The 56,891-nt window shown below is 70.5% G+C and carries 48 protein-coding genes and 1 pseudogene (1 of these 49 running past the window's edge); 16 read left to right on the forward strand and 33 right to left on the reverse strand.

What is annotated here, in order from left to right; genetic code table 11:
* Positions 1 to 144: 144 nt before the first annotated feature.
* From AB0O76_RS35185 to AB0O76_RS35205, 5 genes are all read right to left on the reverse strand, one after another.
* On the reverse strand, positions 145 to 1,071 hold the full coding sequence (locus AB0O76_RS35185) for a carbohydrate ABC transporter permease (protein WP_365500009.1): 927 nt from the start codon (positions 1,069 to 1,071) through the stop codon (positions 145 to 147).
* On the reverse strand, positions 1,068 to 2,411 hold the full coding sequence (locus tag AB0O76_RS35190) for an ABC transporter permease subunit (RefSeq protein ID WP_365500012.1): 1,344 nt from the start codon (positions 2,409 to 2,411) through the stop codon (positions 1,068 to 1,070). The genes AB0O76_RS35185 and AB0O76_RS35190 overlap by 4 nt, the downstream gene beginning before the upstream one ends.
* Before the next feature lie 5 nt (positions 2,412 to 2,416).
* Entirely contained in the window at positions 2,417 to 3,739 is a 1,323-nt protein-coding gene (locus AB0O76_RS35195) for an ABC transporter substrate-binding protein (RefSeq protein WP_365500015.1), read from the reverse strand.
* 55 nt (positions 3,740 to 3,794) lie between these two features.
* A complete protein-coding gene (locus tag AB0O76_RS35200) occupies positions 3,795 to 5,462 on the reverse strand; it encodes an alpha-amylase family glycosyl hydrolase (RefSeq protein WP_365500018.1) in 1,668 nt (555 codons plus the stop codon).
* A 191-nt stretch (positions 5,463 to 5,653) separates the two neighbouring features.
* Positions 5,654 to 6,919: an ABC transporter substrate-binding protein gene (locus tag AB0O76_RS35205; protein ID WP_365500021.1), complete on the reverse strand. Its 1,266-nt coding sequence runs from the start codon at positions 6,917 to 6,919 to the stop codon at positions 5,654 to 5,656.
* Between the two features lie 124 nt (positions 6,920 to 7,043).
* On the opposite strand from AB0O76_RS35205, the gene AB0O76_RS35210 reads away from it, so the two are divergent.
* From AB0O76_RS35210 to AB0O76_RS35220, 3 genes are all read left to right on the forward strand, one after another.
* A complete protein-coding gene (locus AB0O76_RS35210; protein WP_365500024.1) occupies positions 7,044 to 7,559 on the forward strand; it encodes a PadR family transcriptional regulator in 516 nt (171 codons plus the stop codon).
* The gene (locus AB0O76_RS35215; RefSeq protein ID WP_365500027.1) at positions 7,556 to 8,323 is read left to right on the forward strand and encodes an ABC transporter ATP-binding protein; all 768 of its coding nucleotides are present in this window, start codon (positions 7,556 to 7,558) and stop codon (positions 8,321 to 8,323) included. The genes AB0O76_RS35210 and AB0O76_RS35215 overlap by 4 nt, the downstream gene beginning before the upstream one ends.
* Before the next feature lie 73 nt (positions 8,324 to 8,396).
* Complete coding sequence (locus AB0O76_RS35220) at positions 8,397 to 10,688, forward strand: ABC transporter permease (RefSeq protein ID WP_365500030.1); 2,292 nt, start codon at positions 8,397 to 8,399, stop codon at positions 10,686 to 10,688.
* A gap of 69 nt (positions 10,689 to 10,757) precedes the next feature.
* Here AB0O76_RS35220 and AB0O76_RS35225 read toward each other — a convergent pair whose 3' ends face one another.
* Both AB0O76_RS35225 and AB0O76_RS35230 read right to left on the reverse strand, forming a co-directional pair.
* Positions 10,758 to 12,287, reverse strand: a complete 1,530-nt coding sequence (locus tag AB0O76_RS35225; protein ID WP_365500033.1) for a HAMP domain-containing sensor histidine kinase — start codon at positions 12,285 to 12,287, stop codon at positions 10,758 to 10,760.
* Positions 12,288 to 12,300: 13 nt separating this feature from the next.
* Entirely contained in the window at positions 12,301 to 13,014 is a 714-nt protein-coding gene (locus AB0O76_RS35230) for a response regulator transcription factor (protein WP_365500036.1), read from the reverse strand.
* 179 nt (positions 13,015 to 13,193) lie between these two features.
* Between AB0O76_RS35230 and AB0O76_RS35235 the strand changes: the two genes are divergently transcribed.
* Both AB0O76_RS35235 and AB0O76_RS35240 read left to right on the forward strand, forming a co-directional pair.
* Positions 13,194 to 13,817 (forward strand): carbonic anhydrase, encoded by a 624-nt coding sequence (locus AB0O76_RS35235; protein WP_365500039.1) that lies wholly within the window; start codon positions 13,194 to 13,196, stop codon positions 13,815 to 13,817.
* Positions 13,818 to 13,927: 110 nt separating this feature from the next.
* On the forward strand, positions 13,928 to 15,466 hold the full coding sequence (locus AB0O76_RS35240; RefSeq protein ID WP_365500042.1) for a SulP family inorganic anion transporter: 1,539 nt from the start codon (positions 13,928 to 13,930) through the stop codon (positions 15,464 to 15,466).
* 28 nt (positions 15,467 to 15,494) lie between these two features.
* On the opposite strand, the gene pgi is transcribed toward AB0O76_RS35240, so the two are convergent.
* The 13 genes from pgi to AB0O76_RS35305 form a co-directional block, all read right to left on the reverse strand.
* Entirely contained in the window at positions 15,495 to 17,147 is a 1,653-nt protein-coding gene (gene pgi, locus AB0O76_RS35245) for a glucose-6-phosphate isomerase (RefSeq protein WP_365500045.1), read from the reverse strand.
* A 198-nt stretch (positions 17,148 to 17,345) separates the two neighbouring features.
* On the reverse strand, positions 17,346 to 17,681 hold the full coding sequence (locus AB0O76_RS35250; protein ID WP_078077905.1) for an RNA polymerase-binding protein RbpA: 336 nt from the start codon (positions 17,679 to 17,681) through the stop codon (positions 17,346 to 17,348).
* A 192-nt stretch (positions 17,682 to 17,873) separates the two neighbouring features.
* The gene (gene secG / locus AB0O76_RS35255; RefSeq protein WP_135329442.1) at positions 17,874 to 18,104 is read right to left on the reverse strand and encodes a preprotein translocase subunit SecG; all 231 of its coding nucleotides are present in this window, start codon (positions 18,102 to 18,104) and stop codon (positions 17,874 to 17,876) included.
* Positions 18,105 to 18,236: 132 nt separating this feature from the next.
* Positions 18,237 to 19,013: a triose-phosphate isomerase gene (tpiA, locus tag AB0O76_RS35260; protein ID WP_365500050.1), complete on the reverse strand. Its 777-nt coding sequence runs from the start codon at positions 19,011 to 19,013 to the stop codon at positions 18,237 to 18,239.
* Between the two features lie 6 nt (positions 19,014 to 19,019).
* Positions 19,020 to 20,231, reverse strand: a complete 1,212-nt coding sequence (locus tag AB0O76_RS35265) for a phosphoglycerate kinase (RefSeq protein WP_365500053.1) — start codon at positions 20,229 to 20,231, stop codon at positions 19,020 to 19,022.
* 106 nt (positions 20,232 to 20,337) lie between these two features.
* Positions 20,338 to 21,348: a type I glyceraldehyde-3-phosphate dehydrogenase gene (gap, locus tag AB0O76_RS35270; protein WP_365500056.1), complete on the reverse strand. Its 1,011-nt coding sequence runs from the start codon at positions 21,346 to 21,348 to the stop codon at positions 20,338 to 20,340.
* Positions 21,349 to 21,524: 176 nt separating this feature from the next.
* Positions 21,525 to 24,479, reverse strand: a complete 2,955-nt coding sequence (locus AB0O76_RS35275; protein ID WP_365500059.1) for a M14 family zinc carboxypeptidase — start codon at positions 24,477 to 24,479, stop codon at positions 21,525 to 21,527.
* A gap of 196 nt (positions 24,480 to 24,675) precedes the next feature.
* Complete coding sequence (whiA, locus tag AB0O76_RS35280) at positions 24,676 to 25,677, reverse strand: DNA-binding protein WhiA (RefSeq protein WP_360763586.1); 1,002 nt, start codon at positions 25,675 to 25,677, stop codon at positions 24,676 to 24,678.
* Positions 25,668 to 26,675, reverse strand: a complete 1,008-nt coding sequence (yvcK, locus tag AB0O76_RS35285) for a uridine diphosphate-N-acetylglucosamine-binding protein YvcK (protein ID WP_360763584.1) — start codon at positions 26,673 to 26,675, stop codon at positions 25,668 to 25,670. Before yvcK ends, whiA begins: the two co-directional genes overlap by 10 nt.
* A complete protein-coding gene (rapZ, locus tag AB0O76_RS35290) occupies positions 26,672 to 27,607 on the reverse strand; it encodes an RNase adapter RapZ (protein WP_365500064.1) in 936 nt (311 codons plus the stop codon). Before rapZ ends, yvcK begins: the two co-directional genes overlap by 4 nt.
* A complete protein-coding gene (uvrC, locus tag AB0O76_RS35295; protein ID WP_365500067.1) occupies positions 27,604 to 29,676 on the reverse strand; it encodes an excinuclease ABC subunit UvrC in 2,073 nt (690 codons plus the stop codon). Before uvrC ends, rapZ begins: the two co-directional genes overlap by 4 nt.
* 128 nt (positions 29,677 to 29,804) lie before the next feature.
* Positions 29,805 to 30,605, reverse strand: coding sequence for a hypothetical protein (locus AB0O76_RS35300; RefSeq protein ID WP_365500289.1), 801 nt, complete (start codon positions 30,603 to 30,605; stop codon positions 29,805 to 29,807).
* Positions 30,606 to 30,610: 5 nt separating this feature from the next.
* Complete coding sequence (locus AB0O76_RS35305; RefSeq protein ID WP_365500070.1) at positions 30,611 to 31,219, reverse strand: papain-like cysteine protease family protein; 609 nt, start codon at positions 31,217 to 31,219, stop codon at positions 30,611 to 30,613.
* 228 nt (positions 31,220 to 31,447) lie between these two features.
* Between AB0O76_RS35305 and AB0O76_RS35310 the strand changes: the two genes are divergently transcribed.
* Positions 31,448 to 32,404, forward strand: coding sequence for a hypothetical protein (locus tag AB0O76_RS35310; RefSeq protein WP_365500073.1), 957 nt, complete (start codon positions 31,448 to 31,450; stop codon positions 32,402 to 32,404).
* A 7-nt stretch (positions 32,405 to 32,411) separates the two neighbouring features.
* Here AB0O76_RS35310 and AB0O76_RS35315 read toward each other — a convergent pair whose 3' ends face one another.
* A complete protein-coding gene (locus tag AB0O76_RS35315; RefSeq protein WP_365500076.1) occupies positions 32,412 to 32,843 on the reverse strand; it encodes a Rieske (2Fe-2S) protein in 432 nt (143 codons plus the stop codon).
* 177 nt (positions 32,844 to 33,020) lie between these two features.
* Between AB0O76_RS35315 and AB0O76_RS35320 the strand changes: the two genes are divergently transcribed.
* The gene (locus AB0O76_RS35320) at positions 33,021 to 33,947 is read left to right on the forward strand and encodes a carbohydrate kinase (RefSeq protein ID WP_365500079.1); all 927 of its coding nucleotides are present in this window, start codon (positions 33,021 to 33,023) and stop codon (positions 33,945 to 33,947) included.
* A gap of 6 nt (positions 33,948 to 33,953) precedes the next feature.
* Here AB0O76_RS35320 and AB0O76_RS35325 read toward each other — a convergent pair whose 3' ends face one another.
* Entirely contained in the window at positions 33,954 to 34,808 is an 855-nt protein-coding gene (locus AB0O76_RS35325; protein WP_365500082.1) for a helix-turn-helix transcriptional regulator, read from the reverse strand.
* Between the two features lie 102 nt (positions 34,809 to 34,910).
* Between AB0O76_RS35325 and AB0O76_RS35330 the strand changes: the two genes are divergently transcribed.
* A complete protein-coding gene (locus tag AB0O76_RS35330) occupies positions 34,911 to 35,474 on the forward strand; it encodes a YceI family protein (protein ID WP_365500085.1) in 564 nt (187 codons plus the stop codon).
* Between the two features lie 8 nt (positions 35,475 to 35,482).
* Here AB0O76_RS35330 and AB0O76_RS35335 read toward each other — a convergent pair whose 3' ends face one another.
* Together AB0O76_RS35335 and uvrA are read right to left on the reverse strand one after the other, a co-directional pair.
* A complete protein-coding gene (locus tag AB0O76_RS35335; protein ID WP_365500088.1) occupies positions 35,483 to 36,247 on the reverse strand; it encodes a crotonase/enoyl-CoA hydratase family protein in 765 nt (254 codons plus the stop codon).
* A gap of 149 nt (positions 36,248 to 36,396) precedes the next feature.
* On the reverse strand, positions 36,397 to 39,369 hold the full coding sequence (uvrA, locus tag AB0O76_RS35340) for an excinuclease ABC subunit UvrA (protein WP_365500091.1): 2,973 nt from the start codon (positions 39,367 to 39,369) through the stop codon (positions 36,397 to 36,399).
* A gap of 223 nt (positions 39,370 to 39,592) precedes the next feature.
* Between uvrA and AB0O76_RS35345 the strand changes: the two genes are divergently transcribed.
* Both AB0O76_RS35345 and AB0O76_RS35350 read left to right on the forward strand, forming a co-directional pair.
* A complete protein-coding gene (locus AB0O76_RS35345) occupies positions 39,593 to 40,318 on the forward strand; it encodes a maleylpyruvate isomerase family mycothiol-dependent enzyme (RefSeq protein WP_365500094.1) in 726 nt (241 codons plus the stop codon).
* A gap of 10 nt (positions 40,319 to 40,328) precedes the next feature.
* Positions 40,329 to 40,985, forward strand: coding sequence for an MBL fold metallo-hydrolase (locus AB0O76_RS35350; protein ID WP_365500097.1), 657 nt, complete (start codon positions 40,329 to 40,331; stop codon positions 40,983 to 40,985).
* A 9-nt stretch (positions 40,986 to 40,994) separates the two neighbouring features.
* Here the strand turns inward: AB0O76_RS35350 and aroQ are convergent, their stop codons facing one another.
* On the reverse strand, positions 40,995 to 41,456 hold the full coding sequence (aroQ, locus tag AB0O76_RS35355; protein WP_365500100.1) for a type II 3-dehydroquinate dehydratase: 462 nt from the start codon (positions 41,454 to 41,456) through the stop codon (positions 40,995 to 40,997).
* A gap of 79 nt (positions 41,457 to 41,535) precedes the next feature.
* Here aroQ and AB0O76_RS35360 point away from each other — a divergent pair, with 79 nt between their 5' ends.
* On the forward strand, positions 41,536 to 42,834 hold the full coding sequence (locus AB0O76_RS35360) for an MFS transporter (RefSeq protein ID WP_365500103.1): 1,299 nt from the start codon (positions 41,536 to 41,538) through the stop codon (positions 42,832 to 42,834).
* On the opposite strand, the gene AB0O76_RS35365 is transcribed toward AB0O76_RS35360, so the two are convergent.
* The 6 genes from AB0O76_RS35365 to AB0O76_RS35390 form a co-directional block, all read right to left on the reverse strand.
* Positions 42,824 to 43,921, reverse strand: coding sequence for an ionic transporter y4hA (locus tag AB0O76_RS35365; RefSeq protein ID WP_365500106.1), 1,098 nt, complete (start codon positions 43,919 to 43,921; stop codon positions 42,824 to 42,826). The genes AB0O76_RS35360 and AB0O76_RS35365 overlap by 11 nt on opposite strands.
* A 121-nt stretch (positions 43,922 to 44,042) precedes the next feature.
* A complete protein-coding gene (locus AB0O76_RS35370; RefSeq protein WP_365500109.1) occupies positions 44,043 to 45,044 on the reverse strand; it encodes a TerC family protein in 1,002 nt (333 codons plus the stop codon).
* Between the two features lie 265 nt (positions 45,045 to 45,309).
* Complete coding sequence (locus tag AB0O76_RS35375; RefSeq protein ID WP_365500112.1) at positions 45,310 to 47,253, reverse strand: TerD family protein; 1,944 nt, start codon at positions 47,251 to 47,253, stop codon at positions 45,310 to 45,312.
* Between the two features lie 43 nt (positions 47,254 to 47,296).
* A complete protein-coding gene (locus AB0O76_RS35380) occupies positions 47,297 to 47,875 on the reverse strand; it encodes a TerD family protein (protein WP_135335405.1) in 579 nt (192 codons plus the stop codon).
* A gap of 168 nt (positions 47,876 to 48,043) precedes the next feature.
* Positions 48,044 to 50,191, reverse strand: a complete 2,148-nt coding sequence (uvrB, locus tag AB0O76_RS35385) for an excinuclease ABC subunit UvrB (protein ID WP_365500115.1) — start codon at positions 50,189 to 50,191, stop codon at positions 48,044 to 48,046.
* A gap of 40 nt (positions 50,192 to 50,231) precedes the next feature.
* Positions 50,232 to 51,098 carry an MHYT domain-containing protein gene (locus AB0O76_RS35390; RefSeq protein ID WP_365500118.1) on the reverse strand — a complete coding sequence of 289 codons (867 nt, stop codon included), beginning with the start codon at positions 51,096 to 51,098 and terminating at the stop codon, positions 50,232 to 50,234.
* 248 nt (positions 51,099 to 51,346) lie between these two features.
* On the opposite strand from AB0O76_RS35390, the gene AB0O76_RS35395 reads away from it, so the two are divergent.
* The 3 genes from AB0O76_RS35395 (at position 51,347) to AB0O76_RS35405 (ending at position 54,515) form a co-directional block, all read left to right on the forward strand.
* Positions 51,347 to 52,255: a glycerophosphodiester phosphodiesterase family protein gene (locus AB0O76_RS35395; protein ID WP_365500121.1), complete on the forward strand. Its 909-nt coding sequence runs from the start codon at positions 51,347 to 51,349 to the stop codon at positions 52,253 to 52,255.
* A 54-nt stretch (positions 52,256 to 52,309) separates the two neighbouring features.
* Positions 52,310 to 52,879, forward strand: a complete 570-nt coding sequence (locus tag AB0O76_RS35400) for a methylated-DNA--[protein]-cysteine S-methyltransferase (RefSeq protein WP_365500124.1) — start codon at positions 52,310 to 52,312, stop codon at positions 52,877 to 52,879.
* A gap of 373 nt (positions 52,880 to 53,252) precedes the next feature.
* Complete coding sequence (locus tag AB0O76_RS35405; protein ID WP_365500127.1) at positions 53,253 to 54,515, forward strand: MFS transporter; 1,263 nt, start codon at positions 53,253 to 53,255, stop codon at positions 54,513 to 54,515.
* Between the two features lie 14 nt (positions 54,516 to 54,529).
* Here AB0O76_RS35405 and AB0O76_RS35410 read toward each other — a convergent pair whose 3' ends face one another.
* Positions 54,530 to 54,895 (reverse strand): cupin domain-containing protein, encoded by a 366-nt coding sequence (locus tag AB0O76_RS35410; RefSeq protein ID WP_365500130.1) that lies wholly within the window; start codon positions 54,893 to 54,895, stop codon positions 54,530 to 54,532.
* Positions 54,896 to 54,940: 45 nt separating this feature from the next.
* A pseudogene (locus tag AB0O76_RS35415) lies at positions 54,941 to 55,231 on the reverse strand (VOC family protein); the annotation flags it as partial.
* A gap of 97 nt (positions 55,232 to 55,328) precedes the next feature.
* Here AB0O76_RS35415 and AB0O76_RS35420 point away from each other — a divergent pair.
* Both AB0O76_RS35420 and AB0O76_RS35425 read left to right on the forward strand, forming a co-directional pair.
* Complete coding sequence (locus AB0O76_RS35420; protein WP_365500133.1) at positions 55,329 to 56,234, forward strand: pseudouridine-5'-phosphate glycosidase; 906 nt, start codon at positions 55,329 to 55,331, stop codon at positions 56,232 to 56,234.
* Positions 56,231 to 56,891, forward strand: the 5' portion of a protein-coding gene (locus AB0O76_RS35425) for a sugar kinase (RefSeq protein ID WP_365500136.1). It continues 263 nt past the right edge of the window; the window shows 661 of its 924 coding nt (coding positions 1–661); the start codon lies at positions 56,231 to 56,233; its stop codon lies beyond the right edge, outside the window. Before AB0O76_RS35420 ends, AB0O76_RS35425 begins: the two co-directional genes overlap by 4 nt.

Here is a 56,891-nt window from a genome sequence, read left to right on the forward strand (position 1 = left end):
GGCCTTTGACGGGAAATGGCGCATCCTTGACCGGGTGAGATGCGCGGAGTGTCGCGTTATGAGCGCTTCCGCTTGATCCATCAAGATGTGCGCCATCCGGTCCTCCTCGTGGGGACCGGGCCGCGGCGCGTTGTACGTACGGGCTCACTTGACGGAGCCCGCCATCACCCCCTGCACGAAGTGCCGCTGGAACGCGAAGAACACGACCACCGGGACGACCAGCGAGAGGAACGCGCCGGGCGCGAGCACATCGATGTTGCTGCCGAACTGCCGGATCTGCGACTGCAGTTCCACGGTCAGCGGCTGCGACGCGCTGTCGGCGAAGAGCAGCGCCACCAGCATGTCGTTCCACACCCAGAGGAACTGGAAGATGGCCAGGCTCGCGATGGCCGGACGCCCCACCGGCAGCACGAGCCGCGTGAAGATCCGCCACTCCGTCCCGCCGTCCATCCGCGCCGCCTCCAGCATCTCCTTCGGCATCTCGGCGAAGTAGTTGCGCAGCAGGAAGATGGCGAACGGCAGTCCGTAGGCGACGTGGAAGAGCACCACGCCCGGGATGGTGCCGAAAAGGCCGAGCTCACCGAAGAGTTTGGCCACCGGAAGCAGGCCGATCTGCATCGGCACCACGAGAAGCGCCACCACGAGCAGGAACAGCGGGTCCCGCCCTGGGAACTCCAGCCAGGCGAAGGCGTACGCGGCGAGGGCCGCGATGACGACGACGAGTACGGTGGCGGGCACCGAGATCAGGACGGTGTTCCAGAACGCCTGCGTCATCCCGGCGTTGCCGAGCAGCGCCGAGTAGTTGTCGAAGGACAACTGCGCCGGGCTGCTCAGGGATGTCCACCAGCCGCCGCTCGCGTTGTCCTGTGCGGAACGCAGCGAGGAGAGGAAAAGACCGGCGAGCGGGGTGATCCAGACCAGCGCGACGACCACGAGAAACGCCTGGACCAGGCTGCTGCCGAGCCACCGGCCGATCCGGCCCTTGGGGCGGGGGCGCGGTGCGGGTGCGGCGGCCGCCGGTTCCTTGCCCGGCGCCACGGCCGCCTGCCGGTCGGGAGTGGTGACGGTCATGACTGACTCCTGCGGAAGCGGCGGACGTTGAACACCATGGCGGGGATCACCAGGAGCAGCAGGAGCATGCCGAGCGCGCTGCCGAGGCCCTGGTTGTTGCCGCCGCCGAAGGAGACCAGCCACATCTGGGTGGCGAGGACCGTGGCGTCCTCCTGCACGGGCCCCGGCGCGATGATGTAGACGAGGTCGAAGACCTTCATCACGTTGATCACCAGGGTCACGAAGACCACGGTGAGGACGGGCGCGAGCAGCGGCACGGTGATCCGGCGGAAGACCTGCCACTCACTGGCGCCGTCCATGCGGGCCGCCTCCAGGGCGTCGCGCGGCAGCGAGGCGAGCCCGGCGCCGATGAGCACCATGGCGAAGCCCGTCCAGATCCACAGATACGCGCCGATGATGGCCGGGGTGACGAGAGCGGGGCCCAGCCAGGAGACGCCCTCGTAGGGCGGGGCGAAGTTCTTCGCGGGCAGCCGCACGGTGTACGTCGCATCGGGGTCGAGGTCCGTGAAGCGGAAGGAGCCGTCGGCGCCGGTGGTGGCGCTCGCGACCGTCTTGCCGCCCCGCACCGCCTCGACCTCCATCTGCGGCAGCCCGCTCTCGGCCCGGTCCGTCCTGCCCTGCTTCCCTCCACCGCCGCGCGTGAAGTCCAGGTAGACGACACCGCGCAGTTCCTGCGCGCCGGCCTTCCGCCCGGCCGCCGCGTACGCGGGCTCGGCGTCCTCGGGCAGGTCCTTGGGTGCCACGCCGACGAGCCCGAGGCCGACCGTGTGGCCGGGGTTCGCGGCGGCGGTCGTACGGTACGAGCCGTCGGCGCCCTTGGTCAGGCCCTGGCCGTCGCGGGCACGCGCGGTCGGATAGGAGGAGGTGCCTTCAAAGGCGTCGTGCACGCCCACCACGGCGGCGTTCAGGACACCCTTCTCGGGGTCCTCGTCGTACGCGAGCCGGAAGATGATGCCCGCGGCGAGGAACGAGACCGCCATGGGCATGAAGAGCAGCAGCTTGAACGCGGTGGCCCAGCGGATCTTCTCGACCAGGACGGCGAGGACGAGGCCGAGCCCGGTGAGCAGGGTCGGGGCGATGACCACCCAGATGACGCTGTTGCGGATGGCCTTGAGCGTGGCCGGGTCGCGGAACATCTCGGTGTAGTTGTCGCCGCCGACGAACTTCGTGCCGGAGGCGTCGAAGAGGCTGCGTCCCGCCGAGAACAGCACGGGGTAGACGACGAGGGCGCCGAGCAGGAGCAGGGCGGGCAGGACGAAGACGACGGCGATGACCCGCCCGCGGCGCCTGCGACGGGCGGCCTCGGTGGCGGCCGGGGGCCCGGCGGTAGTGGCGGTCACGGCGATCAGCCCTTGTCGGCCTTGGCCGCCGCGGCTTCGAGCCGCCGCGCCGTGGCCTTCGGGTCGGACGGGTCGCGCAGGAAGTCCTGGAGGAGCTTCCACTCGCCCATGCCCTTGGTGCCGCCGAAGGCCGCCGGGGCCTGGTCGGACATGTCGAAGCGGACCGAATCACCGGCGCCGACAAGGGACTTGGCGGTCTCGCGGGTGACGTCGTCGCCGTACGAGGCGAGGTCGACCTTCTTGTTCGGGGAGAGGAAGCCGCCCGCCTCGGCCCAGACGGCCGCTGCCTCGGGGGTCGCCAGGTACTCCAGGAACTCCATGGCGGCCTGCTGGTTCTTGCCGTCCTTCAGGACGACCGCGGCGTCGCCGCCGCTGACCACGGGCGCCTTGCCGCCGTCGACCGCGGGGAAGGGGAAGAAGTCGGCGTCCTGACCGATCTTCTTGTCGAACTGGTCCTTGGCGACACCGGCCACGAAGTCGCCCTCGTAGACCATGCCCGCCTCGGGCTCGGGCCCGAAGACCTTCTCGACGGAGCCCGGGAAGTCGGTGCTCAGGGCCTCCTTGCGGCCGCCCGCGATCAGCTGGTCGTCCTTGAAGAGCTTGCCGAGGGTGGTGAGCGCGTCGACCACGGACGGGTCGGTCCACTTGATCTTGTGCGCGGCCAGCTGGTCGTACTTCTCGGGCCCGGCCTGGGAGAGGTAGATGTTCTCGAACCAGTCGGTGAGCGTCCAGCCGTCCTGTCCCGCGACGGAGAAGGCGGCGAGGCCCGAGTCGGAGACCGTCCCACCCGCCTTGAGCATCTCCTCGTACGTCTTGGGGGTCTTGACGCCCGCCTGGTCGAGGGCCTCGGGGCTGTACCAGACGGTCGACTTGTGCGCGGCCTTGAAGTACAGGCCGTAGAAGGCGCCTTCGACGCTGCCGTACTTCTTCCACACGCTCGCGTAGTTGCTGTCGACGGCCTGCTCGGTCGTCTTGGACAGGGGCTTGAGCCAGCCCTTCTTCGCGAACTGCTTCAGGACGCCGACCTGCGGGACCATCACGACGTCGGGGGCGTTGCCGCCCTCGATCTTGCTTCCGACGACGGTGGAGACGTTGTCACCGGTGGAGACGAACTGGGCCTTGGCCCCGGTCTTCTCGCCGAAGGCGTCGAGCACCTTCTGGAAGTTCTTCTGCTCGCTGCCGGACCAGACGCCGGCCACGGTGATCGTCTGGCCGTCGAGCGCCTTGTCACCGCCGCCGGCGCTGACCTCGCCGCCGCCGCAGGCGGTGGCGCCCATGGCCAGGGCGAGGGCGGTGCAGCTCGCAAGGGTGATACGTCGTCGCATCATCGTTGATGTCCCTTCGGGGGCAAAGGAGTTGACGGTTCGTGGGATGGAGTGGGGGTCAGGGGTTGGTGCAGTCGCTGATCCACCAGGCGGCGGTGGAGCCGGGAAGAACGCCGGTCGGGCAGGGCCCACTGGAAAGGAGCGGGGCGCCGGAGACGGGCGCGGGCACCGGGGCCGTACCGAAGTTGACCGCGCACACCAGGCCGTCGCCGCGGACGAAGGCGAGGACTCCGGGCGGCGTCTGAAGCCAGCGCAGCACACCCTCGCCCAACTGGGGCAGCCCGGCGCGCAGTTGGAGTCCGTCCCGGTAGAGGTGCCAGAAGGAGCGGGTGTCGGCGAGTGCGCGGTCGGTGGCGTGCTCGGCGAACCACGCGGGCTGCGGCAGCCACGGCTTGGCGCCCTCGGCCCCGGAGGTGAAGCCGAACGGCGACGCGTGCCCCGACCACGGCAGCGGCACGCGGCAGCCGTCGCGGATCCGGGCCCGGCTTCCGGTGCGGTGGAAGATCGGGTCGGTGAGGACCTCGTCGGGCAGATCGTCGACCTCGGGCAGGCCGAGCTCCTCGCCCTGGTAGATGTACGCGGCTCCGGGCAGCGCCAGCATGAGCAGCGCAGCGGCCCGGGCCCGGGTGGCGCCGAGGCCGCTGCCCTCGGTGCCGGACTCGCCGTACCGCGTGACCGTGCGGACCTGGTCGTGGTTGTTGAGCACCCAGGTGACCGTGGAGCCCGTGCCCGCGATGTCCCGCATCGCCTCGTCGATGACCTTGCGGAAGGCGTCCGCGTCCCAGGGCGCGCCCAACAGGTCGAAGAAGAACGCCTGGTGGAGTTCGTCGGGGCGTACGTACTCGGCGTGTTCGCGGGCGGTCGGCACGGAGACCTCGCCGACGAGCAGGCGCTCGTGGCCGTCGCGTGCGGTGTACTCCTCGCACACCGCACGCCAGTGCCGCCATACGTCGTGCACCTCGGGCTGGTTCCAGGCGAGGGGGTTGACCGAGTCGCGGGTGCGGGCGTCGGCCTCGGGGTCCGGCGAGTCCGGCAGGTCGGGGTGCTTGAAGAGCCCGGCGGCCACATCGATGCGGAAGCCGTCCACGCCCCGGTCGAGCCAGAACCGCAGGACATGGTCGAAGTGGGCGCCGACCTCGGGCTCGCGCCAGTTCAGGTCCGGCTGCTCGGGCGTGAACATGTGCAGGTACCACTGGCCGGGGGTGCCGTCGGGATCGGTGACACGGGTCCAGGCGGGGCCGCCGAACATGGCGTGCCAGTTGTTGGGCGGCTCGTCGCCGTGCGGGCCGCGGCCCTCGGCGAAGTGGAAGCGGGCGCGCGCCGTGCTGCCGGGCTCCGCGGCGAGCGCCTCGCGGAACCAGTCGTGGTCACTGGAGCAGTGGTTGGGGACGATGTCCAGGAGCACCTTGACGCCCAGGCGCCGGGCGTCGGCCATCAGCAGGTCGAACTCGGCGAGGTTGCCGAAGAGCGGGTCGACGTCGCAGTAGTCGGCGACGTCGTAGCCGTGGTCGTGCTGGGGCGAGGGGTAGAAGGGGCTCAGCCAGATGCCGTCGACGCCGAGCTTCTTCAGATACGGCAGTCCCGCGCGGACCCCGGCGAGATCGCCGATGCCGTCACCGGTGGAGTCCAGGAAGCTGCGGACGTACACCTGATAGATCACTGCGTCCCGCCACCAGTGGTGGGTGTGGAGGCGCGCGAGGCCGTCGCCGGCCGGGGCTGTGAGCATGACCCGTTGACCTGTCTACGTGAAGTGCGTGGAGTGACCGCGGACCCGAGCGGTTATGCATGCATGTTAAGTAGGCATGTCGCAGAGGTGTCAACGAGTAGACAGAAAGCTGCGATGAATTGAGGCGTTATGTCCAGAGTTTTCGGCGCCCATGAGGCCCCTGAGCGTCACCTCAGATACCTAACATGTAACTAGCGAGAGATCGCCGCAAGCTCCCGGGCAAGGCGCCGCACCGCCGCCTCGGGCGGCTGATTCCCGGCCATGGCGTCATGCACGGCCGCCTGCACGGCCAGGCTCACCTGGTCGTAGCGAGGGCTCTTGGGACGCGGCGCCGCCGCGAGCACGCTCGCCCGCAGCGTCGGCAGATACGGGAACTTCCGGACAAGACCGGCGTCCTGGTAGAGCGCGGCCCGCACGGGCGGCAGCGCGCCACGCGTGAGCACCTGCCGCTGCGCACCCTCACTCGTGAGATACGCGAGCAGGCGGGCCGCGGAATCGGGGTGCCGCGCATGCGAGCTGACGGCGAGGTTCGAGCCCCCGAGCACACTCGTCCCCGGACCGTCGGGCCCCGGCAGCGGTACGGCGCCGACCTTCCCCGCGACCTCGGATTTCTCGCCGGACGCACTGACGTACGCGTACGGCCAGTTGCGCAGGAAGAGCAGCCGGCCGTCCTGGAAGGCCTGCCGGGACTCCTCTTCCTTGTACGTCAGGGCCTGCTTCGGGATCCAGCCCTCGCGCACCCCGCGGGCGAGGAATCCGATGCCCTCGCGGGCCGCCGCGGAGTTGACGGTGACGCGCTCGCCCTCGTCGCCGAGGATCGTGCCGCCCGCCGAGTAGACCGCCTCGGCGGCGTTCACGGTGAGCCCCTCGTAGGGGAGGAACTGGCCCGCGTATCCGTCGAGTCCGTGCTTGGGGGCGATGGTCCTCGCCGCCCGTTCGAGCTCGGCCCAGGTGCGCGGCGGCGCGACGCCCTCCTTGGCCAGGATGTCCTTGCGGTACAGGAGCAGCCCGGCGTTGGTGACGTAGGGAACCGCGTACAGCTTCTCGTCGTACGTGGCCGTGTCCACGACGGGCGGCAGGAAGCTCTTCAGCGGGAAGCTGTCGCGCCGCAGCGGGGCGATCCAGCCCGCGGCGGCGAACTCCGATGTCCAGGCGACGTCGATGTTGAGCACGTCGAAGCGGCTGCTGCCCGAGCGCAGGTCGGTGGTCATCTGCGCATGGGTCTCGTCGGCGGAGTCCGGGAGTTCGACGAGGGTGACCTTCTCGCCGGGGTGGGTGCGGTTCCAGCCCTCGAGAAGCGGTCCCAGATAGCCGGTGAGGTCGCCAGCGGTCGCCAGTGTGAGGGGGCCGCGTCCGTCGCCGCTTGCCGTGTCCGGCCGGGTTCCCGAGGCGACGTACCCGGACAGGATCACGGCGACGACCAGGAGTCCCCTACCCGCGGCATGTATCCACCGCATAGGTTCCTCCCTGTACACCGGCGCCCGGCACCTTCGCCATGCGTCAGGGGCCATGTATACCCGTTAGGTATGGGCGATACTAGGGCCTGGAGCACAATACGAGGATGCGAGGAGGAGAGCACGAGTGCGGCTGCCCCTCCTGGCTCTGCTGGCGCGAGGCCCGGCCCACGGCTACGAGCTCAAGCAGGACCTTGAGCAACTCCTCGGCTCCGCGTACCCTCAGCCGAACGTCGGCCAGATCTATGTGACGCTGGGCCGCCTCGAGAAGTCGGGACTGATCGACGGCGAGGAAGTCGAGCAGTCGAGCCGGCCCAACAAGAAGATCTACCACCTCACCGATGCCGGGCGGGAAGCGCTGCACGCCTGGTACGAGGAGACGGCGGACGAGCCACGGGTCCGGGACGAGTTCTTCATGAAGCTCGCGCTCGCCCCGCAGACCGGTCTCGCCGACCAGATCGCCCTGATCAACAAACAGCGGCGCCAGTACCTGAACACCATGCGCGATCTGTCGAAACTGTCCGCGGCCGAGAACCGGGACAACCGCATCTCCCACCTGCTGATCGAGGGCGCCATGCTGCATCTGCAGGCCGACCTCGACTGGCTCGAGCGGTGCCAGGAAGAGCTGGAGGAGCCGCAGTGAACGACCGTCCCTCCACGCCGTCTCCCGTGCCTCCCCTCCTTGAGGCCGAGGGCCTGGTCAAGACCCACTACGGCGAGGGCGCACCCGCCCCTGCCGTGCGCGGTGTCGATCTTCGCGTGGGGCAGGGCGAGTTCGTCGCCGTCACCGGGCCTTCCGGCGCGGGGAAGTCGACTCTGCTGCATCTGCTCGGCGGGCTCCAGCGTCCGGACAGCGGCAGCATCCGCCTGGACGGCGAGTCCACCGACTCCTACAGCGAGGCGCGCTGGGCGGTGGAGCGCCGGCGCCGGATCGGCATCGTCTTCCAGTTCTTCAACCTCGTATCCAATCTGTCGGTCGCCGACAACGTGGAGCTGCCCGCGCTGCTCGCCGGAACCTCGCCGAAACAGGCGCGCGCCGAACGCGAGGAGCTCCTGGCCGAGCTCGGCCTTCAGGGCAAGGAGCGCAGCATGCCGGGCGAGCTGTCCGGCGGCGAGCAGCAGCGCGTCGCCCTGGCCCGCGCCCTGGTCAACCACCCTTCCCTGCTCCTTGCCGACGAGCCCGCGGGCAGCCTGGACAGCAAGGGGAGGCGCGAGGTGATGCGCCTGCTGTCCCGCTTCCACCAGCGCGGTCAGACGATTGTGCTTGTCACCCATGACGCACGGCTCGCGAGCTCCGCGGACCGCGTCATCAGTTTCTTCGACGGCCGGATCGCCGACGACGCCGATCTCGGCGGCTCGCTGCCGCGCGGCACCGGCATCTCCGGCGTGCTCGAACTGAGGGACTGACCGCGCGTGCACGCCCTTCTGCCGACGAGCCACCACGCCGCCGTACGCGATCTCGGGCCGAGGGGCTGAGGGCATGCGGGCCACCCTGCGCTGGGCGCACGCCGATCTGCGGACGCATCGTGGCGAGGCGCTGTTCATCGTGCTCGCCACCGCCGGCATCGTCGCCTCGCTGCTCCTTGCCGCGGCGCTCTTCGGGTACGCCACCAACCCTTGGCAGCGCGTCTTCACCCAGTCACGGGGCGCCCATGTGTGGATCCACACCGGGGCCTCCATCGACGCGGGCCGCCTTGCTCGTCTCGGCGGCGTCGAGTCCGTCTCGGGTCCTTACCGGACCGCCGCGACCTCCGTGGAGTCGCACGGCGCACGTGCCTCCGTCGAACTGCGCGGAGCCACCGGCGGACCGCCCGCCACCGGGCGCCCCCTGCTCACCTCGGGCCGCTGGCTCGACCCGGCCGCACCGGACGGCGTCGTCCTCGAACACGGCCTCGCCCGTGCGCTGTGGGCCGAGCCCGGCGACACCCTGAAGCTGCCCGGCACCGCGCGCACCCTGACCGTCCTCGGGGTCGCCGACAGCGCCGAGCCCGGCTACAGCCCCGGGGAGCGGTCCGGGCTCGTCTGGGCGCCCCCGTCCGTCGTGCAGCAGGCCGAGGGACGCCCGGGCCAGGTCATCGGGCTTCGCCTCGCCGACCCCGACGACACGGACTACGCGGTGCAGCGCGCCGTCACGACGCTGGGCGCCGGAGCGGTCACCCAGGTCTCCCCGTGGCAGCAGGCGCGCGCCGAGGCGCAGGGCGGCAACCGGCTGCTCGGCCAGGTGCTCGGCCTCTTCGGCCTGGGCGCCCTGGTCGCCGCCGCCCTCGCCGTGTACGGCGCCATCGACACCCGTATCCGCGGCCATCTGCGCGACATCTCGGTCCTGAAGGCCATCGGATTCACACCCGGCCAGGTGGTACGCAGCTTCCTCGTCCAGCATCTGGCGTACGCCCTGCTCGGCGCCGCGGTGGCGACGGCTCTCATCCAGACCCTGGGCAGCCGCGTCCCGGGGCGGCTCGGCGACGCGGTCGGCGTGTGGCAGGGGCTTGTGGGGCATACGGCGGGCCTGTTCGGGGTGCCGGCCGCCGCGGTCCTTTTCATCGGGGCGATGACGGGGCTCGCCGCGTGGCGGGCCGGGCGGGTGCCCTCGGTTCCGGTGCTTCGGGCCGCTGCGGCGCCGGGGCGCCTGTCCGGTGTGGCGCGTGGGGCACTGGGGCTGCGGCTGCCGCCCGCACTGGTCCTCGGCTGGCACAAGGCGTTCACGCGGCGGCCGCGCTCCCTGTCCGCCGTCGCCCGCCTTGCCCTGCCGCTCCTCCTGATCGTGGTCGCGCTGAGCGCCTGGACCACCATCGACCGCTTTCACGACGAACCCCAGGAGCTCGGCATCGCCGCGGCGCTCACCGCCCGCGCCGACGAGAACCTGGCCGACTCCCGGGCGCGGGACCTGCTCGCCAAGAACCGGCAGGTCACCGCGGTCCATCCGGGCATCGAGGTGGCGGCCCTCGTCCCCGGCCAGACCGGCACCATCGCGCTGCGCGGCCTCGGCACGCACCAAAACCCGTACCCCTTCACGCTGGCCGAGGGCCGCCCGGCGCGTGGCCCTGACGAGGCGGTGGCCGGACAGGGGCTCCTCGACGCACTGGACGTACGCGTCGGTGACTGGGTGCGGATGACGGTGGGCGGGCGCCCGCAGATCCTGCACATCGTGGGCCGCAACATCGAGCCGGAGAACGGCGGCCGGGTCATCTCCACCTCGCTCGACACACTGCGGGAGAACGACCCGAAGCTCCAACCCACGCTCTACCAGCTCCAGTTGCGCCCCGGCGCGGATCTCGCCGCGGTCGGCGCCGAGCTGACCAGGACCTCGCGGGGGCAGCTCGACGTCCACGCCGTGACCAACCCGGCCGACGGGCTCTCGCCCCTGCGCTCAGTGGTCATCGGCCTGATCGCCGTCCTCGCCCTGATCGGGCTCATCGAGCTGCTGACCGCGATCGGCGGCACGGTGCGTGAGGGAGAACGGGATCTGCTCGCGCTCAAGGCGATCGGCCTGTCACCACGGCAGATCACGGCGGTCGCGGTGACGGCGACGGGGTGCACCGCCCTCGCCGCGGCGCTCACCGGCACGGCCCTTGGGCTGCCGCTCGCGCACTGGCTGATCGACTCTCAGGGGCGGTCGAACGGCATCGGCGCCGGTATCGCCCGGGCGCCGTCCCCCGCTCTGCTCATGCTCTTCGGCGCGGCCGCGGTCCTTGGAGCCGCCGCGCTGGCCGCGCTCCCGGCGTCGCGAGCGGCCCGCCGCCGCCTCGCGGACACGCTGAGCGCGGTCGCCTGAGGCCTGAGGCCTGAGCTCTGTGCGGTGGTGTGGTGCGGCCGGACCTACGCAGCTTCAGCTGGGGAGGATTCATCGCCTGGCCGCCCACCGCCGGGCTCGGCGGCCACCAGGGTGCGCCGTGGCCGCTCTGTCCTCGCGCCGCCGCCAAGTGACGGTGCTCGTCGCACGGACCAGGATCACCACCGCGTCGATCCCGGAACCCGGCGCCTGGTCCAGGCGGGCGTCACCGCCCGCCGCCCGCGCCAGGCGCCGGACGAGCGGCAGGCCCAGACCCGACCCGCCCTTGGGCGCGTCCGAGGCCCGCCAGAACCGGTCGAAGGCACGCTCGCGCTCCTCCGGCGAGAGCCCCGGCCCTTCGTCGACCACATGCAGCTCGACCAGCTGCGGCGGGGCGCCGTCCTCCTGGGGCACGCGGCCACGGCGGGCACGCCGGCTCAGCCTGTGGCGCGGGCGCACGACGTGGGTGCGAACGGTGACCGTGCCGCCCGTCGGGCAGACCCGTACGGCGTTGGACAGCAGATTGTCGAGGATCTGCTCCACCGCACCGGGCAGCGCCCAGACCCGGCCCGCCGCCTCGCCTGCCGCGACCAGCCAGACACCGGATGCCGCCGCGACCGGCACCCACGAAGCGACGCGCTCGGCCACGACGGCGTCCACTGCGATCGGTTCGGGCGCGCTGCCGGACTCCTCCAGGCGGGACAGGGCAAGGAGCGTCTCCGCCGTCCGGGCAAGACGGTCGGTCTCCGCGAGGGCCGCCTCCAAGTCCCGCCGTGCGCCCGGCGCGAGGTCCTGTTCGAGGTTCTCGAGGCGCAGCCGCAGCGCCGCCAGCGGCGTCTTGAGCTGGTGGGAGGCCTCGCCCGCGAAGGCCCGCTGGGCGGCAAGGAGATGGCCCAGGCGCCGGGCGGTCATGCGCAGCGTCTCGGTGAGCCGGCGGATCTCAGGAGGCCCGGTTGTCCGGCGGGCGGGCACGACAAGATCGCCGCCCGCCGCGACCCGCGCCGCCGCCTCCTGGAGCGCAAGGACCGGACGGCTGATCCAGCGCGCCATGGCGAACGCCACCACGGCGGCGACTGCGAGGACACCTGCCCCGGCCGCCCCCAGATACAGCCACACCGCACGGCTGTCGACCATGATCTGCGAACGCGGCACGGTGATCCGTACCGCGCCGCGCGGCACCGGGCCGGGGCGGGTGGGCACGGCCAGGTGCACGACCGCGTCTCCCCCGGCCGACTCATGGCGTACGGCCGCCGATGAGCCGCCGTCCAGTGACGTGACGATCTCGGGCTGCCGCGCCACCTTTCGGCGCTCAAGCTCACTGAACCCCCGTGAGGCGGCCAGGAGTTGGCCCCGGGCGTTCACGACGACGACTTCGCCGCCGATGCGTCCCGCCGTGTCGCGGGCCAGGGCGGGCAGCAGGTCCGGGGCGCGCGCCTCGATCAACTGGTCGGCGTAGGCGGCGAACACCTCGGCGTTGCCCTCCAGCGCGGCCAGCGCCCGGGTCTCCTCCGAGCGCAGGTAGTAGCGGCCGAGCGGCAGTTCCAGCACGATCAGGGCGAGCGCGGCAAGCATGAGGTAGCTGCGCAGCAGGCGGTAGCGCACGTCCCTGGCCTCCTCAGCCGCCCGGCGCGACCAGCCGGAACCCCACTCCGCGCACCGTTTCGATCCATGCGGAATCGCCCAACTTGCGCCGCAGTGCGGCCACATGGACGTCGAGGGTCTTGGTCGACCCGAAGAAGTCCGCCTCCCACACCGCCTCCAGGAGCAGTCTGCGCGGGAACACCGCGCCCGGGTCCTGCATGAGCAGCGCCAGCAGGTCGAACTCCTTCGGGGTCAGGGCCACGACCTCGCCCGCCATGTGCACGTGGCGAGTGCGCCGGTCGACGGTGAGCGGTCCTGCGACGAGAGGGCCGGGCGGCGCCGGTACGGGAGCAGGGGCCTGGGCCCGAACCGGTACGGCGGTCGAGGCCTGCGCCGGGGCGGCCGTACGCCGGGTCACCGCACGCATCCGCGCAACCAGTTCGCGCAGCGAGAACGGCTTCCCCAGGTAGTCGTCCGCACCGAGTTCCAGGCCCACGATGCGGTCGGCCTCACCACCGCGTGCGGTCAGCATGATGATCGGCACCGGGGAGACCTGACGCAACCCGCGGCACACGTCGATGCCGTCCATGTCCGGCAGCCCCAGGTCGAGCAGCACGAAGTCGCCGGGCGGCGTGCTCAGCGCCTCCGCGCCCGTGGCACACCGCGTGACGGTGAAGCCGTACCGGCCGAGGCCGTCGGCCAGCGGCTCGGCGATCGTCTCGTCGTCCTCCACCAACAGCACTCGCATGCCCCGGAAGGTACAGCAGCCGTCGCACCTCAACGGGCCCGGACGGCACGGGAGTTAAGGCAAGTACAGGGGCGGCCCAGGAGTTCGCCAAGGTCCGTCAAGCGCTCGGCCAGAGCCCTCCCGTGGCCGCAAAGCCGCTGGTTAGCGTCCTGATCACCCGAAACGAAAGGAGCGCGTCCATGCAGCAACTGCTGGAGCGTGCACAGTCGTTCAGGCATCACGTGAGCGCCGACAGTGACAAATATCGCAGGCTCGCCGAGGGCCAGGAACCCCAGGCGCTGTTCATCACCTGCTCGGACTCGCGGGTGATCCCGGCCCACATCACGGGTGCCGGACCCGGCGACCTCTTCGAATTGCGCACCGCCGGGAGCATCGTGCCTCCCTACGACCACAGCCCGGCGTGCAGCGAGGCCGCCACCATCTCGTACGCCGTGGAGGTGCTCGGCGTCCGTGACATCGTCGTCTGCGGCCACTCGCACTGCGGTGCCCTCGACGCCCTCGTCAGCGGCACCGACCTCGCGGGGCTTCCGGGTCTCGGCCGCTGGCTGGACCTCGCCCGGCCCTCACTGGGCCTCGGCCGTCCCGGGGCCGACAGCTCTGCCGAGACCTCTGCCGAGACGGCATACGACCCGGCGCTGACCCGTCTGGCGCGCCGGCATGTGGCCGCTCAGCTCACCACCCTCGCCGCCTATCCCTCCGTCCGGCCCGGCGTCGAACGGGGTGACATGCGGCTGCACGGCTGGTTCTACCGGATCGACACGGGCGAGGTCGTCGTACTCAACTGGTCTGCGGGTGAAGGCTGATGGGCTCCGGACGCCATGCCAAGCGCCCCACTCCCACAGGACGGGGGGCGCCCGCAGGACGGGGCACACCCGCCGGACCGGGCACATCCGCGCCGCCGCCGTCAGGGGGTGTGATCGCCACCGACATCGTCGCCTCCCTCGTCGTGTTCCTGGTGGCGCTGCCCCTGTGCATCGGCGTCGCCGCCGCCTCCGGGGTGCCGGTGGCACTCGGCATCGTCTCCGGGATCGTCGGCGGCCTCGTCGTCGGCTTCCTGCCCGGCAGCAACCTCCAGGTCAGCGGGCCGGCCGCCGGACTCGCCGCGCTGGTCCTCGAGGCCGTCAATGACCACGGCCTGGAGATGCTGGGCCCGATCGTGCTCGCCACCGGCCTCCTCCAGATGGTGCTCGGCGCCCTCAAGGCGGGCCGCTTCTTCCAGGCCATCCCGGTGTCGGTGATCGGCGGCATGCTCGCCGGCATCGGACTCCCGCTCATCCTCGGCCAGTTGTACGCCCTCTCCGATCACGCCCAGCTCGGCAGCGCACTCAAGAACGCCGCGGGACTGCCCACCCTGTTCTCCGATACCTTCGCCGACCGGTCCGCGACCCAGGCCCTGGTGCTCGGGGCACTCGCCGTCACCATCTGCGCGCTGTGGAAGAAGGTCCCGAAACCGCTCGGCGCGCTGCCCGCGCCGCTCGTCGCCGTCGCCCTCGGCGCGCTGCTCGCCGCGCTCCTGGGGATGCGCGTGAAGACCGTCGACTTCGGCAGCCTCGGGAACGCGGTACTGATCCCGGGCCCAGAGCGGTTCGCGGGGCTCGCGGACCCGGCGGTTCTCGGTGTCGTGGTGACGTTCACCGTGATCGCCTCCGCCGAGAGCCTGTTCAGCGCCGCGGCCGTGGACCGGCTGCACAGCGGGCCGCGTACCCGGTACAACCCCGAACTGTTCTCCCAGGGCGTCGGCAACGCCGTCGCGGGCGCGCTCGGCGCCTTGCCGGTCACCGCCGTCATCGCCCGCAGCTCGGCCAACGTACAGGCGGGCGCCACCACCAAGGTGTCCCGTGTCCTGCACGGCGCCTGGCTGCTCGGCTTCGGCCTGCTCCTTCCGGGAGTGCTCGGGCTGATCCCGGTGTCCGTACTCGCCGGAATCCTGGTGCACAGCGGCTGGAAGCTGCTCGATCCGGGCCAGTTCCCCAAGATGTGGCGCAAGGACCGGGGCGAGGGCGTCGTCATGGTCGTCACCACGGGCGCCATCGTGGCCGGCAACCTGCTGGAGGGCGTGCTCGCCGGCGTCGCGGTGGCGATCCTGCTCGCGGCGGTGCGGATGTCGCGCGTGCGCGTGGACACCGTCACCGAAGGCGACAGCGCACTCCTCGTGATGAGCGGCAACGCCACCTTCCTGCGGCTCCCCCAGCTCATCGCCACGCTGGAACCCCTGTCGGCCCGCTCCGGCGTCCAACTCGACCTGACCGCCGTCTCCCACCTGGACCTCGCCTGCCGCGAGGAGGTCGAGCAGTGGGCACAGCGACAGCGCGGCAAGGGAGCGGCGGTGGAGGTGCTGCTGCCCAGGACGGACCCTGAGCCGTGGCAGCGTCCGACATCCCTGTCGGGACAACAGGATGTGGACCTGCGCCCCCTCGGCCCCCTTGGCCCCCGGCAAGGCGGGCGGTCCTGACGTACGCCTGCCGGGGACCTCTTCAGGCTCAGCGCCCGCGCAACGTCCGGTACTTGGCGACCAGCGCCTTCGTCGACTCGTCGAGTCCCGGTACGTCCGCGCCCTCGGTCAGCGCCGGCTCGACGCGCTTGGCGAGCACCTTGCCGAGCTCGACGCCCCACTGGTCGAAGGAGTCGATGTTCCACACCGCGCCCTGCACGAACACCTTGTGCTCGTAGAGCGCGATGAGTTGGCCGAGAACCGACGGCGAAAGTTCCTTGGAGAGGATCGTCGTCGTCGGGTGGTTGCCCCGGAACGTCTTGTGCGGGACAAGTTCCTCCGGCACACCCTCGGCGCGCACCTCGTCCGGCGTCTTGCCGAAGGCCAACGCCTGCGTCTGCGCGAAGAAGTTGGCCATCAGGAGGTCGTGCTGGGCGACCAGACCCGGCAGCAGATCGCCGACGGGCTCGGCGAAGCCGATGAAGTCCGCGGGGATCAACTTCGTGCCCTGGTGAATGAGTTGGTAGTAGGCGTGCTGCCCGTTCGTACCGGGCGTGCCCCAGACCACCGGCCCCGTCTGCCAGTCGACCTTCTCGCCGTCACGGCCCACGGACTTGCCGTTGGACTCCATGTCCAGCTGCTGGAGGTACGCGGTGAACTTGGAGAGGTAGTGCGAGTACGGCAGGACCGCGTGCGCCTGGGCGTCGTGGAAGTTGCCGTACCAGATGCCCAACAGGCCAAGGAGCAAAGGCACGTTGGACTCGGCGGGCGCGGTGCGGAAGTGCTCGTCGACGAGGTGGAAACCGTCCAGCATCTCGCGGAAGGCGTCCGGGCCGATGGCGAGCATCAGCGAGAGGCCGATCGCCGAGTCGTACGAGTAGCGGCCGCCGACCCAGTCCCAGAACTCGAACATGTTGGCCGTGTCGATACCGAAGTCGGCGACCTTCTCGGCGTTCGTCGACAGGGCCACGAAGTGCTTGGCGACCGCGCTCTGGTCGGCGCGCAGGCCGGTCAGGAGCCAGTCGCGCGCGGAGGTGGCGTTCGTGATCGTCTCGATCGTGGTGAAGGTCTTCGAGGCGATGATGAACAGCGTCTCGGCCGGGTCCAGGTCCCGTACGGCCTCGTGCAGGTCGGCGCCGTCGACGTTCGAGACGAAGCGCACGGTGAGGTCACGGTCGGTGAAGGAGCGAAGGACCTCGTAGGCCATGGCGGGACCGAGGTCCGAGCCGCCGATGCCGACGTTCACGATGTTCTTGATGCGCTTGCCGGTGTGCCCGGTCCACGCGCCGGAGCGGACCTTGCCGGCGAAGGCGGCCATCTTGTCGAGGACGGCGTGCACGGCCGGCACCACGTTCTCGCCGTCGACCTCGATCACCGCGTCGCGCGGGGCGCGCAGCGCGGTGTGCAGGACCGCGCGGTCCTCGGTGGTGTTGATCTTCTCGCCGCGGAACATGGCGTCCCGGAGCCCGAAGACATCCGTCGCGGCGGCGAGCTCGCGCAGCAGCGCCAGTGTCTCGTCGGTGACGAGGTGCTTGGAGTAGTCGACGTACAGGTCGCCGACCTGGAGGGCGTATCCCGTACCGCGCGCCGGATCCTGCGCGAAAAGATCACGCAGCTGCACCTCCCCCAGCTGCTCCCGGTGCTTGCTGAGCGCCGCCCATTCGGGCGTCTGGTTGAGCCGCGCGCGGCTTTCTGCGTTCATCTCGGACTTCAGCCTTCTCTCGTACCTGTGTACGTACCTTGCCCCGCTGCACGGTCCAACTTAATTGATCAGGGCCCGGTATGAGATGTCTGCAGCTGTCTGTCCGCACACGTGCCGGTAAACGTCACGTGAAAGGCCGACCGGCCCATGAAAAGCGCAGTGGCCGAACACCCTCGGGTGTCCGGCCCGTCGCAAGTACTAGATCTCGCCCCGCAGTTTGGCGAGCGCCTCCGCGAGAATCGCCTCGCCATCCGCGTCGCTGCGCCGCTCCCGTACGTACGCCAGGTGCGTCTTGTACGGCTCGGTGCGGGGCGGGTCCGGCGGGTTGTCCCGGTCCTGACCAGCCGGGAAGCCGCAGCGGGGGCAGTCCCAAGTATCGGGAACCTGCGCGTCGCTGGCGAAGCTGGGCACCGTCTCGTGTCCGTTGGAGCACCAGAAGGAGATGCGCAGTCGCGGCGCGGACTCACCGCGCTCGGCCTCGCCCATCGGCCCCGCCCCGACCCGACTTCCTCGGATCGCGTTGCCACTTGCCACGGTCGTAACTCCCTGCGTGATGGTGCTGCTGCGGGCGCCTCAGTCTACGTAAGGCCCAACGCGCGTCCAGTGTTTGGAGTTACACCCTCCCCCGAGACGCAAGCCCCATGATAATCCGCGCTGGTGAGCACGCACCGTACATGGGGCTTTCAGCGATGATTTCGCAAGGTGGTAATCAAGCCGCTTTCGCGGTCAGTTGTTCACCTTCATCAGCAGGCCGAGCACGACAATGCACGCGAACCAGAGAAGACCGACCACAACGGTGATGCGGTCGAGATTGCGCTCGGCGACCGACGAGCCGCCGACGGACGACTGCATGCCGCCACCGAACATGTCGGAGAGGCCGCCGCCCTTGCCCTTGTGCATCAGCACCAGCAGCATCATCAGCAGGCTGAAGACGATGAGGGCGATCGAGAACCCCATAACCACGGCTGGACCAACTTCCTCGGATCAGAATCGACGACGGGGGCCGGGGGCCGTCCTTTCCAGCCTTCGAGCTGGATTCCGGAGCCTCCGACCCCCGCAAGGGTACGTCGTAACGCCGCTACCGCATACTCACTGGTCGCCGAAGCGGACGATCTTGACGAACTCGTCCGTGTCGAGCGCCGCACCGCCCACCAGGGCGCCGTCGACATCGGGCTGCGCCATGATCGCGGCCACATTGCCGGACTTCACGGAGCCGCCGTACTGGATGCGCACCTTGTCGGCGAGCTCCTGCGAGTACAGCTCGGCCAGGCGGCCGCGGATCGCACCGCAGACCTCCTGGGCGTCCTCGGGGGTCGCCACCTCGCCGGTGCCGATCGCCCAGACCGGCTCGTACGCGATCACGATGGACTCGGCCTGCTCGGCCGGGATGCCCTTGAGGCCGCCGTCGAGCTGGTTCAGCGTGTACTGGACCTGCTGGCCGGCCTTGCGGATGTCCAGGCCCTCACCGATGCAGAGGATCGGGGTCAGGCCGTGCTTGTAGGCGGCCTTCACCTTGCCGTTGCAGATCTCGTCGGTCTCGTCGTGGTACTGGCGGCGCTCGGAGTGGCCCACGGCCACATACGTGCACTTCAGCTTGGAGAGCATCGGGCCCGAGATCTCGCCGGTGTACGCGCCGGAGTCGTGCGCCGAGATGTCCTGGGCGCCGTACTTGATCTTGAGCTTGTCGCCGTCGACCAGGGTCTGCACGGAGCGCAGATCGGTGAAGGGCGGCAGGACGGCGACCTCGACGGCCTCGTAGTCCTTGTCGGCCAGGGCGAAGGCAAGCTTCTGGACGTGGGCGATGGCCTCGAGGTGGTTGAGGTTCATCTTCCAGTTGCCCGCCATCAGCGGGGTACGCGTAGTCATCAGGTGTCAGTTCTCCAGTGCCGCGAGGCCGGGGAGCGTCTTGCCCTCGAGGTATTCGAGGGAGGCGCCGCCACCGGTGGAAATGTGGCCGAATGCGTTCTCGTCGAAGCCCAGGATCCGGACGGCGGCGGCGCTGTCGCCACCGCCGACGACCGTGAAGGCCGGGGAGTCGAGGAGAGCCTGGGCGACCGCCTTGGTGCCCTCGGCGTAGTCCGGGTGCTCGAAGACGCCCATCGGGCCGTTCCAGAAGACGGTGGCCGCGTCGGCGAGCTTCGAGGCGTAGAGCTTACGGGTCTCGGGTCCGATGTCGAGACCCTCCTGGTCGGCCGGGATGGCGTCCGCGGCGACCGTGGTGGGGTTGGCCGGGGCCTTGGTCTTCAGGTCCGGGAAGTCGGTGGAGACAAGGACGTCGACGGGGAGCACCAGCTCGACGCCGTTCTCCTCCGCGCGCTTGATGTACTCCTTGACCTTCGGGATCTGGTCCTCCTGGAGGAGGGAGATGCCGACCTCGTGGCCCTGGGCCTTCAGGAAGGTGTAGGCCATGCCGCCGCCGATCAGGAGGCGGTCGGCCTTGCCGAGCAGCTGGTCGATGACGGCCAGCTTGTCGGAGACCTTGGCGCCGCCGAGCGCGACCACGTAGGGGCGCTTGACGTCCTCGGTGAGCTTCTTCAGGACGCCGACCTCGGTGGCGATGAGGTAGCCCGCGTAGTGCGGCAGGCGCGCCGGCAGGTCGTACACGGAGGCGTGCCGGCGGTGCACCGCCCCGAAGCCGTCGCCTACGTAGACATCGGCGAGGCCCGCGAGCTGGTCGGCGAAGGCGCCGCGCTCGGCGTCGTCCTTGGACGTCTCACCGGCGTTGAAGCGGAGGTTCTCGATGACGGCGACCTGGCCGGGCTGCAGTCCGTCCACCGCGTCGTGCGCGGCGGGACCCACGGTGTCCTGCGCGAACGCGACGGGCGCGCCCAGGAGTTCACCGAGCCGCTCGGCGGCGGGCAGCAGCGAGAACGCCGGGTCCGGGGCGCCCTTGGGGCGGCCCAGGTGCGAGGCGACGACCACCTTGGCGCCCGCGTCCGCGAGCGCCTTGACGGTCGGCAGGACGGCGCGGATGCGGCCGTCGTCGGTGATGGTGCCGTCGGCGAGCGGCACATTGAGGTCGGCGCGGACGAAGACCCGCTTGCCTTCGACCCCTTCGGCGAGAAGTTCGTCGATCGTCTTCATGGCTGGACTCCAGGACTCCTTAAGAGGGCTGACGTGCAACAAGGCCCGGACCGCAGTATTGCGCGGTCCGGACCCTGTGCTCACATCGAGGTGCCTGCTCTGACGATCAGAGCTGGCCGCCGACGAAGACCGTGAGGTCGACGAGGCGGTTGGAGTAACCCCACTCGTTGTCGTACCAGCCGAGGATCTTCACCGACTTGCCGTCCTGGACCATGGTCAGGGACGAGTCGAAGGTGCAGGACGCCGGGTCGCCGACGATGTCCGAGGACACGATCGGGTCCTCGGTGTAGAAGAGGACGCCCTGCAGGTCGCCGTCATCAGCGGCCTTCTTGAACGCGGCGTTGACCTCGTCCTTGGTGACCTCGCGCTGCAGCTCGACGACCAGGTCGGTGGCCGACCCGGTCGGGACCGGGACGCGCATCGCGATGCCGTCGAGCTTGCCCTTGAGCTGCGGCAGGACCAGAGCGGTGGCCTTGGCGGCACCGGTCGTGGTCGGGATGATGTTCTCGGCCGCGGCGCGGGCGCGGCGCAGGTCCGAGTGCGGGAAGTCCAGGATGCGCTGGTCGTTGGTGTACGCGTGCACCGTGGTCATCAGGCCCTTGACGATGCCGAAGTTCTCGTCGAGAACCTTGGCCATCGGCGCCACACAGTTGGTGGTGCAGGACGCGTTCGAAATGATGTTGTGCTGCGCGGGGTCGTACTTGTCCTGGTTGACGCCCATCACGATCGTGATGTCCTCGTCCTTGGCCGGAGCCGAGATGAGGACCTTCTTGGCGCCGCCCGCGATGTGCTTCTCGGCGTCGGCCTTCTTGGTGAAGATGCCCGTGGACTCGATCACGATGTCGACGCCCAGCTGGCCCCACGGGATGTCCGCGGGGTTGCGCTCGGAAAGGACCTTGATGGTGTGACCGTCGACCGTGATGGTGTCCTCGGTGTGCGACACCTCGGCCTTGAGACGGCCCAGGATGGTGTCGTACTTCAGGAGGTGCGCCGTCGTCGCGGTGTCACCCAGGTCGTTGACAGCCACGATCTCGATGTCCGCACCCTGCTCAAGCAGCGCCCGGAAGTAGTTGCGCCCGATGCGGCCGAAGCCGTTGATGCCTACGCGGATCGTCACGAACCGATCTCCTCGTTGGTACGCCGGTTTCAGACGCCGGCGAGTTGTATGGGATGTCCCCGACCGCCTCCGACCCTACCTCTCTGAAGGCCCCGAAGTGACATCGAGAGGGGCTTGGGCGGCAGGTCGGCCCGTACTCGCCAGTAGGGGTACGGGCCGCCTTTTGTCACGGAGCGTCAGCGGCTCAGATGTGCCAGGGAGGCGCCCATTAGAGCGGTGCGCTCTGGGCTTCCGGGCACATGCTCGAACCCGAAGCCGAGCAGCACGCTGTCACGCGCTGTGACGGCCGCATGGGGCTTGTAGAGCTCCCCGGTCCGCGCCCAGTCGCCTGTGATATTGGGGCTCCCGGCCGGGGCCGGCGCGACGGCCCAGACACCGAGCCCGGACTCGAATCCTTCCGTCTCCGTCGCGTTGCCGCCGACGACGAGCTGCGCGTTGTCGGCGAAGAGGCCGCGGCCTCCGGCGGAGGGGTCGGTGACGGAGCTCAGCGACACCTCGACCTTCTTGCCCGCGTAGGCGCTGAGGTCGAAGGCGACGGGCTTGAAGCCGCCCGCCGCGCCGGTGAAGCTGTTCCAGGCGCCGCTGCTGCCGGTGGCCGTGCAGCCGGTCGCCGTCTGCGTCAGATAGTGGCGCAGGAACGGGTGGCCGTTGATGAAGAACCCGGCCCCGCACTCCTCGGGCACGGTGGTGGACGTGCCGCCGTTCTTGTCCGGCAGCGTGGTCCAGTCGTCGGCGCCCGGTGTGTGCGCCTCCAGGATCCCGTGGTCGTAGCCGGGCTCCAGGTTCCAGTTGAGCGCGAACCGCAGCTCCGGCTTGTCCGCGGCCGAGACCCCGGTCAGGTCGATGGTGCGGGTCAGCCGCTTCCAGTCCTGGTCGGCGTGGGTCGCCGATGCCATGCCCTGGCCCTCGAAGGGTGCGTACGGGTTGCTGAGCCCGGGGTAGCTGCCGGCGGCCGCGCTCTTGAACTGCGGGAAGTCGTCGGCGGGCAGGTTGTCGGACGTGACGGTGTAACGGCCCGCCCTGTCCAGGGGGTTGGCGCCGGCGGCCGCGAGCGGGGTCTTGACGCCGTCGAGCGCCCCGCTGCCGGCGAAGCTGTTGGCGCCGGGTGCGGAGAGACGCTCGTACGCGCCCAGGTAGTACTGCGCGAAGTCGTCGGTGAGAGCGTCGCCCAGGTCCACGTTGCCGCCCGTGCGCTCGCCGGACTCGATCAGCTTGCCGCCCTCGTTGAGGTAGGCGCGCAGGGCGAGTTGGGTGGGCGCGCCGGGGACCGGGTCGCCGGTGTAGTGCACGACCGTCGAGAAGTGGCCGAGCACGCCCAGCGGATGCGGGGTGCCCTTCTCGGCGACGTCCCAGACCGCGGCCGAACGCCCGTTGCCCTTGAGGGCGTCGACGTACTTCTGGGCCTGGGTCGCGGTGGCACCCTCCTCGGCGACGACGAGCGTCTTCGCCTTGGGGCGTTCGGCGACGGTGTACGTGAAGCGCTCGCTCTCCGTGCGGCCCTTCTTGGTGCGCCCGGTGAACCACACCTCGACCTTGTCGCCCACGCGCGCGTCCTCGACCTCGGCGCGGTACTGGTCGAAGTGCAGGTTGTCCTCGCCGCCGTACGTCTCGCCGCCCTTCCAGGCGCTGAGGCTCTCGTCCTGCGTACGGCCGCCGTTGATCCGGTAGTTGAGCTCCTTGTCGCGCACCGACTTGCGGGCGGTGACGGCGACCTCCTGGTCGCCTCCGCGCGCGTACGACGTCGTGAAGGCGTCCGGGGTGAAGTCGGGGGCGTCGATGCCGGGGACGGAGACCGGCTGGTCGGGGTGGGCGGCGGTCTCGGCGACGGCGAGCGCGAAGGGGATGTTCTTCGCGAACTCCTCCTGTATCAGCTTCTCGTCGTCCGGGAAGGTGAAGATCGAGGCGCAGTCCTCGGGCTTCCAGGGGTCGTTCGGGTCGAGCGCGGAGACGGTCTGGCAGGTGGACATCTCCGGCGTGAACATCGAGATGCCGTTGATGTTGCCCGCGTGGCCGTCCGCCTCGCCGTTGGTGGTGTAGAGCTCGGAGGCGACCTGCGGGCGGTAGCCGGCGATCGCGGGCTTCTCCGGGGTGCCGGCCAGGGCCTTGTAGAGCACGTCGTCCGGGGTGGGCGTCGCGACCTGCCAGCCCACTCCGTAGAGGATCAGTTCGGCCGCCGAGTGGTAGTTGATGCCGTACTCGAAGCCGATGCGCTTCTGGAAGCGGTCGAGCGCCTTGGTCTCGGGCTCGGACATGGGGCCCGTGCCGCGGTAGGTCTCCGAGGAGGGCGCCGGGGACGAACCCTCGTTGTCGTAGCCCCACTTGTAGGCGAAGTTGCGGTTGAGGTCGACGCCGTCACCGGCGGCTATCCTGCCGTCGCCGTCGATGTCGCGGAGGTTCTTGCGCCACTGGCGGTTGCCGTCGGCGGCGTGGGTGAAGTCGTAGCCGTCGGGGTTGGCCGAGAGCACGAACCACAGCTCGGTGGAGTCCACCAGCTTGGTGATGCGCTGGTCCTTGCCGTAGTTGTCGAGGTAGTGGTGGAGCAGGCGGCGGTTCATCTCGGGGGTGATCCACTCGCGCGCGTGCTGGTTGGAGAGGTAGAGCGTGGCGGGCTTGGAGCCGTCCTTGGACTTGCTCGCACCCTTGGAGAGCTTGAGCGCGAGGATGTCCTGGCCCTTGAGCGTCTTGCCGATGGAGACGACCTTGGTGAGGCCGGGGTGGGCCTGCCCGGTCTTGACGATCTCTTCCTTCAGGCCGCCCTTTCCGCCGTACGGCCTAAAGACGCCGTCCCCCGCGGCCTTGAGCTTCTTCTCCGTGCTCGCCGAGACCTTGTGCTCGGTGAGTTCGATGCCCTCGCGCTCGACGCCCTTGGCCTGCGCCTCGGTCAGATAGACCTGGACGCGAGCGGTGCCGCGCTCGGGCGCCTGACCCGCGAGTTCATGGGCGTCCTGGCCCGCCTTCACCAGGATGGGGATCTGCTGCTTGGTGACGTCCGCTTCGTAGACCTTCACGGCCGCCGGATCGTCGGCGGCCGGAGCCTTCGGGTCGGCCTGCGCGTGCGGCGCGGCGACGAGTCCGCCGATGAGCAGCGCGCCCGCGGCGAGCACCGATCTGGCTCTCGCTCTTCGTCTCATGAGCCCCCCTTGCAGTTGTCCGGCACATATGTGCGGGACGCCAGGCTCGTGACACTTCATGATCATGTCAATATGGCGGGAAGGGGGACAAGGGGCGTTCAAGACGGGCATACGTGAGCCGCCGGTGCCCTGTGGGACACCGGCGGCTTACGTGGCGTATGTGACAGGTGGTGCGCAGACCCGCGAGCAGCGGTGCTCAGACCGCCATGTTGTCGGCGAGGCTGTCGGCCAGATCCTCGCTCAGATTGGACTCCGTGCCCGGAATCCCCAGGTCCTGGGCCCGCTTGTCGGCCATGGCGAGCAGCCGGCGGATGCGGCCCGCGACCGCGTCCTTCGTCAGCGCCGGGTCGGCGAGCGCGCCCAGCTCCTCCAGGGAGGCCTGCTTGTGCTCCATGCGAAGCCGTCCGGCGGCCGCCAGGTGCTCCGGGACCTCGTCGCCGAGGATCTCCAGGGCGCGCTGCACACGGGCGCCCGCGGCGACGGCCGCACGGGCCGAGCGGCGCAGGTTGGCGTCGTCGAAGTTGGCCAGGCGGTTGGCGGTGGCGCGCACCTCGCGGCGCATCCGCCGCTCCTCCCAGGCGAGCACCGACTCGTGCGCGCCGAGCCGGGTGAGCAGGGCGCCGATCGCGTCACCGTCCCGGACGACGACACGGTCCACGCCGCGCACCTCACGGGCCTTGGCCGCGATCTGCAGCCTGCGCGCGGCGCCGACCAGGGCGAGCGCGGCCTCCGGACCCGGGCAGGTCACCTCGAGGGATGAGGAGCGGCCGGGCTCGGTCAGCGAGCCGTGCGCCAGGAACGCCCCGCGCCAGGCGGCCTCCGCGTCACAGGTGGCCCCCGAGACCACCTGCGGCGGCAGTCCCCTGATCGGGCGGCCCCGGCCGTCCACGAGACCCGTCTGGCGGGCCAGCTGGTCGCCGCCCGCCACCACGCGTACGACATAGCGCGAGCCGCGGCGCAGCCCGCCGGGAGCCATCACGATCAGCTCCGAGCTGTGCCCGAAGATCTCCAGGATGTCCCGCTTCAGCCGCCGTGCGGCCATCGCCGTGTCCAGCTCCGCCTCGATCACGATGCGGCCGCTCACCAGGTGAAGGCCGCCCGCGAACCGCAGGATCGCCGAGACCTCTGCCTTCCTGCAGCAGGTCCGGGTGACGGGAAGCCGGGAGATCTCGTCCTTCACCGCTGCCGTCATCGCCATGGGCCGATCCTTCCATGCATCCGAAAAATACGGTCGTACGCGGTGGCCAGGAGCTCCGGATCGTGCCTCGGAGTCCCGTCGGGCCGGGCCACCGGCGCCAGCTCGACCGTGGCGCCGAGCCGCTTGGCGGCATCGGTCAGTGACTCACGGTCGGGCACGGCGGCGTCGTCGGCCAGCACCACGTCCAGGGCGAGTTTAGGGGCGTGTCGGGCCAAAACCTCCAAATGACGCTGCGGAGAGAACCCATCGGTTTCACCGGGTTGCGGCGCGAGGTTCAGCGAGAGCACCCTGCGGGCCTTCGTCTCGATGAGCGCGTCGAGCAGTTCGGGCACCAGCAGATGGGGGATCACGGACGAGAACCAAGAGCCGGGGCCGAGCACCACCCAGTCCGCGTCGAGGACGGCGGCGACCGCCTCGGGGACGGCCGGCGGGTCGTGCGGGACGACGTGCACGGACTGCACCTCGCCCGGCGTGAGCGCCACCGTGGCCTGCCCGCGCACCGTGTCCACGTCGTCCGGGCGCTCCGGGTCGTGGCCCTTGACCAGGGCCTGGAGCTCCAGCGGAACGGCCGACATCGGCAGTACGCGGCCCTGTGCGCCGAGCAGCTTGCCGACCAGGTCGAGCGCCTGGACATGGTCGCCGAGCTGCTCCCACAGGGCGACGATCAGCAGATTGCCGACCGCGTGCTCGTGCAGATCGCCCTGGGACTGGAACCGGTGCTGGATGACGCGGGCCCAGGTCTGGCCCCAGTCGTCGTCACCGCACAGGGCGGCGAGCGCCTTGCGCAGGTCGCCGGGCGGCAGCACGCCCAGCTCGTCGCGGAGCCGCCCGCTGGAGCCGCCGTCGTCGGCGACGGTGACCACGGCGGTGAGGTCGCCGGTGATGCGGCGCAGCGCGGTGAGCGAGGCGGACAGGCCCATTCCGCCGCCGAGCGCCACCACCTTGGGCTGAGCGCTGCGCTTGCGGCCAAGGCGGTTCAGCCGCAGGGAAGCCTTCACTCTCGCCCCATGTCCCGATGGACGAGGACGGTCTCGACGCCCTCGGAGACGAGGCGCGCCGCGAGCTTCTCCGACATGGCGACGGAGCGGTGCTTGCCGCCCGTGCAGCCGACCGCGATCGTCACGTAACGCTTGCCCTCGCGGCGGTACCCCGCGGCGATGAGCTGGAGCAGCTCGGCGTACCGGTCGAGGAACTCCTTGGCTCCCGGCTGGTTGAAGACGTAACCGGAGACCTCCTCGTTGAGCCCCGTGAAGGGGCGCAGCTCCGGCACCCAGTGCGGGTTGGGCAGGAAGCGGCAGTCCACGACCAGGTCGGCGTCGACCGGCAGGCCGTACTTGTAGCCGAACGACATGACCGTGGCCCGCAGCTCGGGCTCCTCGTCGCCCGCGAACTGGGCGTCCATCTTGGCGCGCAGTTCGTGCACGTTCAGGCTGGACGTGTCGATCACCAGGTCGGCGTCGCCGCGCAGCTCGCGCAGGAGCTCACGCTCGGCCGCGATGCCGTCGACGATGCGGCCGTCGCCCTGCAGCGGGTGCGGGCGGCGCACCGACTCGAAGCGGCGCACCAGGGCGTCGTCCGAGGACTCCAGGAAGACGATCCTGCGGGTGACCTGCTTGGACTCAAGCTCCGCGAGGGACTGGCGCAGATTGTCGAAGAAGCGGCGGCCGCGGACGTCGACGACGACCGCGATCCGTGCCACGTTGCCCTGCGAGCGGGCGCCGAGCTCCACCATCGTGGGGATCAGCGCGGGCGGCAGGTTGTCGACGACGAACCAGCCGAGGTCCTCGAGGCACTTCGCGGCCGTGCTGCGTCCTGCGCCCGACATGCCGGAGATGATCACCAGCTCGGGGATCGCCGCCTCGGCGGCCTCACCTGGCTCGATGGTCGTGCCCGTACTCACTTGCTCGCCGCCTTCATCGTGCTCGTTCATGTCTCCTGCCCCCGTCGCTCCTCTGAGGTGCCCGCGGTCACGGGTGCCTCGGTCTCACCGTTCGAGGCTCCCGCACGTACGGGTTCCTCTTCTTCAATGATCTCTCCGGTCGCCGTGTTCACGGCGGGCGCCACGGGGGCCGCCGCGGCCAGGGCCGCGGCGATCGTCTCGGCCGTCTTGCGGCCTATCCCCGGAACCTCGCAGATCTGCTCGATTGTCGCGGATCGCAGCTTCTTCACCGAACCGAAGTGCTTGATCAGCGTCTGCTTGCGCGCGTCGCCCAGGCCGGGCACGGCATCCAGCGGTCCCGCCTTGAAGCGCTTGGCCCGCTTGGCCCGCTGGTAGGTGATCGCGAAGCGGTGTGCCTCGTCGCGCACCCGCTGGAGAAGGTACAACCCCTCGCTGGTGCGCGGCAGGATCACCGGGTCGTCGTCGCCCGGCACCCAGACCTCTTCGAGGCGCTTGGCGAGGCCGCAGACCGCGATGTCGTCGATGCCGAGCTCGTCCAGGGCCCGCCGGGCCGCCGCGACCTGCGGCTGCCCGCCGTCCACGACGACGAGCTGCGGCGGGTAGGCGAAGCGCTTGGGGCGGCCGTCCTCCTCGGTCAGGCCGTTCGACCCGCCGTTCGCCTCATCGATGACGCCCTCCTCGTCCAGCTCCCCCGTCTTCTCCTTGTCGGCGAGGTAGCGCTTGAAGCGGCGGGTGAGCACCTCGTGCATGGAGCGGACGTCGTCCTGGCCCTCGAAGCCCTTGATCTGGAAGCGCCGGTACTCGCTCTTGCGGGCGAGACCGTCCTCGAAGACGACCATCGACGCGACCACGTCGTCACCCTGCAGATGCGAGATGTCGTAGCACTCGATGCGCAGCGGGGCACTGTCCAGCTCCAGGGCCTCGGCGATCTCCTCCAGGGCACGGGAGCGGGTGGTCAGGTCGGAGGCGCGCTTGGTCTTGTGGAGCATCAGCGACTGCTGCGCGTTGCGCGCCACGGTCTCCATCAGCGCCTTCTTGTCGCCGCGCTGCGGGATGCGCAGCGATACGTTCGCGCCGCGCCGCTCGGTGAGCCACTCCTGGACGGGCTCTATCGGGTCGGGCAGCGCGGGCACGAGGACTTCCTTCGGTACGGAGTCCCCGCTCTCCTCTCCGTAGAGCTGCTGGAGGGCGTGCTCGACGAGGTCACCGCTGGTGACCGCCTCGACCTTGTCGGTGACCCAGCCGCGCTGGCCGCGCACCCGGCCGCCGCGGACGTGGAAGATCTGGACGGCGGCCTCGAGCTCGTCCTCGGCAAGGGCGATCAGATCGGCGTCCGTGGCGTCGGCGAGGACGACGGCGCTCTTCTCCATGGCCTTCTTGAGGGCCTCGATGTCGTCGCGGAGGCGGGCCGCCTTCTCGTACTCCATCTCCTCGGCGGCGTCCGTCATCTGCCGCTCCAGACGGCGGATGTACGTCCCCGTGCGTCCCGTCATGAACTCGCAGAAGTCCTCGGCGAGTTCGCGGTGCTCCTCCGGGGTGACCCGCTCCACGCAGGGCGCCGCGCACTTGCCGATGTAGCCGAGCAGGCAGGGGCGACCCGTGCGCTCGGCGTTCTTGAAGACTCCGGCGGAACAGGTGCGGACGGGGAAGACGCGCAGGAGCAGGTCGACGGTGTCGCGGATGGCCCACGCGTGGCCGTAGGGCCCGAAGTAGCGCACGCCCTTCTTCTTGTGGCCGCGCATCACCTGCACGCGCGGGAACTCCTCGTTCATCGTCACCGCGAGATACGGATAGCTCTTGTCGTCGCGGTACTTGACGTTGAAGCGGGGGTCGAACTCCTTGATCCAGCTGTACTCCAGCTGCAGCGCCTCGACCTCGGTGGACACCACCGTCCACTCGACGGACGCGGCGGTCGTCACCATCGAGGCGGTGCGCGGGTGCAGGTTGGAGAGGTCCTGGAAGTAGCTCGCCAGGCGCTGGCGCAGGCTTTTCGCCTTGCCCACGTAGATCACCCGGCGGTGTTCGTCACGGAACTTGTAGACCCCCGGCGAGTCGGGGATCTGTCCCGGCTTGGGGCGGTAGCTGGAGGGGTCTGCCATGCCTCACACCCTACTGGCGGGGGGTGACAGTCCGGGGGCTGGAGGGGGCTCTTCTCCCCCACCCTTGAGCCCACCCGCCCTAAAGGGCGGGTGGGTGGGGGAAGTCCCGGCCGGGGGCCGGGGCCAGGTCAGCCCTGCTGCCGGGCGCGACGCTTCAAGACGGCCACTCCGGAGAGGCCGAGCGCGGCCAGCGCACCCGCTCCGGCCACCGCGGAGGCCACCGTGACGGGGCCCTCAGCACCTTCCGCCGGGGCGGGCGATGCTTCCGGGGGCGACTGCCGGGGGAAGCCCCCCGCCTCGCCGGACTTCGCGTACGCGGAACCAGGCAATTTATCGGCGTACGCATCGTGCACACGCTTCTGATAGGCGCCCACCGAGGCCCCGTCGGAGCCCACAGCACGCACCCCATCAGCGTCCAGCGGCAGCACCCGCCCCCGCCCCTGGACATACCAGGCGTCGATCTGCGGCTCGTGGAAGACGGTGCCCCCGGGGAGCTTCTCGGCGCCCACGCGCGCGTAGTGCGTCTCGTCGTCCCCGGTGGCGATGTTCACGACCTTCCAGGCGCTGCCCCGCTCGACGGTCCACAGGGAGGCGGTCTGTCCGTCGGACGAGACCGCCTTGCTGGCGAGAAACTCCAGGCGGGCGACCGGCGCCCCCTTCTCGCCCGCGACGAACTCCGGGGAGAGGTAGTACACGGGCACGGCGTCGCCCTGGACGCGCGGGTCCGCAGCGGCCTTGGTGACGGCGCCCTCCCGCGCGAAGAAGCGGGACAGCGTGTCGAGCGTTCCCGGCGCGCTCGCCGCCGTGCGTGCGGCCTGGCGCGAGGCTTCGGAGGGGCCGGAGTCCGCCGTGGCGTGCGGGGCGGCGAGGCCGAGGAGCAGGGTGGCGGCGGAGCCGGCGAGCACGGCTCTCAGCAGATGACGGCTCATCGCGCTCACGCCCCGATCCGGTACAGCGAGTGGGTCCAGGAGAAGGTGCCGTTGTCCACGTACCAGTCGTGCGAGGCCCAGTTGTAGCGGTCGCTCGAGGGCCAGGGGTCGCCCCAGTAGACCCAGCTCCGGGAATCGTCGTACCCGTAGAGGACGTGCATGTGGCCGCCGCCGCCCGACCACTGGATGCGGGTCTCCACGGGGCGGCCCGCGTTGATCTCGGTCTGCACGGTCGGATAGCGCAGCCAACCGGTCACGTAGGAGCCGGAGTTGATGCCCGCCCATTCCAGGCCGTTCTGTACGTTGCCCAGCGTGGCCTGGTTGTTGGGGCACTCGGTGTTCTGGTTGCGCCCGAAGGCGGCGTTGCAGAACTGGTTCTGGCTGTACTTCTTGCCGTAGAAGGCGGCGATGGTGTTCCCGCCGGCCGCCCAGCACCAGTTGGTCTTCTCCTGGGCCTGCATCGTGATGTTCAGCCGCTTGGCGGCGAGGGCGGAGTGTCCTGGGGCCGGCTCGGCCGTGGCCGTGGCCGCAGGGGCGGCCACGAGTGCCACCGCCACGACGGCGACCGCCGACAACCGTCTGCGTCTGCTGTACCTGCTGTTTCTCTGGCGCATCGCGTTCCTCCCGAGTGGGGGCGAGGGGTGGAGGAGCGCGTCCGGACGCTGCGATTGAGCATCGAGTGTTGTCGGGTGCAGGTCAACACGGTTCAATGCGGGATTACTTGGGCCAGTGAACGACGGCGTACGTATGTGAACACCCCTCGTACGCCTACCTGGTGGCCCGTTCCGACCGGCGCGTACGCCCGGGCGGCCGATGTGAATGTTCACAGAAGGGGCCTTGCGATGCGGCACGGCACACAACTCGCGGAGGAGATGCCCGCGGACCTGGAGACCGCGCTGCGCACCGGTCCCTTCCATGTGGCGCTGCGGGCCGCGATCGCCGCCCGCCGCCTCCCCCTGCAACGGGTACGCCATCATCTCGCGCAGCACGGCGTCAACGTCGGTGTGACGAGCCTGAGTTACTGGCAGCAGGGTGCGCGGCGCCCGCAGCGCACCGAGTCGCTGCGCGCCGTACGCGCCCTGGAGGAGATCCTCCAGCTCCCCGAGGAGTCACTGATCCGGCTCCTCGCGCAGCCGGCCCATTCCTCGGCGAATCCCGGCTGCGAACGCCCCGCCGCCCGCTCCTACCGCTCGCTCATCGAGGCCTCCGACGTCGTGCAGCGCCTCCTCGCCGATCTCGAGTCCCCGCTCGACGGCGGTCTGCACACCGTCGGCCATCACGAGCGGGTACGGATCGGCGCGCGCCGCGAGCTGCTCGGCCGCGACTCGCAGCACGTCGTGCGCTCCCACCGGGACGACGTCGACCGCTACATCGCCATCTACCACGGCGACCCCGGCTGCGTACCCGAACACATCGGCGTACACGCCCTGGAGAACTGCCGCACCGGGCGCGTGCGGTGGCACCACGAGACGGGTGTGCTCGTCGCCGAGCTGCTCTTCGACGCGCGCCTGCGCGCGGGAGACACCCATCTGTTCCGCTACGGCTTCGAGGACGGAACGGCGGGCGCGTCCACCGAGTATCTGCGCGGCTTCACCTACGCCGGCGGGCAGTACGCGCTGCAGGTGCGCTTCGACGAGGGAGCCCTGCCCCTGCGCTGCCACCGCTTCGCCCAGCATTCGGCGGCCGCGCCGCGCGGTGGCCGCCAGGAGCTGACACTGAGCGGCAGCCATCGGTCGGTGCACATCGTGGAGCAGCAGGTGCGGGCGGGGCTCCTGGGGATCGCGTGGGACTGGGAGTAGGCGCGCCTCAGGCCCCGGGGCCCGCGACGATCTTGCCGTCCTCCACCTTCACCGGCAGCTCGGAGAGCGGCGCGACGGCGGGGGCGTGCAGGACCTTGCCGTTCGTGGCGTCGAACTGGCTGCCGTGGCAGGGGCAGGTGAGCTTGTGCCCCTCCAGCTTGTTGATGGGGCACCTCTCGTGCGTGCAGATCGTGCTGAACGCCTTGTACTCGTCGTCCGAGATGCGGCTCACGACCACGTTCTCGTCCTTGTAGAGCTTCGAGGCGCCCACGGTGATGTCATCGGACTTGCCGAGGTCCACCGGGGCGGTCGGCGCCGAACGGTTGGAGCGGCCCTCGTCGTCGGACGACGAGCAGGCCGTGATGCCGAACCCGGCGGCCGGCACCAGGGCGGCGGCGCGCAGCACGGTACGGCGGGCGGGGGGCGGCGTGCCGGGCATGGAAACTCCACAGGTCAGGCGCTTCGGTGACGGATCAGACCATACCGGTGCGGGGCCGCGCGCCCGCGTTGGGCGGGGCCGTGCCCGAGTGGCGCCCGTATCGGCCGACGCCCGTCCGGACGTCCTAGCCTGTGCGGAAGCCGGGCAGCACGACCGCAGAGCCGAGAGGAACCACCCGTGATAGTCGTCGCCGGAGAGGCCCTGATCGACCTCGTCCCGCAGGATCCGGCCGGTGCCGGTGCCGTGCCGCCCTCGCTGCGGCCGCTCACCCCGCGGCTCGGCGGCGGTCCCTACAACACGGCGGTGGCGCTCGGCCGCCTCGGCTCCCCCGTCGCCTTCTGCTCGCGGATCTCGCGGGACGCGTTCGGCGAGGCGCTGGTGGCGGGGCTGCGGGCCGCCGGCGTCGATGTGTCGTACGTCCAGCGGGGCGCGGAGCCGACGACGCTCGCCGTGGCCTCGATCGGCGCGGACGGCTCGGCCGCTTACTCCTTCTACGTCGAGGGCACGGCCGACCGCCTGTTCAAGGCCCCGGACCGGCTGCCCGACGGCGTGCGCGCGGTGTCGTTCGGCACGTGCTCGCTGGTCCTCGAACCGGGCGCGAGCGCGTACGAGGAGCTGCTGCGTCGGGAGGCGGCGCGCGGCGTCTTCACCGCGCTCGATCCGAACATCCGGGCCGGTCTGATCCCGGACGCGGACGCCTACCGGGCCCGTTTCAAGAGCTGGCTGCCGTCGGTCTCGCTGCTCAAGCTGTCGGAGGACGACGCGAGTTGGCTCGGCGGCACACCGCGCGAGTGGCTGGCGTCCGGCCCCGGCGCGGTGGTGATCACACGCGGCGGCGCGGGTCTGAGCGTCTTCACGCGGGACGGCGGGGAGTGGTCCGTGGCGGGCGAGGCGGTCGACGTCGTGGACACCATCGGCGCGGGCGACACGGTCAACGCGGCGCTGCTGCACGGACTTTCCCTGCGGGACGCGCTGTCGACGGACACATTGGCCTCGCTCGGCGCCGACGGCTGGTCCGACGTGCTGCGTCTCGCGGCGCGCGCGGCGGCCGTCACCGTGTCCCGTGCGGGCGCCGAGCCGCCGTACGCGGCGGAACTGGCCTGAGGCCGGTCAGCCGGTCACCGCGCGCAGGCCGCCCGGCTGGCGGCCGCCCAGCCGGTCGAGCGCCGCCGACGAGGCGTCGTCGGCCGGGAGATACACCACCAGGCGCTGTTCGTCGCCCTCGGGCAGGGCCAGCGTCTCGTACGACAGATGCAGCGCGCCGGCCTCGGGATGCGTCATGCGGTCGACGCCGCTGCGCCGCGGCGGCCGTGGCACGACCGCCATGCGGTCGGCGAACGGGGCGCCCGCGATGACGGTCAGCTCGTCGGCGAACCCCTCAGCATGGGGATCGCTGAGCATGGAGTCCGACCGGAGGCTCGCGACCAGCTCGTCGGCCACGCGGTCCCATTCGGGATAGGCGGCACGGGCCCGCTCGTCGGTGAACAGGAACCGGATGAGGTTGGGCCGCTCGCCGTCCAGGAGACCGGTGGGGCCGACGATCCGTTCGTAGCCCGATGTGTACGCGAGAACATCGCTGAGCCGGTTGAGCAGCACGGCCGGGGCGGGCTCCAGGCTGTCGATCAGCGCCCGCACGGTGGGCCGGACCGACTGGGCCGGCGCGCTCGCCGTCGGGCAGCAGGGGTCGCCGCTCGTCTCCTTCTCCAGGCGGCGCAGATGGAGGCGCTCCTCCACGGAGAGCCGCAGGGCGTCCGCGAGCGCGCCCATCACCTGCGGCGACGGGTGGCGGTCGCGGCCCTGTTCGAGCCGGGCCAGGTATTCGACGCTGACCCCGGCGAGCGTGGCGACCTCGGAGCGGCGCAGTCCTGGCGTGCGGCGCCGCGGTCCCGTGGGCAGCCCGACCTCGGCGGGCGTGACCGCTTCACGGCAGGTGCGCAGGAAGTTGCCCAGCTCGTTGTCGCTCACCGATCGAACGTATCAGCCGTCACGGGACCGGATCGTGGCCCTGTCACTACCAGTCTCGGCCCGGCCTTCCTCGGGTGTCGGCGGCCGCCCATCGTGGACGGCATGACTTCTGACACCAGTGCCACCACCCCCACGACCACCCTTCCGCTGCCCGCGGGGAGCTGGGAGATCGACCCCTTCCACTCCGCCGTCAACTTCACCATCCGCCACCTCGGGATCTCCAAGGTGCGGGGCCGGTTCAGCGAGGTGACGGCCGGTCTCGTCGTGGGCGAAAGCGCCGAGACCTCTTCGGTGACGGCCACCATCGCCCTGGCCTCGATCGACACCGGCAACGCGGACCGCGACGCGCATGTCCGGGCCCCCGATCTGCTCGACGTGGAGCGCCGCCCCACGATGACGTTCCGCTCGACGCGGGTCATCGGCAAGGAGGACGACTGGACCCTGGAAGGCGAGCTGACCATCGGCGACGTCACCCGGCCCATCACCCTCGCCGTCGAGTTCGGCGGTCTGCAGGCCTTCCCCGGCGACGCGCGACGCCACGCGGGTTTCGAGGCCACCGGCGAGATCCGCCGCGGCGACTACGGCCTCGACTTCGGGGCCGGGCTGCTCGGCGACGTGGTGAAGATCCAGCTGGACATGCAGTTCCTGGAGCCTGTCAGGTCCTGAACGCGCTGTCAGTTGTCCGTGAACGCGCCGTGCCGCCCCGCCCCCGCGGCGAAACGGGCGGCGCCCACGGACGCCTCGGCGAGGGCCTGCAAGCCGTGACGAAGTTCGCCGGCCATCGCCTCCTCCTCGCTCAGACCCGCCTGTTCGCGTACGGAGAGCCGGTCCCCCCGCATGCAGGTCTGGGGGAACGCGGCGATCTGGGCGGCGAGTGCTTCGGCCTCGGCCCGGCAAGTGCCGGGCGGCACGGTCCGGTTGACAAGCCCCATGGCCAGCGCCTCATCGGCGGCCACGGGGCGGCCCGTGAGTACCAGGTCCATGGCCCTGCTCTCCCCGATGAGCCGGGGCAGCCGCACCGTTCCGCCGTCGATGAGCGGGACGCCCCAGCGGCGGCAGAACACACCGAGCACCGCGTCCTCGTCGGCGACGCGCAGATCGCACCAGAGCGCGAGTTCGAGCCCGCCGGCGACGGCGTGCCCGGAGATCGCGGCGATGACGGGCTTGGAGAGCCGCATCCGGGTCGGCCCCATGGGCCCGTCCCCCTTCTCCGTCACCTCATTGCCGTCCGGCGTCGCGATCGCCTTGAGATCGGCACCGGCACAGAACGTGCCGCCTTCGCCCCACAACACGGCGACGGACGCATCGGGATCCGCGTCGAACGCGCGGAACGCATCGGCAAGTGCGCGTGCGGTGGGCCCGTCAACGGCGTTCCGCACATCGGGCCGGGACAACACGACGGTGGTGACGGGGCCTTGGCGTTCAGTACGTACGGTCATGGGGCCAGTCTGGCGCCCCGAAGGGGCGCGGGGCTGTGACATCTGCGGCTCCGCCGCGCGGGCGCGACCAGCCACGTCCGGGCCCCGAAGGGGCGCGGGGAACTGCGCGACCAGCCCCCACGCACCCGCGGATGCGCAACAACGCACCCTCAGCTCTTACGGGCCTTGGCCACCTTCTTCGGAGCAACCTTCTTAGCGGCGACCTTCTTAGCCGGGGCCTTCTTAGCCGCAGCAGAGCCAACCCCCCGCTGACGCCCCTGCGAGGAACCGTCACTGATGCGGTCAGCCGAGATGATGTCCCGCAAGAACTTGCCCGTGTGGCTCGCCGGAACCCCGGCGACTTCCTCGGGCGTGCCCTCGGCGATGACAAGACCGCCGCCGTTGCCACCCTCGGGACCCATGTCGACGACCCAGTCGGCCGTCTTGATGACGTCGAGGTTGTGCTCGATGACGATGACCGTGTTGCCCTTGTCGACCAGGCCGGACAGGACCGTGATCAGCTTGCTGATGTCCTCGAAGTGCAGACCGGTGGTCGGCTCGTCGAGTACATACACGGTCCGGCCCGTCGAGCGCTTCTGGAGCTCGCTCGCCAGCTTCACGCGCTGGGCCTCGCCTCCGGAGAGCGTCGGCGCGGACTGCCCGAGACGGACGTACCCGAGACCCACGTCGTTGAGCGTGCGCAGGTGGCGGGCGATCGCGGGGACGGCCTCGAAGAAGTCGAGCGCCTCCTCGATCGGCATGTCCAGGACCTCGGCGATGGACTTGCCCTTGTAGTGGACGTCCAGCGTCTCGCGGTTGTACCGCGCCCCGTGGCAGACCTCGCACGGCACGTACACGTCCGGCAGGAAGTTCATCTCGATCTTGATGGTGCCGTCGCCGGAGCAGTTCTCGCAGCGGCCGCCCTTGACGTTGAAGGAGAAGCGGCCGGGCAGATAGCCGCGGACCTTCGCCTCCATCGTCTCCGCGAACAGCTTGCGGACGTGGTCGAAGACTCCGGTGTACGTCGCCGGGTTCGACCGCGGCGTACGGCCGATGGGCGACTGGTCGACGTGCACGACCTTGTCGACGAGGTCGTCGCCGTCCACGCGCGTGTGCCGCCCGGGCACGGACCGTGCGCCGTTCAACTCCCTTGCCAGGTGCGTGTAGAGGATGTCGTTCACGAGCGTCGACTTGCCCGAGCCCGATACACCCGTGACCGCCGTGAGGACGCCGAGCGGGAAGGAGACGTCGATGTCCTGGAGGTTGTTCTCCCGCGCCCCGTGCACCGTCAGCTGACGGGAGGGGTCCGCCGGGCGGCGCAGGTCCGGGACCGGGATGGACCGCTTGCCCGACAGGTACTGCCCGGTGATCGACTTGTCGTTGGCGAGCAGCTCCTTCATGGAGCCGCTGTGCACGACCTTGCCGCCGTGCTCGCCCGCGCCGGGGCCGATGTCGACGACCCAGTCGGCGACCTTGATGGTGTCCTCGTCGTGCTCGACGACGATGAGCGTGTTGCCCATGTCGCGCAGGCGTACGAGGGTCTCGATCAGCCGGTGGTTGTCGCGCTGGTGGAGGCCGATGGACGGCTCGTCCAGGACGTAGAGCACGCCGACCAGACCCGAGCCGATCTGTGTGGCCAGGCGGATGCGCTGGGCCTCTCCTCCGGAGAGGGTGCCCGCCGCACGGTTCAGGGAGAGATAGTCCAGGCCGACGTCGACCAGGAAGCGCAGCCGTTCGTTGACCTCCTTGAGGACGCGCTCGGCGATCTTCTTGTCGCGGGCGCCCAGCTTCAGCTCGGCGAGGAAGTCCGCGCAGTCGCTGATGGACATCGCCGAGACCTCGGCGATGGACTTCCCCATGACCGAGACGGCCAGGACGATCGGCTTGAGGCGCGTGCCCTCACAGGTGGGGCAGGGCACCTCGCGCATGTAGCCCTCGAAGCGCTCGCGGCTGGCGTCGCTCTCGGCCTCGCTGTGGCGGCGCTTGACGAAGGGGACGGCGCCTTCGAAGGCGGTGGTGTAGACCCGCTCGCGGCCGTACCGGTTCCGGTAGCGCACCTCGATCTGTGTCTTGTGGCCGTGCAGGAGGGCCTTCTTGGCGCGCTGCGGCAGGCCCGCCCAGGGCATGTCGGTGGAGAAGCCGAGGGCGTCGGCGAGGGCGCCGACGAGCCGGCCGAAGTAGTCCTTGGTGTGGCCGTGCGACCAGGGGTGGATGGCGCCCTCGTCGAGGGACCTGTCCTCGTCCGGGACGATCAGCTCGGGGTCGACCTCCATGCGCGTACCGATACCCGTGCAGTCCGGGCAGGCGCCGAAGGGCGAGTTGAAGGAGAAGGAGCGGGGCTCGAGCTCCTCGAAGGACAGGTCGTCGTACGGGCAGTACAGGTGCTCCGAGTACATCCGCTCGCGCTCGGGGTCGTCCTCGGAGAGGTCGACGAAGTCGAGCACGACCATGCCTCCGGAGAGGCCAAGGGCGGTCTCCACGGAGTCGGTCAAGCGGCGCTTAGCAGAGTCCTTCACCGTGAGGCGGTCGACGACCACCTCGATGGTGTGCTTCTCCTGCTTCTTGAGCGTGGGCGGCTCGGAGAGCTGGATCGTCTCGCCGTCGACCCGCGCGCGGCTGTAGCCCTTGGTCTGGAGGTCGGCGAAGAGGTCGACGAACTCGCCCTTGCGCTCGCGCACCAGCGGGGACAGGACCTGGAAGCGGCTGCCCTCGGGCAGTTCGAGGACCTTGTCGACGATGGCCTGCGGCGACTGCCGGGAGATGGGGCGGCCGCACTCGGGGCAGTGCGGCTTGCCGATGCGCGCGAAGAGCAGGCGGAGGTAGTCGTACACCTCGGTGATCGTGCCGACCGTCGAGCGCGGGTTGCGCGAGGTCGACTTCTGGTCGATCGAGACCGCGGGCGAGAGGCCCTCGATGAAGTCGACGTCCGGCTTGTCCATCTGACCGAGGAACTGCCGGGCGTACGAGGAGAGCGACTCGACGTACCGCCGCTGGCCCTCGGCGAAGATCGTGTCGAACGCGAGCGAGGACTTGCCCGACCCGGAGAGACCGGTGAACACAATGAGGGAGTCACGCGGGAGGTCGAGCGAGACGTTCTTGAGATTGTGCTCGCGCGCGCCACGGACGATGAGACGGTCGGCCACGCCGGTCCGCACCTTTCTTGAGAGTGGTGACAGGGGCGGGGCCCCCGTCCTTCACAGACTAGGGCGAGCCACTGACAACGCCGGGGCGGTTTCCCTGGTTGGTAACAAACCCCGATCACCAAGGATGCCCGATGCCGCACCCGACCATATAGCACGTGCATTCGATTTGCGGCGCTGCTCCGATGCCTTCACCCAAACGTGTGGCGCGGCTATCGTCGGGCGCATGATTGATCATGTGCGCGACCTGGCGTCTGTACGTGACGCGACCGACCGGCTGCTCACCGCAGCCGCGAAACTGAACAACGATTCGACCGCAGAGCCGTCATGCCTCCCGGGCTGGAGCCGTGGCCACGTACTGGCCCATCTCGCCCGTAACGCGGACGCGCTCGTCAACGTCCTCGCCGGGCGGCCCATGTACGTCAGCGGCGAGGCACGGGACGCGGACATCGAGCGGGACGCCCCGCGGCCACTGGCCGAGCAGCTCGACGACGTGCGCGAGAGCGCCGCCCGCTTCGAGGCGCAGGCGGCGATTCCCGCCGACTGGTCACGCACCATCGAGATGCGCAACGGCGTCACCGACTCCGCGTCCCGGGTGCCGTTCCGTCGGTGGGTCGAGGTCGAGCTGCACCATGTCGACCTGGGGATCGGGTACGAGCTCGAAGACCTCTCGGAGGAGTTCACGCAGCGGGAGATCAACTTCCTCGCCGCCCGGTTCCGGAACGCCCCGGGTCTGCCCGCGCTGCTGATCCGGCAGGACGACGGCCGGGGGCTCTACACGGGCGCCGTCGAGGCCCTCACCCTGGAGGAGATCGAGGGCGGCCGTGAAACCCCCGTGGACATCACCGTCAGCGGCCGCCAGGCCGACCTCCTCGGCTGGCTCTCCGGACGTCGCGACGGCGCCGCCCTGACGGCCGAAGGCGGCCTCCTGCCCGCCCTGCCGCCGCTATAGGCTGAGGAACATGACGTACAGCGGAGCAGTGAAGGTCGGCGGCGGTGCGGACGTGCACGAGCTGCAGGACCTGATGATCTCGAAGGTCGCGGTCGGCCCGATGGACAACAACGCCTATCTGCTGCGCTGCCGGGCCACGGGCGAGCAGCTCCTGATCGACGCGGCGAACGACTCCGGGACGCTGCTCACGCTGATCGGTGGCGACGGCATCGCGTCCGTCGTCACCACCCACCAGCACGGCGACCACTGGCAGGCCCTTGCCGCAGTCGTCGCCGCGACCGGCGCGCGGACCTACGCGGGCCGCGAGGACGCTCCCGGCATCCCGGTGCCCACGGACGTCCCGCTCGTCGACGGCGACACCGTGCGGGTCGGCCACGTGTCGCTCACCGCGCGCCACTTGGTGGGCCACACCCCGGGCTCGATCGCCCTCGTGTACGACGACCCGCACGGCCACCCGCACGTCTTCACCGGCGACTGCCTCTTCCCTGGCGGCATCGGCAACACCCACCAGGATCCGCAGGCCTTCGCGAGCCTGCTGCACGACGTCGAGACGAAGATCTTCGGCGCGCTCCCCGACGAGAGCTGGGTCTACCCGGGCCACGGGAACGACACGACGCTGGGCGCCGAGCGCCCGCATCTGGCGGAGTGGCGTCAGCGAGGCTGGTGAGCCGAGGGGTCAGGCCTTGCCGACCAGTGCGGCAACGCGCTCGACCGCGAAGACGTAGCCCTGCACACCGCATCCGGCGATGACGCCGTCGGCGCGCTGGGAGACGTAGCTGTGGTGCCGGAACGCCTCCCGCTGGTGGATGTTGGAGATGTGCACCTCCAACACCGGCATTCCGTCACAGGTGTTGAGCGCGTCCAGGATCGCGACCGACGTGTGCGAGTAGGCCGCCGGGTTGATGACGATGCCCGCGTGGTGCTCGCGCGCCTCGTGGATCCAGTCCACCAACTGACCCTCGTGGTTGCTCTGCCGGAGGTCCACGGTGCCACCGTGCGCGGCGGCCGCCTCGGCGCACAGCGCCTCGACGTCGGCGAGGGTGTCGGAGCCGTAGATCTCGGGCTGGCGCTGACCGAGCAGGTTCAGGTTGGGGCCGTTCAGGATCATGATCGGGGCGTTGGCAAGAGTGCGCGTCATGTCGTCAGCGTACTGAGGGATCTCTCCACGCCTCCGTACGCCCCCGTAACCGGCCGTCACAGCGGGTAGTTGACGCGGCATGCACAAGAGCCACTCCCCTGCCAAGACTCCCTCTCTGCCGCGGCTCGCGGCCGCCTCGCTCGCCGGGACCGCCATCGAGTTCTACGACTTCTTCATCTACGGGACGGCCGCGGCGCTGGTGCTCGGGCCGCTGTTCTTTCCGACGTTCTCGCCGCTGGCGGGAACTCTCGCCGCCTTCGCGACATTCGGAGTGGGCTTCGTGGCCCGGCCGCTCGGATCCGTCCTCTTCGGGCACATCGGTGACCGGCACGGGCGGCGGCCCGTCCTCATCGGCTCGCTGCTCCTGACGGGCCTCGCCACGGTCGCCGTCGGCTGTGTGCCCACGTACGCGTCGATCGGTACGGCCGCTCCGGTGCTGCTCCTGGTGCTGCGGTTTCTGCAGGGGCTCGGGCTCGGCGGCGAGTGGGGCGGGGCGGTGCTGCTGACCGCCGAGCACGCGCCGGCCGAGCGGCGCGGGCTGTGGGCGAGCTTTCCGCAGATGGGCCCCCCGCTCGGCTTCCTGCTCGCCAACGGCATCATGCTGACGCTCTCGGCGACTCTCACCGACGCGCAGTTCGCCTCCTGGGGATGGCGGGTGCCGTTCTGGGCGGCGGGCGTGCTCGCGGCGGCCGGGCTCGCGCTGCGCACCTCCCTCGCGGAGAGCCCCAGCTTCCTCGAACTGCGGGAGCACGCGCGCGTGCCGCTCGCCGAAGTGGTGCGCGACCACTGGCGTCTGGTCCTGCTCACGGCGGGCGCGCTGGCCGTCGGGTACGCGGTGTTCTACGCCGTCACGACGTGGTCCCTGGCGTACGCGGTGGAGCGGCTCGACGTGAGCCGTACGGTCATGCTCGCCTGCATCATGGCGGCGGTCGTGGTGAAGGGGGCGGTGACTCCCGTGGCCGCCGTGCTCGGCGACCGCTACGGACGGCGCCCCCTGTGCCTGCTCGGGTGTGCGCTCTCCGCGCTGTGGATGTTCCCGATGATCGCGCTCCTGGCGACCGGTGAGCCGCTGCTGATGTTCCTCGGCTTCCTGGTGGCGATGCTCGCGTTCATCACGATGTTCGCGGTGATCGCCGCGTATCTGCCGGAGCTGTACGAGCCTCGGGTGCGCTGCACGGGCGCCGCGGTGGGCTACAACCTGGGCGGGGTGCTCGGCGGCGCGCTCACCCCGATCGTGGCGACGGCGGTGGCGCAGGGGGACGGGACTCCGTGGGGCGTCGCGGCGTATCTGACGGGCGTCGCCCTGCTGAGCCTGGGGTGCTTCGCGCTGCTGCCGGAGACCCGGCCGGTTCCGGAGCCGGCCCCGGTCACGGCGTGACCGCGAGCTCCAGGTACGCGGCGAACAGCACCAGGTGGACGCCGCCCTGCAGCGGCGTGGCACGCCCCGGCACGACCGTGAGCGTGCCGACGACGACGGTCAGCGCGAGCAGCACCATGTGCGTCGGGCCGAGGCCGAGCACCAGCGGTCCGGAGAGCCACACCGAGGCGACCGCGACGGCCGGGATGGTCAGGCCGATGCTGGCCATCGCGGAACCGAGGGCGAGGTTCAGGCTGGTCTGCACGCGGTCGCGGCGCGTTGCGCGCAGGGCGGCGATGGTCTCCGGGAGCAGCACGAGCAGCGCGATGATCACGCCGACCACGGCGTGCGGCATGCCGGCGTTCTCCACGCCGGACTCGATCGTCGGGGAGACCCCCTTGGCGAGGCCGACCACACCGACCAGGGCGAGACCGAGCAGGCCGACGCTGATCAGCGCGGCGCGGTTGGACGGGCCCTCGGCGTGCTCGGCGTCGATCACCTCGCCCTTGCGCGTGATCGGCAGGAAGTAGTCGCGGTGGCGCACGGTCTGGGTCGCCACGAACAGGCCGTACAGGACGAGCGATGCGAGCGCCGCGAAGGTGAGCTGCGCCGTGGAGAACTCGGGGCCCCGCTTGGTCGTGGTGAAGGTCGGCAGGACCAGGCTGAGCGTGGCGAGCGTGGCGACGGTCGCGAGGGCGGCTCCGGTGCCCTCCGGGTTGAAGACGGCGACGCGGTGCCGCAGCGCGCCCGCGAGCAGACAGATCCCGACGATGCCGTTGCAGGTGATCATCACGGCGGCGAACACGGTGTCGCGGGCGAGCGTCGCGCTCTTGTCGCCGCCGTCCGCCATGAGCGTCACGATCAGCGCGACCTCGATGACCGTGACGGCAACCGCGAGGACGAGGGAGCCGAAGGGTTCGCCGACGCGGTGCGCGATCACCTCGGCGTGGTGCACGGCGGCGAGCACGGCCCCGGCGAGGACCAGCGTCACCACGGCGACCACCGCGCCCGGCAGATCGCGGCCCCAGGTGAGGGCGAGCAGCACGACGGCGAGGACCGGCACGGCCGCGGTCCACTGCGTGGTGAGGTCCCGGAGCCGAGTGATCATGCCTTCGATGCTGCACCGGGCGCTCGGGCCCCGCTACTTCAGTCCCGTCAAGCACGGCGAGTGGCCCGCAGCAATCCGCCGCGGGCCACTCCCCTTGTTGTCAGTCCTGCGTCCGACGCCGTCAGGCCTCGATGCTGTCCTTCGGAGTCTCGTCGGCCGCCTTCTCCGCGGCCTCCTTCTCCGACTCCTTCTCCGCCTGCTTCTTGGTGGCCATGAGGCTGGTGATCGTCGTGATGACCAGGACACCGCAGATGACGCCGAGCGAGACCGGGATGGAGATCTCGGGGACGTGCACCCCGTTCTCGTGCAGCGCGTGCAGGACCAGCTTCACGCCGATGAAGCCCAGGATGACCGACAGGCCGTAGCTGAGGTGGACCAGCTTCTTGAGCAGTCCGCCGATGAGGAAGTACAGCTGGCGCAGACCCATCAGGGCGAAGGCGTTCGCCGTGAAGACGATGTACGGGTCCTGGGTGAGGCCGAAGATCGCGGGGATCGAGTCCATCGCGAAGAGCACATCGGTGGTGCCGATGGCGAGCATGACGATCATGAGGGGCGTCATGATCTTCTTGCCGTTCTTCTGGATGAACAGCTTGGTGCCGTGGTACTGGTCGGCGACGCCGAACTTCCGCTCGGCGGCCTTCAGGAGGCGGTTCTCCTCCCACTCCTCTTCGTCATCGCCGGAGCGCGCCTCCTGGATGAGCTTCCAGGCGGTGTAGATCAGGAACGCGCCGAAGATGTAGAAGACCCAGGAGAAGTTGGCGATGACCGCGGCGCCGGCGGCGATGAAGATCGCTCGCAGTACGAGCGCGATCAGCACACCGAACAGCAGCACCCGCTGCTGGAGATGGCTGGGCACCGAGAACTTCGCCATGATCAGGATGAAGACGAAGAGGTTGTCGACGCTGAGTGACTTCTCGGTGATGAAGCCGGCGAAGAACTCGCCGCCCGCCTGGCCACCGCCCCAGATCAGCAGGCCCACTCCGAAGAGCGCGGCCAGCACGATCCAGACGACCGTCCAGATTCCGGCTTCCTTGATCGATACGTCGTGCGGCTTGCGGCCGATGAAGAAATCGACCGCGATGAGGGCACACAGACCAAGAATGGTCAGCACCCAAAGGGTCATTGAAACGTCCACTGCGCCTCCGGCGTCGTACGGCTACTGATCAGCGTCGTCGCTGCCGGAGGTCTCCTCCACCCGGGGCGGCTCACCGCCCCGCGGGCCGACGCCCCGGGACCGATGGCGGTCCGTATTGACGGGCACGTCGCGTTCGGGAGTACTCCCCTCCGCTGGAAGAAGAGTACGCGAAACACCAAGGATTGGTAAAGCAGACGGCAAAGAAGAGCCAAAAGGCCAGGTCAGGCGGGCCAAAAAGTCGCTTTACCGTCAGTCAGCGGCCGCCGGTGCGGCGCGCCCGCCCCACCTCGTTCAGGACGTGCTGGAGCACCTGGCTGCCGGGCGGTGCCAGGGGCGGTTCGTACGTCCAGGCGTGGCCGACCCACGGGTCGGCGAGGTGGTCGTCCGCCACCGGCGTCAGGCGAAGGAGCGCGCGCCACAGGGGGTCGAGCAGCGGGCCGTACTCGGCGGCGTCCTCCCGGTCGGCGACCATCATCAGATGCACGCCGACCGCCGGGCCCTCGTCCGCGAGGTAGCGGAGCTGGGTGACGGCGCGGTCGTCGAAGCCGTGCGGGAAGTCGTTGACGATCAGGAGCTGCTCGGCGGTGTCCAGGTCCGGCGGCAGCGCGTCGGCGGCGCCCGCGCGGATCGCCATCTGCACCAGGTCCACCCGCTGGGTGAGCTTGGCGAGGACGGCGGACACGCCTGCCGCGCCGGAGGCCGGGGGCTCGGCGAGCACGCCCGACGTGACCAGCGGGGCAAGGGCGCCGGCCGCCGTGCCCGCCGCGTCGATGACGTGCACCGAGAACTCGTTCGGCGGGTAGGCGGCGAGCAGCCGTGCGGCGTGCGCGACCGCGCTGTCCATGGCGAGGCGGCGCAGCTGATCGGCGTCCGCCAGGGAGTCCGTGCCGGACGAGCGGCCGCTGTCGATCCACAGGCCGCGCTCGAGCGGCAGCCGGACCAGCATGGGAATCCGCAGGTCGGGGCGCTCGGGCAGATGCAGGTCGCCCAGGCGCAGCGCCATGGGGATCTCCATCGGGACGCGGTAGCCGTGCCACACCGGGTTGTCCCAGCCCGCGTACGGGGCGGGCAGGGCGGGCTCGACGACCTCGGACTCGGCGGCGAGCTGGCCCAGGTCGCGGTCGAGGGCGGCCCTTGCCTGGTCGACGAGGAGGCCGTGCTTGGCGCGAGCGGCCTCGCGCGCCGCGTCGCCCGTGTTGCCGATGCGGCTGCGGGGGTCGGAGAGGACCTTGTCCAGCTCCTGCTCCATGCGTGACTCGGCGAAGTCCACGGCGCTTCGGTACGCCGCCATCGTGCGGGCCAGGTCCTCGAACATGCCCCACACCTGGTTGTAGAGCCGCTCCTCCATGGACCAGCCCGTCGCGTCGCCCGCCACGGGCTGGGCGGGCCTGCCGGGCTCGGCCGGGGCCGCGGTCGGCGGGGGCGGCGGCGGTGTGGTGGTCTGGCGGCCGGGATGCGTGTAGTTGACGGGGCCGCCGCCCGTCGCGCCGGCGCCCGTATCGCCCGGCTGGTGCGTGGCCGGGTCGGGCCTGCCCGCGGCCGCGCCGTCCGGACCCGGCGCTCCCGGACCGGGGGACGGCTGCCCCGTGGTCCGCACGCGCGCCTCGTCCGAGGGGCGGGGCGGCGGCGCGGCGACCGAACGGGCCAGGCCCTGGGCCACCGCCTCGTTGATCGTGCCCGCAAGTTCCTGGGCCTCCGGCAGGCCCTGGTCGGTGAGCATGTCGGCGAGGCCGCCCGCATACCCCTGGCCGACGGCGCGCACCTTCCAGGCGTCCTGCCTGCGGTAGAGCTCCAGGGCGACGACGGCGGACTCGGCGTCCAGGTCGGTGATCGTGTAGCTGGCGACCTGGGAGCCGTCGAGTCCGGTGACGGCGACGAAGGGGGCGGCGAGGGCGCCGAAGCTGACCGGGCCCCCGACGCCCACGGGCAGCGCGAGCAGGACGTTGACCCGGTGCACGGCCTCCGGCACGGCGTCCAGGTCCACCGCGAGGCGATGGTCGGCCGCCGCCTGCTTGGGCACTTCGAGCCCGGGCAGGGTGGGCGAGCCCGGATGGGCCACCCAGTCCGTGCCGCGCACCTTGCCCAGCTCGTCGCTGAGCGTGACCCCGGCCACGATCGGCTTGCCGACCGAGACACGGATCTCCAGACGGGTCCCGGGAAGCGGGTGGTTCTGCCCCCGGACCAGCTCGGCCGTCATCGCCTTCGTCCCCCTCGTGCCCTTGTGTACTGGTGCCGCGTGCTTACAGGTGCGGCAGGATCGACGGCATCAGGTCCTGGAACGTCCGGCCGTTGGCCGGGTTGCCGAGGGCCGTCATCTGCCAGCCCGCGCCCGCGCGGTGGACCTTCGCCATGATCTGCGCGGTGTACTGACCACCGCCGTCCAGGGTGTAGCGCGCAAGCTCCTGGCCGTTGGTCTCGTCGACCAGGCGGCAGAACGCGTTCTGCACCTCCTGGAACGTCTGGCCGGTGAACGAGTTCACCGTGAAGACGATCTGGTCGATGTGGACCGGGATGCGCTGCAGGTCCACGAGGATCGACTCGTCGTCCCCGCCCTGTCCCGCACCGCCGACGAGGTTGTCACCCGTGTGCCGTACCGAACCGTCGTCGCTGACGAGGTGGCGGAAGAACACGACGTCCACCGGCTGCTTGTCGGCGAAGAGCACCGCCGACGCGTCCAGGTCGACCTCACGCGTGCGCGTGCCGAACAGGCCCCGCCTGGGGGCGGCTTGCCAGCCGAGTCCCATGCGCACCGCGGTCAGGGCGCCCCCGTCGTCCTTCTGCAGGCTGATGGCCTGACCCTTGGTCATGTTGACCGTCACGCGCTGTCCCCTCTCGAACTGCCTTGGGCAACCGCCAGTCTGTGCGGTTGCCCAGCACCCTACGCAGCGCCACTGACAGTGCCGCACCGTGGGCGGCACTTTGTGGCGTTCTTGCAACACACCAGCCAGTACGGCGTTTCCGGCGTGTCCCCTCCCCCGGCGGGCCCGCTAAGCCTGGCCCGCCTCCTTCATCTGCCGCAGCTCCTTCTTCATCTCCGACACCTCGTCACGCAGCCGGGCCGCGATCTCGAACTGCAGGTCGGCGGCGGCGGCGCGCATCCGCGCGGTCATCTCCTCGATCTGCTCGGCCAGTTCGGCCGCGGGCCGGTCGGTGGGCACCTTCGCCGCGGCCTTGCCCTTGGCGGCCTTGCCGGCCTTCCCGTTGGCCCCGCCGAGCGCGGGCACCGGCGCCTTGGCGGCTGTTCCTGCATCGGCTCCCTCCCCCGTGCGGTAGTCGGTGCCGAGTAGCTCCTCGGTGTCGACCTCCTCGCGCGCGATCGCCGACACGATGTCGTTGATCTTCTTGCGCAGCGGCTGCGGGTCGATGCCCTTTTCCTTGTTGTACGCGATCTGCTTCTCGCGGCGGCGGTTGGTCTCGTCGATGGCCTGCTCCATCGCCGGGGTGACCTTGTCCGCGTACATATGGACCTGACCGGAGACGTTGCGCGCCGCGCGGCCGATGGTCTGGATCAGTGAGGTGCCGGAGCGCAGGAAGCCCTGCTTGTCGGCGTCGAGGATCGCCACCAGGGAGACCTCGGGCAGGTCGAGGCCCTCGCGCAGGAGGTTGATGCCGACCAGGACGTCGTACTCACCGGCGCGCAGCTCGCGCAGGAGCTCGACGCGGCGCAGGGTGTCGACGTCGCTGTGCAGATAGCGGACCTGGATGCCCAGTTCGAGGAAGTAGTCGGTGAGGTCCTCGGCCATCTTCTTGGTGAGGGTGGTGACCAGAACCCGCTCGTCCTTCTCCGTACGGGAGCGGATCTCGTGCACCAGGTCGTCGATCTGCCCCTCGGTGGGCTTGACCACGACCTCCGGGTCGACGAGGCCGGTGGGGCGGATGATCTGCTCGACGAAGCCGTCGCCGCGCGAGAGTTCGTACTTGCCCGGGGTCGCCGAGAGATAGACGGTCTGGCCGATGCGCCCGAGGAACTCCTCCCACTTCAGCGGGCGGTTGTCCAGCGCGGACGGCAGCCGGAAGCCGTGGTCCACCAGGGTCCGCTTGCGGGAGGCGTCGCCCTCGTACATGGCGCCGATCTGCGGGACCGTGACATGCGACTCGTCGATGACGAGGAGGAAGTCCTCGGGGAAGTAGTCGATGAGGGTGTTCGGTGCCGAGCCCGGCTCGCGGTCGTCGAAGTGCATCGAGTAGTTCTCGACGCCGGAGCAGGAGCCGATCTGGCGGAGCATCTCCAGGTCGTACGTCGTGCGCATGCGCAGCCGCTGGGCCTCCAGCATCTTGCCCTGCTTCTCCAGCTCGGTCAGGCGCTCGGCGAGCTCCTTCTCGATGCCGTTGACCGCCTTCTCCATGCGCTCGGGACCCGCCACGTAGTGCGAGGCCGGGAAGACGTAGAGGTGGTCGTCGTCGCTGATGACCTCGCCGGTGAGGGGGTGCAGCGTGGAGAGCGCCTCGATCTCGTCGCCGAACATCTCGATGCGGACGGCCAGCTCTTCGTAGACCGGGAAGATCTCGATGGTGTCGCCGCGGACCCGGAAGGTGCCGCGCGCGAAGGCCACGTCGTTGCGCGTGTACTGGATGTCGACGAAGTGGCGGAGCAGCTGGTCGCGGTCGATCTCGTCGCCGACCTTGAGGGGGACCATCCGGTCCACGTACTCCTGCGGCGTGCCCAGGCCGTAGATGCAGGAGACGGAGGCGACCACGATCACGTCACGACGGGTGAGCAGCGAGTTCGTCGCCGAGTGGCGCAGGCGCTCGACCTCCTCGTTGATCGAGGAGTCCTTCTCGATGTAGGTGTCCGACTGCGGGACGTACGCCTCGGGCTGGTAGTAGTCGTAGTACGAGACGAAGTACTCGACCGCGTTGTTCGGGAGCAGCTCGCGGAACTCGTTCGCCAGCTGGGCGGCCAGCGTCTTGTTCGGCGCCATCACGAGCGTGGGGCGCTGGAGCTTCTCGATCATCCACGCGGTGGTGGCCGACTTGCCGGTGCCGGTCGCGCCGAGCAGGACGACGTCCTTCTCACCTGCGTTGATGCGCCGCTCCAGGTCGGCGATGGCCGCCGGCTGGTCGCCGCTTGGCTGGTAGTTGCTGACGACCTCGAAAGGCGCCACCGTGCGTTCGATCTTGGATACGGGCCGCATGGAACCCACCGTACGACCCCGCACTGACAACGGGGCCGGATCACCAGCTCTGCGGGGCCTTGGAGCCGGGGCGCGGCGGGGGCCTGCGGCCGGCCCGCGGGACGTGCCGGTCGCCGGAGCGCGGAACGGGGTAGGGGGCGCGCGCCGCCTGTGCGGCGTTCTTGAGGTCTTCCTTGCCCATCACCATCAGCGGGTCGAACATCACGATCACGCCCGCGAGGAGCAGGAAGGCGAGCGGGCCGATCATCATGGGCGCGAGGAGTTCGGCGGGTGAGTCCCCGGTGACCGGCGCGGCGGTCGAGCCGTGCAGATGGACGCTGAGCGCGGCCATTCCCGTGTAGTGCATCCCGCTGACGGCCAGGCCCATCACGAGGCTCGCGCCGAGGCTCCACAGGAAGCCTCTGACCTGGCCGGCCGCCCACAGTGCCGCGGTGGCGGCGACGACGGCGATGACGACGGAGGCGGAGACGGTGAGGGTGTTGTACTCCAGCGTTCCGCGCAGACGCATACCGGCCATTCCCAGATAGTGCATCGAGGCGACACCCAGGCCGGTGATCGTCCCCCCGGTGAACAGGGCCGTCCCGGTCGCGCCGCGGTAGCCGACGATGAAGATCCCGATGCCGACCATGAGGATGGCGACGGCGAGGCTCGCGAAGGTCAGCGCCTTGTCGTAGTGGATCGGCGCTTCCTTGACGGTGAAGCCCATCATCGCGACGAAATGCATGGTCCATATGCCGGACCCGATCGCGGCCGACCCGAGGGCGAGCCAGCCGGGTCGCCAGGAATGCGCGACAAGAAGCGATCTGGTGGTGCAGCGCAGTCCGAGCGCACCGCCCAGACAGGCCATGAGGTACGCCACTACGGGTGTGACAGCTCCGTAGCTGAAACCGTCGACCGTGCCCTGCATTCGCGGTAGCCCTTCCGCCTGTAGTACCTGTTCGCCCGGGAAAAACCCCATCTGGCCCCAACCGACGGCCTACTGAGAGGCCGTGGGCTGCCGCAGAGAGTAAAGCTCACTCCGGAACGTACGAACGATTTTCCGGGAAAGAAACCCGGCTGTCTCCGTTCAACCTGTGGCCATCCTGCACCTGTCTCGCGTTGGCCGTGGACTGTCACTCTCATCCGGTCCGTGACCGCTATCGCGAGGAGTCACCGTTGTACGCACGCGCTGCCGCTGCCACCACCGCCGCTCTTCTTGGAGCCGGTGCACTCGCCCTCCCCTCCGCCACCGCTCAGGCCTCCGACCGGACTTCGGCACAGCCGTCCGCCCAGTCCTCCAGTGCGTACGACAGACCGCTGGTCGTCGCGCACCGGGGGGCTTCCGCCTACGCTCCGGAGAACACTCTTTCAGCCATCGACAAGGCGGCTGACATGGGGTTCCGCTGGGTCGAGAACGACGTCCAGCGCACCAAGGACGGCGAGCTCGTGATCATGCACGACGACACCCTGAAGCGGACGACGAACGTCGAGGAGCTCTTCCCCGACCGTGCGCCGTGGAAGGTCGCCGACTTCACCACGGCGGAGATCGCCAGGCTGGACGCGGGCAGCTGGTTCAGCCCCAAGTACGCGGGGCAGCGGGTGCCGACGCTGAAGCAGTACATGAACCGGGTCTCGCGCAACCACCAGAAGCTCGTCTTCGAGTTCAAGAAGCCCGAGCTGTACCCGGGCATCGAGAAGCAGGGCCTGGAGGTGCTCCGCAAGGAGGGCTGGCTCGACCGGAAGCACGTCCGCAGCAAGCTCGTGATCCAGAGCTTCAGCGCGGACAGCGTGAAGACGGTGCACGCGCTGCGGCCCGACATCAAGACGGGCTTCCTCGGGACGCCCGCCGTGGCCGATCTGCCCGCGTACGCGAAGTTCTCCGACCAGATCAACTCGACGCACGGCTCGATCTCCAACAGCTACGTCGCCGCGATCCACTCGCTCAAGGGGCCGCACGGCAAGCCTCTGGAGATCTTCACGTGGACCGTCAACGATGCGGCGAGCGCGCGGCGGGTGGCGGGCTTCGGGGTGGACGGCATCATCACGAACACGCCGGACGTCGTGCGCAAGGCGATCTCCGAGTAGTCCGGCAGCCGACGGCAGCGGGCATTGTCAGTGCCCGGTCGTACGGTGGTCCGCATGAACGCCAACGGGCAGGACACGCAGGGACAGGAAGGCCGGCAGCGGGTGGTGTGGGCCGTCGTCGCGAGCGACATCGGCCCCCTGCTGCTCGCCGCGACCGACGAGGGTCTGGTCACCGTCGTCTTCCACGCCACGGACGCGGTGCGCGGCAAGGCGCTCGACCGGCTCGGCTCCCGGCTGGGGGCGGAGCCGGTCGAGGCGCCCGGCTCGCCGCTGCTCGCCGAGCCCATACGGCAGCTCGCGGACTACTTCGCGGGCGAGCGGCACGCCTTCGAGCTGCCCCTGGACTGGTCGCTGATCTCCGGGTTCAACCGTCAGGTCCTGCGCGAGCTGACCACCGTTCCCTACGGCGCGGTCGTCGGCTACGGCGACCTGGCCCGGCGCGTCGGCCAGCCCGGCGCCGCCCAGGCGGTCGGGATGGCGATGGGCGCCAATCCGCTGCCGGTCGTGGTGCCGTGCCACCGCGTGGTGGAGAGCGACGGCGGCATCGGCGGCTTCGGGGGCGGCCTGGAGACCAAGCGCCGGCTGCTCGCGCTGGAGGGGGTGCTGCCGCAGCCGTTGTTCTGAGAGGCGGGGCGAGCGTGCGCTGGTCTGAGGGGCGGGGCGAGCTTGCGCCGGCCTGAGACGCCGGCTGGCCGCGCGCTGATCTGAGGTGCCGGCCGGCCGTGCGCTGGTCTAAGGGGCCGCCCGGCCCCGCGCCCGTCTGAGACGTCCGGTCGGCGTGCGCTGATCTGAGGCGCTGGCCGACCGCGCGCTGATCTGAAGGGCCAGCCCACCGAGCCCAGATCCGAAGGCCAGCCGACCGCGCGCCGGCCTGAAACGCCTAATCGGCCGACGCGTGCTGATCCGAGACGCCAGACGACCCCGCGCCGGCCCGAGGCGCCCAGTCGGTCGCCGCAACTCCGTTTCGCGTATACGAACGCCCTGGCACACTGCGTCAGTGACTTCGACCGTCGACGCTCCTGACATACCCGCCCCGGAGGCGCTGCCCGGCCTGCGCCGCCGAACCACCGCGGTGCTGATCGCCAGTCAGATACTGGGCGGGCTCGGCGTACCGATCGGCATCGCCCTGGCCCCGGTCCTTGCGACCGAGGTGAGCGGGACGGAGGCCCTGTCCGGCCTCGCGCCCACCGCCTCCGTGGCCGGCACGGCGCTGCTCTCGCTGCCGCTCGCCGCGCTGATGACCTCGCGCGGACGGCGTCCTGGACTCGTCCTCGCGTATCTGATCGGCGCCCTCGGCGCGGGGCTCGTGGTGCTCGCCGCGGTCATCGAGAACTTCCCCCTGTTGCTGCTCGGCATGGCGGGCTTCGGGGCGGGCTCGTCGGCGAATCTGCAGGCACGGTTCGCCGCGGCCGATCTCGCCGAGCCCGAGCGGCGCGGCCGCGCCATCTCCCTGGTCATCTGGGCCACCACCATCGGCTCGGTCCTCGGGCCGAACATCGCCGCCCCCACGAGCCGCGCCTTCGCCGGTACGGCCATCCCCGAGACGGCGGGCCCCTTCCTCTTCGCCGCCGGGATCTTCGCGGTCTCCGGTCTGGTGGTGGCGGTGCTGCTCCGACCCGACCCGCTGCTCACCGCGCGCGCCCTGGCCCCGCAGGAGGACGACACCGCGCAGAGCCGCTCGCTGCGGGCCGGTGTCGCCGCGGTGGCCGCATCGCCGATGGCCCGCCTCGCCCTGGTGACGGTGGCCGCTTCGCACACCGTGATGGTCTCGATCATGGTGATGACGCCGGTCGACCTCGGGCACCACGGGGCGAGCCTGCAGCTGGTCGGCCTGGTCATCAGCGGTCACATCGCGGGCATGTACGCCCTGTCGCCGGTGATGGGCTGGCTCGCCGACCGGTTCGGCAGGCTCTCCGTGATCGGCCTGGCGATCGGGCTGCTGTGCTGCGCCGCGCTGCTCGCCGGTACGGCGGGCCCCAGCCACGGCCAGACCGCCGCCGGGCTCTTCGCCCTCGGCCTCGGCTGGTCCGCGGGCCTGGTGTCCGGCTCCGCGCTGCTGACCGACTCGGTGCCGGGCCCCGCCCGGGCCGCAGTGCAGGGCCTCTCGGACCTGACCATGAACACGGCGGCGGGCATCGGCGGCGCGGCCGCCGGCCTGATCGTCGCGCAGGCGAGCTACGGCTGGCTCAACCTCATCGGCGTCTGTGTGCTGCTTCCGATGGCGGGACTCGCGGTCCGCAGGACGCTCACGAAAGCCTGATCCCGGCCCGGTGGTCAGGGCAGCGTGATGTGGTACGCCTTGCGCAGCGTCTCGTGCACCGTCCAGGTCGTACGGTCGCCCTCGCGCAGGACGGCCGCGTCGCCGGGGCCGACCTCGATCACGTCGCCGCCCTCGACGGCGATCGTGGCGCGGCCGCTGACGACCACGAAGAGTTCGTTGGCCTCGATGTCGGTGACCACGCCGGGCGTGATCTGCCAGATGCCGCGCAGCTGCTTGCCGTCGGCGGACTCCCACAGGAGCTTGCCGGTGACCTCCGGGGTGCCGGAGACGATCTGCGCGGGATCGAGCGGCTCGGCCTCCAGGTCGGCATCCGGAATGTGCACGGCAAACGACGCGGCGGCTTGATCATTCGTGGTCATGGCCGGTCACCCTAGCCGGGCGCCGCGCGAGGGCCCTGGCAGGGGTCAGCCTTCTTCGTAGTGCCGCGCTTCGAAGATGTTCCCGTCCGGGTCGCGGAAGTAGAAGCTGCGGCGGGCCTTGCCTCGGGCGCCGAACGCGTCGTACGAGAAGTCCGATACCGGTGTTCCCCGCTCCTCCAGACGGGTGCGCAGCGCGTCGAAGTCGGCCTCCGGAAGGGCGAGGCAGACGTGGTTGACCGGATGGCCCGCGCTCTTCTCCGCGTCCGGCACGACGCCCATGCGCTCCGCGAGCGTGCGCGGCGCGAGGTCGAAGATGGTCTCCTCGTTGAGCAGAAGTCGGCCGCCGCCACGCCGTCCCCGGCGCCGCAAGGGTTTGGCATGGTGCGCCGCCCGCCAGGGATGAGAGGAGACCCGACAGGCAGGAGGCAGGCCCGTGCTGGTGGTGTCCGACGAGGTACAGGCGGCGGTGGCGGATCAGCGGCCGGTCGTCGCCCTGGAGTCCACGATCATCGCGCACGGGCTGCCCCGCCCGCGCAATCTCCAGGTGGCGCGCGAGCTGGAGGAGGTCGTACGGGCACAAGGCGCCGTCCCCGCGACGATCGCCGTCCTTGACGGGCGCCCCCGTGTCGGCCTGGACAAGGAGCAGTTGGAGCGGGTCGCGAACGAGGACGGCATCCGCAAGCTGGGCCACCGCGATCTGGCGCTCGCGGTCGCCGCCGGTGCGAGCGGGGCGACGACCGTGTCGGCGACGGCGCTGCTCGCCGCGCGCGCGGGCGTGCGGGTGTTCGCCACGGGCGGGCTCGGCGGGGTGCACCGGGAGTGGACGGTGACGCAGGACGAGTCCGCCGACCTGGGGCTGCTCGCCCGGACGCGTATCACGGTGGTCTGCGCGGGCGTGAAGTCGATCCTGGACGTGGCGGCGACGCTGCAGCGCCTGGAGACGCTGGGCGTCGCGGTGGCCGGGTACGGCACTGATCGCTTCCCCGGCTTTTATCTCACCGACTCCGGGCATCCCGTGGACTGGACGCTGCGTACGCCCGCGGAGGTCGCCCAGGTGATGCGGGCCCAGGACGCGGTGGGCGGCCCGGAGTCCGCGCTGATCGTCGCGAACCCCGTCCCCGAGTCCGAGCAGCTCGATCCCGCGCTCCACGCGCGCGTGCTCGCCGAAGCACTGGAGGAGTGTGCCGAGCGTGGCATCACGGGGCAGGCGGTCACGCCGTTCCTCCTGGACCAGCTGGTGCGCCGTACGCAGGGCGCATCGCTCGACGCCAACCTCGCGGCGGTGCGCGGCAACGTACGGCTCGCGGGCCGGATCGCGGCGGCCTGGGCCGGGCGGTGAGCTCAGGGGGCGGGGCCCTGCTGGTCGTCGGCGACGTCGTCACCGACATCGTCGCGCGGCACCGTGCGCCGCTCGCTCCGGGCACCGACACCGCGGCGGCGATCCGTGCGGTGCCGGGCGGCGCGGGCGCCAATGTCGCGTCCTGGGCCGCCTCTTGGGGATGCCGGGACGTGCGGATCCTGGGGCGGGTCGGCGCCGATTCGGCGGCATGGCACGAGGACGCGCTCGCCCGCGCGGGAGTACGTCCACGGCTCGTCGTCGACCCCGAGGCGCCGACGGGGACGGTGATCTGTCTGGTCGACGGGGGCGCCGGGGCCGAGCGGACTTTCCTGGCGGACAGCGGCGCCTCGCTGCGTCTGTCGGCCGACGACTGGTCGGCCGCGCTCCTGGACGGTGTCGGGTGGCTGCACCTTTCGGGCTATCTGTTCTTCGCAGGGCCGAGCCGGGCGGCGGTCGGGGCGGCGCTGGCGTCGGCACGCGCGCGTGGAGTGCCGGTGAGCGTGGATCCCGCGTCGGCGGGGTTCCTCACCGATCTCGGCGTGGGCCGCTTCCTGGCGGCGACGGACGGCGTGGACGTGCTGCTGCCGAGCCAGGACGAGGCGCGGCTGCTCACCGGTGTGCCCGACCTGGCGGACGCTGCCGTGAACCTGAGCCGCC

The organism is Streptomyces sp. NPDC086554, assembly GCF_040686095.1.
In the GTDB taxonomy this organism is placed as follows: Bacteria; Actinomycetota; Actinomycetes; order Streptomycetales; family Streptomycetaceae; genus Streptomyces.

What these genes read in the sequence shown, in the direction of transcription:
- AB0O76_RS35185 (WP_365500009.1), bottom strand. Translation starts at nt 1,071, where the DNA reads ATGACCGTCACCACTCCCGACCGGCAGGCGGCCGTGGCGCCGGGCAAG.
- AB0O76_RS35195 (WP_365500015.1), bottom strand. Translation starts at nt 3,739, where the DNA reads ATGATGCGACGACGTATCACCCTTGCGAGCTGCACCGCCCTCGCCCTG.
- AB0O76_RS35200 (WP_365500018.1), bottom strand. Translation starts at nt 5,462, where the DNA reads ATGCTCACAGCCCCGGCCGGCGACGGCCTCGCGCGCCTCCACACCCAC.
- AB0O76_RS35205 (WP_365500021.1), bottom strand. Translation starts at nt 6,919, where the DNA reads ATGCGGTGGATACATGCCGCGGGTAGGGGACTCCTGGTCGTCGCCGTG.
- AB0O76_RS35220 (WP_365500030.1), top strand. Translation starts at nt 8,397, where the DNA reads ATGCGGGCCACCCTGCGCTGGGCGCACGCCGATCTGCGGACGCATCGT.
- AB0O76_RS35230 (WP_365500036.1), bottom strand. Translation starts at nt 13,014, where the DNA reads ATGCGAGTGCTGTTGGTGGAGGACGACGAGACGATCGCCGAGCCGCTG.
- AB0O76_RS35235 (WP_365500039.1), top strand. Translation starts at nt 13,194, where the DNA reads ATGCAGCAACTGCTGGAGCGTGCACAGTCGTTCAGGCATCACGTGAGC.
- pgi (WP_365500045.1), bottom strand. Translation starts at nt 17,147, where the DNA reads ATGAACGCAGAAAGCCGCGCGCGGCTCAACCAGACGCCCGAATGGGCG.
- secG (WP_135329442.1), bottom strand. Translation starts at nt 18,104, where the DNA reads ATGGGGTTCTCGATCGCCCTCATCGTCTTCAGCCTGCTGATGATGCTG.
- tpiA (WP_365500050.1), bottom strand. Translation starts at nt 19,013, where the DNA reads ATGACTACGCGTACCCCGCTGATGGCGGGCAACTGGAAGATGAACCTC.
- AB0O76_RS35265 (WP_365500053.1), bottom strand. Translation starts at nt 20,231, where the DNA reads ATGAAGACGATCGACGAACTTCTCGCCGAAGGGGTCGAAGGCAAGCGG.
- AB0O76_RS35275 (WP_365500059.1), bottom strand. Translation starts at nt 24,479, where the DNA reads ATGAGACGAAGAGCGAGAGCCAGATCGGTGCTCGCCGCGGGCGCGCTG.
- whiA (WP_360763586.1), bottom strand. Translation starts at nt 25,677, where the DNA reads ATGGCGATGACGGCAGCGGTGAAGGACGAGATCTCCCGGCTTCCCGTC.
- rapZ (WP_365500064.1), bottom strand. Translation starts at nt 27,607, where the DNA reads ATGAACGAGCACGATGAAGGCGGCGAGCAAGTGAGTACGGGCACGACC.
- uvrC (WP_365500067.1), bottom strand. Translation starts at nt 29,676, where the DNA reads ATGGCAGACCCCTCCAGCTACCGCCCCAAGCCGGGACAGATCCCCGAC.
- AB0O76_RS35300 (WP_365500289.1), bottom strand. Translation starts at nt 30,605, where the DNA reads ATGAGCCGTCATCTGCTGAGAGCCGTGCTCGCCGGCTCCGCCGCCACC.
- AB0O76_RS35305 (WP_365500070.1), bottom strand. Translation starts at nt 31,219, where the DNA reads ATGCGCCAGAGAAACAGCAGGTACAGCAGACGCAGACGGTTGTCGGCG.
- AB0O76_RS35310 (WP_365500073.1), top strand. Translation starts at nt 31,448, where the DNA reads ATGCGGCACGGCACACAACTCGCGGAGGAGATGCCCGCGGACCTGGAG.
- AB0O76_RS35315 (WP_365500076.1), bottom strand. Translation starts at nt 32,843, where the DNA reads ATGCCCGGCACGCCGCCCCCCGCCCGCCGTACCGTGCTGCGCGCCGCC.
- AB0O76_RS35330 (WP_365500085.1), top strand. Translation starts at nt 34,911, where the DNA reads ATGACTTCTGACACCAGTGCCACCACCCCCACGACCACCCTTCCGCTG.
- AB0O76_RS35335 (WP_365500088.1), bottom strand. Translation starts at nt 36,247, where the DNA reads ATGACCGTACGTACTGAACGCCAAGGCCCCGTCACCACCGTCGTGTTG.
- AB0O76_RS35345 (WP_365500094.1), top strand. Translation starts at nt 39,593, where the DNA reads ATGATTGATCATGTGCGCGACCTGGCGTCTGTACGTGACGCGACCGAC.
- AB0O76_RS35350 (WP_365500097.1), top strand. Translation starts at nt 40,329, where the DNA reads ATGACGTACAGCGGAGCAGTGAAGGTCGGCGGCGGTGCGGACGTGCAC.
- aroQ (WP_365500100.1), bottom strand. Translation starts at nt 41,456, where the DNA reads ATGACGCGCACTCTTGCCAACGCCCCGATCATGATCCTGAACGGCCCC.
- AB0O76_RS35360 (WP_365500103.1), top strand. Translation starts at nt 41,536, where the DNA reads ATGCACAAGAGCCACTCCCCTGCCAAGACTCCCTCTCTGCCGCGGCTC.
- AB0O76_RS35365 (WP_365500106.1), bottom strand. Translation starts at nt 43,921, where the DNA reads ATGATCACTCGGCTCCGGGACCTCACCACGCAGTGGACCGCGGCCGTG.
- AB0O76_RS35370 (WP_365500109.1), bottom strand. Translation starts at nt 45,044, where the DNA reads ATGACCCTTTGGGTGCTGACCATTCTTGGTCTGTGTGCCCTCATCGCG.
- AB0O76_RS35375 (WP_365500112.1), bottom strand. Translation starts at nt 47,253, where the DNA reads ATGACGGCCGAGCTGGTCCGGGGGCAGAACCACCCGCTTCCCGGGACC.
- uvrB (WP_365500115.1), bottom strand. Translation starts at nt 50,191, where the DNA reads ATGCGGCCCGTATCCAAGATCGAACGCACGGTGGCGCCTTTCGAGGTC.
- AB0O76_RS35390 (WP_365500118.1), bottom strand. Translation starts at nt 51,098, where the DNA reads ATGCAGGGCACGGTCGACGGTTTCAGCTACGGAGCTGTCACACCCGTA.
- AB0O76_RS35400 (WP_365500124.1), top strand. Translation starts at nt 52,310, where the DNA reads ATGAACGCCAACGGGCAGGACACGCAGGGACAGGAAGGCCGGCAGCGG.
- AB0O76_RS35410 (WP_365500130.1), bottom strand. Translation starts at nt 54,895, where the DNA reads ATGACCACGAATGATCAAGCCGCCGCGTCGTTTGCCGTGCACATTCCG.